Raw genomic sequence first — 54,794 nt, forward strand, 5'->3', positions numbered from 1 at the left:
TGGCCGCGCCCGAACAGGAACAGCGCCAGCAGCTTCACCGGAAAGAGCAGCAGCATCGGCACGAAGAACGCCAGCAGCGCGCCCCAGGGCGGCAGCGCGCGCAGCAGGTTCTCGAGCCGCGCCCAGAAGGGCAGGCGCGCAAGCCGCGCGACCAATGCCGCGAGCGGGGCCCAGCCCCATTCCTCGAACAGCAGCACCGGCACGAGGATCGTGGTGGCAACGGCGCGAAACAGGGCGCGCAAGGCGCGCACGAGGGGGTTGTGCATGCGCGAAGGGTATACGCACACGGCCGCGCGCCGCCGGGACCTTGCGGACCCGGTGGCGCATCGTGCGAAAAAGCTGCGTCTGCGCGCCTGTCTCTATTTGCGGCCGACGCTGCTGTCTTCCGCCGGCCGGAAGAACAGGTACTCGCCCCGGCCCAGTTCGGGCGTCACTTCGTAGCCGCTGCACCGCGTGACGTTGCACTGGATGATCACGACGCGCGGCCAGATGGTGGCCGAGGTCGGGAACCCCGGCATGTACTGCGGCACGTGCCAGACGCCGTAGTCGCCCACCGGCTCGGCGTTTTCCGTGCCGCTGGCGTTCTGCAGGCCGCTGCCCATGGGCATCCGCTCGATGCGGATGATCGGCGTGGCGGCCACCGACGCCGTCGCCACGCAACAGGCGGCCAGCCAGAGAGGAACGGTCCTGGTGTTCATGGTGATGGACTCCAGAGCCGACCTCATTGCGCGTCGGCCGGTGCCGAAGCCACCTCGTCGGCCGGGTCAGCCGGCAGGCGGCGCGTGATGCGCGCTTCCAGGATGTCCGGCTGCGGGGCCACGGCGCTCGCCATGACCGGTGCCGGCTCCGCCGCAGGTGCCGCGGCTTCTTCGGCGGGCGCTGCGGCCACGGGGGCCGGTGCCACCTCCGGCGCAGACACCGGGACGGCGGTCGCGGCCGGTGCCGGTTGCGGTGCCGGCTGTTCCTGCGCCGGGGCTGCCATGGGCATCGCCTCGACCAGCGTGGCCGGTGCGGCAGGCTGCTGCACCGCCACGACCGGCGCGGGTGCCGGGGCCGGCGCCAACGCGACAGGCGCTGCAGGTGCCACGGGCGCCACCGGCTGGGGCACGGCCACCGCCACGGGGGCCGGCGCAGGTGCTGGAGCCGCGGCCACGGGTGCCACCGGCGCCGCCGGACGTGCCGCCACGGGCGCGCCGGCCGAGGAGGCCTGCGGTCCGAACGCGCTCACGCGTTCTTCGGCGGTCATCGACTGCGGGCACTTCGAGCCGGTCATCTCCAGGGCCGCCTGGGCCGCCGGGTCCATGCAGTCCATGGCCAGCGACGCTGCCTTCATGCCCTTGTTCCAGAGCTCGCGGCTCATCTTCAGGCGCTTGCAGTGTTCGTCCGTCCAGGTGGTGCCGAAGCTCAGCCCGACCCCGGCGCCGTTGGCGCTGGCGCTGGTGCTGCCCATGCAGGTGTCATTGCTGGTCGTCAGGTTCGGGCCGCTCACGGACGGCACGTTCTTGACGGTGTAGCTGCCACGGTAGTCGACGGTGCTGGTCGTCGCGCCCGTGTTGTTGATGTTCTGTGTGCTGTTGCTGTCCACCGTGGCCCGGGAGGTGACTTCCGAGGGGGCGGAGCTGTTGAAATTCACCGCCTGGGTGTTGCCCTGGGCGTTGGTGGTGGCTGAACTCTGCGACTGGTTGTTGGCGCCACCCGCCGTGGTCTGCGCCAAGGCGCCGGCGGACAGGCCCAGCAAGGTCAGGGCAATCAATGTTTTCATTTTTTCGACTCCTTTGGGAAGCAGGGGAGGGGCGTGCCCCTCCCCGTTTCTGGTCCAACAACCGATGGTCCGGATCGCTCAGGGAGCGTTGGCCGTTGCGCCGGAGATCGCGCCACCGGCGGTGCCGCCACCGTTGCTGAAGCCCGCTGCGTTGCCCACGGCGAAGTTGATGACGCCCGTGGAGCCGCCGGTCGAGCCCGACGTGGCCGAGGTCGTCGTGCCGTTGACGATGCCGTTGACCGCGCCCGAATTGGCGCTGAAGCCGGCCGTCGTGCCCGAGGTGCGCGTCACCACGGCCAGACCGCCGCCAGGACCTGCAGCGGTGGCTGCGGTGTTGTTGGTGGTGGAGCCGGCTGCGCCGCCTGCAGAGCCGCTCACGGGGTTGGCGCCGCCGCCGGCGTAGTTCGCATTGGCGCTCGAGGTCGCATTGGCCTGTGCATTCGCACCGCCTGCAGCCACGCCGTTGCCGGTCGTTGCTGCCACGCTGGTCACGCGTCCTTGCGTGGTGGCCGAGCCGCTGGCGGTGGCGCCGCCGACGCGCAGGAAGGCGTTGCCTGCTGCGCCGCCCGCCGCGTTGGCCGTGGCCGACGAGGTGGAGCTGGCTGCGTTGTAGCTCAGTGCGCTGCCCGTTCCGGAGCTGGCGGCGACCGAGCCTGCCGAGCTGGAGGAGCCGGTCGTGGTGTTGGTGACGGCGAGCGCCACGCTGCTGCCGGTTGCGGTCCCGATGCCAGCCACGAGAACCACTGCCATGGCGATAAGAGTCTTCTTCATGATGCTTCCTCGATAGTGTTGAAACGAACCCGATCGCCGGGGAATCCGGCCATCAGCGACGGTCAGCGAGCACGGATTGAATGGATTCCGTTGCGACCGGGATGCAGTTTCAGCGGGGGGAAGGGATCGAAAAATGCCTCAGGCTGGGTAGTGCAAGGCTATGGCGAAAGCAATGCCCGGCCGCGTTTTCGGCGTCGGCGGGGGACCGGTTTCCGGCCCTGTTTCCCTCGTGGCCACTATCACTTTCGTTCACAATCTGGCAATATTGCAACGAGACGAAACCAAGGTAATCAAAAAAGCCGATAGCCGGAAAAAGAGTAGAAATCGATTAACTTTTGTTCACGAAGTCGCGACTTTTATCTGTGACAAGGGGGCTTAAATGGAAAACGATCTCGACATTTCATTGACCGATGTCGGTGGTGGCGCTAGGAAATTCTCCAATCCCGGCCAGTTCGGTGGGCTGCTGGCTCCCTCGGCGGATACCCTGCCGTGGCCGGACTACCTCACGGGCCAGGAAACCAAGCCCGTTCGTGTCCTGCTCGTCGACGACGACCCCTTTGTCCGCCGTGTCATCGCCCAGGAACTGCTGGGTGATCTGCGCATCCAGCTCGAAGGCCAGGCCGGCTCCCTGCGCGAGGGAAGGCGCCTCTTGATGCAGCATGAATTCGATGTGCTCATGGTCGACATCCGCCTCGGAGACGGCAGCGGATTCGAGCTCATCGAAGAGGCCAAGAAGCACCGCAGCGCCGCCGAGATCATCGTCATTTCCGCGCTGGAAGACGAGCCCCAGGTGCTGCACGCCTTCGAGCTCGGCGCCTCGGGTTACCTGGTGAAGAACGCCTGGTTCCAGAGCTATGCCCAGGCCGTGTTGCAGGTGGTGAATGGCGGGGCCGCCATCACCCCCCGGCTGGCGCGCCGGCTGCTCGTTCACCTGGACCACCAGCGCGCCAATCCGAGCCCGGTGCGCCCGCCGGACAGCAAGGCGACCCTGTCGGCACGGGAGCGCGAAGTGTTGCGACTTGTAGCCACGGGATATGTGACGGAAGAGATCGCGCTGCAGCTCACCATCAGTGCCCAGACGGTTAACGCGCACGTCAAGAACATCTACCGCAAGCTGCACGCCCATACCCGCGCGCAGGCCGTGAGTTTCGCCTCGCACCGGGGGCTGCTCTAGGGCGCGCTTCGGGCGCGCCGCGTTCGCAGCGGAGCCACCCATGCGCGCGCCCGCGCCCCCGCTCCCGCCGTATTTCCTGGAGGACCAGTTCGTGTGGCTTTCGATCGCCGCCTGGTGTGTGCTCCTGATCTGGCTGTGGCCGCGTGCCTCGCGCCAGCGGATGCTGCTGTGGGTGGGACTCGCCTTCGCGCTGCACCTGACGCCGGTGGTAGGGCAGGTGATACGCGCGACCTCGGCGATCACCACGCTGGGTACCGAGGTGCCGGCCGCCTTCTGGGCCCTGCAGGGGGTGAACGTCGCCGTGCTCTGCATGATCGTGGCCACCTGGTATTTCACGCGGCGCCGTCTCGTGCGCTACCGCCAGGCGCAGGCCGTGCTCGCCGAGCGCCGCCGCATCGCCAGCGACCTGCATGACGGCGTCGGTTCGCGGCTGGTGGCCCTCATGGCCAGCTACGACCCGCGCTCCGCCGACGCCCGCGAGCTGTCGATGGCCCTGCAGGCCTGCCTGCTGGAGCTGCAGCTGACGGTCGACTCCCTCGACGACCAGGCCGACACCAGCATCGGCGAGCGCCTGGGCCACTTGCGTTACCGGCTGCAACCGGCGTTCGACCGGCTCGGCATCACGCTCGTGTGGAACGTGCAGGACGTGGTGCTGTCGCCGCCGCTGTCGCCCGAGGCCGCGATGCAGCTGTGCCGCATTGCGCAGGAGGCCTTGTCGAACGTGCTGCGCCATTCGCAGGCGACCCGCGTGGAGGTGCGCTTCGGCCCGCGCGAACGCTCGCACGGGCTGGTGCTCGAAGTGCTGGACGACGGGCGCGGCCTGGATGCGGCGGCCGGCGAGGCCGGCGGCAAGGGCCTGCGCAGCATGCGCGAGCGCGCCGATGCGCTGCACGGCGAGCTGGCCGTCATGGACGCAGCGCCGCACGGGCTGCGCATCCGGCTCGTGATGCCCGGCGAAGTGCTGCCGCAGTCCGCGGTCGCGGCGCCGGCCGAGAGCACGTTGTAACCATCCCGCGCCGGTGCCCGGCGGGGGGCCTCGTCGCCTATGGCAAACTTCCGCGCTTTGCCAGGGACGCGCTCAAGACATGCAGAAAATCATTCGCCAGCTCGCCGTTGAAATCAAGGTCGGCGAGCACCAGGTGAAGGCCGCCGTCGAACTGCTCGACGAAGGCGCCACGGTTCCGTTCATTGCCCGCTATCGCAAGGAAGTCACGGGCGGCCTCGACGACATCCAGCTGCGCGAACTGGAAGCCCGGCTGTCTTACCTGCGCGAACTCGAAGACCGCCGCGTGGCGGTGCTCAAGGCCATCGACGAGCAGGGCAAACTGACCCCCGAGCTGCGCGCCGCGATCGAATTCGCGCCCACCAAGCAGGAGCTCGAAGACCTGTACCTGCCGTTCAAGCAGAAGCGCCGCACCAAGGGCCAGATCGCCCGCGAATTCGGTATCGAGCCGCTGGCCGACAAGCTCTTGGCCGACCCCACGCTCGACCCGGCCGTCGAAGCCAAGGCCTTCCTGAAGCCCGCCACCACGCTGGACGACGGCAAGCCGGGCCCCGATTTCTCCACCGTGCCCCTCGTGCTCGACGGCGTGCGCGACATCCTGTCCGAGCGCTGGGCCGAAGACGCCGTGCTGGTGCAGCGCCTGCGCGAATGGCTCTGGAACGAAGGCCTGCTCAAGTCCACCCTGATGGCCGGCAAGGACGAGAACAACGCCGACATCGCCAAGTTCCGCGACTACTTCGACTACGACGAACCCATCGGCCGCGTGCCGTCGCACCGCGCCCTGGCCGTGTTCCGCGGCCGCGCGCTCGAGGTGCTCGACGCCAAGCTCGTGCTGCCCGTCGAGCCCGAGCCGGGCAAGCCCAGCATCGCCGAAGGCAAGATCGCGCTGCACCTGGGCTGGAGCCACGCCGCCCGCCCGGCCGACGACCTGTTGCGCAAGTGCGTGGCCTGGACCTGGCGCGTGAAGCTGGCGCTGTCGACCGAGCGCGACCTGTTCACCCGCCTGCGCGAAGACGCCGAAAAGGTCGCCATCAAGGTGTTCGCCGACAACCTGCGCGACCTGCTGCTGGCCGCTCCCGCCGGCCGGCGCGTCGTGATGGGCCTGGACCCCGGCATCCGCACCGGCGTGAAGGTGGCCGTGGTCGACTCCACCGGCAAGCTGGTCGAGACCGCCACCGTGTTCCCGCACGAGCCGCGCAAGGACTGGGAAGGCTCGCTGCACACGCTGGGCAAGCTGTGCGCCAAGCACGGCGTGAACCTGATCGCCATCGGAAACGGCACCGCCAGCCGCGAGACCGACAAGCTGGCCGGCGACCTCATCAAGCTGCTGGCCAAGATGGCCGCGCAGGCCGGCGCGCCCGAAATGACGGTCGACAAGGTCGTGGTCAGCGAAGCCGGCGCCTCCGTGTATTCCGCCAGCGAATTCGCCTCGCAGGAAATGCCCGACGTCGACGTGAGCTTGCGCGGCGCCGCCTCCATCGCGCGCCGCCTGCAGGACCCGTTGGCCGAGCTCGTGAAGATCGACCCCAAGAGCATCGGGGTGGGCCAGTACCAGCACGACGTGAACCAGAGCGAACTCGCGCGCACCCTGCAGGCCGTGGTCGAGGACTGCGTGAACTCGGTGGGCGTCGACCTGAACACCGCCAGCGTGCCGCTGCTCAGCCGCGTGTCCGGCCTGTCGGCCAGCGTGGCCAAGGCCGTGGTGCGCTGGCGCGAGGCCAACGGTGCGTTCTCCACCCGCAAGCAGCTGCTCGACGTGACCGGCTTCGGCCCCAAGGCCTTCGAGCAGAGCGCCGGCTTCCTGCGCATCCGCGACGGCGCCGACCCGCTGGACATCACCGGCGTGCACCCCGAAACCTACCCGCTGGTCGAGCAGATCATCGTCAAGACCGGCAAGCCCATCGCCGAGCTGATGGGCCGCGCCGACATGCTCAAGACCCTCAAGCCCGAGCTGTTCGCCAACGAGAAATTCGGCGTCATCACGGTCAAGGACATCCTGGGCGAACTCGAGAAGCCCGGCCGCGACCCGCGCCCCGACTTCAAGGTGGCACGCTTCAACGACGGCGTGGACGACATCTCCGACCTCACCGAGGGCATGATCCTCGAGGGCACCGTGAGCAACGTCGCCCAGTTCGGCGCCTTTGTCGACCTGGGCGTGCACCAGGACGGCCTGGTCCACGTGAGCCAGCTGAGCCACAAGTTCGTCAACGATGCACGCGAAGTCGTCAAGACCGGCGACATCGTCAAGGTCAAGGTGATGGAAGTCGACGTGGCCCGCAAGCGCATCGGCCTGTCGATGAAGCTCGACGCCGCGCCCGCACGCCGCGACGGCCCGCGCGACAACCGCTTCGAAGGGGCAGGGCGCGGCCAGCAGCAGCAAGGCCGGCGCGACAACTCGCCGCAGCCGGCGGGGCAGATGGCGAGTGCGTTTGCCAAGCTGCAGGGGTTGCGCAAGTAAGCCGGCAGTTCGCAGCATCGGAGGTCGATGCTGCGAGCCGGCGCACGGTCGCTGACCAGCTCGAGAACAGTCTGAGGGAGCGATCGAAATGACATCCTGGCCTGTGCAAGACGCGAAAGCGAACTTCGACAGAATTCTGGAGGCCAGCTTGGCCGACGGGCCGCAAATGCTTACGAGGCGTGGCGATGCGGTCGCCGTACTGGTGAAGGCGACGGAATGGCAGCAGTTGCGGGCGATGGCGAAACCGTCGCTCAAGGACCTGCTGTTCTCAGCCGATGCGCGTACTGAATCTCTCGTTCCTGCGAGAGATGCGGCGCACCCACGCCGTGCTGCACGCTTCTTGCAAACACCACTGGCATGAAAGCCCTGCGCATCTACGCCGGCCCCGCGGCCCGCCAGCACATCGAGCAGCACGGCCTGCGCCCGCAGGACGTGCGCACCATCCCCGGCGCGGCGGGCGGGCCCAAGGGGCTGATCCTCGGGCCGCTCGATCGCTTCATCTTCGGGCGCTGGCTCACGCAGTCGAGCCAGCCGGTGGACCTGGTGGGTGCGTCGATCGGTGCGTGGCGGCTGGCCACGGCCTGCCTGTCGGACCCGGAGGCGGCCTTCGGGCGCTTCGAGCACGACTACGTGCGCCAGCAGTTCGAGGTGCCGCCGGGCCAGAAGCGGCTCAGCCCGCACCAGCTCAGCGAACGTTTCGCGGAGAGCCTCGACACCTTCTATGGCGGACGCATCGGCGAGGTGCTGGGCCATGCGCGCTACCGGCTGCATGTGGTGACCTCGCGTGGGCGTCACATCCTGGGGCGCGAGGGCAGGGCGCGCACGCCGGTCGGCTACCTGGGCGCCTTCGCGAGCAACAGCCTGCACCGCAAGAGCCTGGGTGCCTGGCTGGAGCGCTGCGTGTTCTCCACGCCCGGTGCGGCCTTGCCTTTCGGCACGACCGACTTCCGCACGCGCCAGCACGCGCTGAGCGAGGCCAACTTCAACCGGGTGCTGCAGGCCTCGTGCTCCATTCCGTTCCTGCTGGCGGCGGTGCACGACATCCCGGGCGCGCCGCGCGGCGCCTACTGGGACGGCGGCATCACCGACTACCACCTGCACCTGGACTACCAGCCCGCAGACGAAGGCATCGTGCTGTACCCGCACTTCCAGCAGGCCGTGGTGCCGGGCTGGCTCGACAAGGGGCTGCGCTGGCGCCACAAGTCGACGCGCTTTCTCGACCGCATGGTGGTGCTCGCGCCGAATCCCGAATGGGTGAAGACGCTGCCGCACGGCAAACTGCCCGACCGCAAGGACTTCATCCGCTTCGCGAACGACGCGCAGGCGCGCATCGCGGCCTGGGGCCAGGCCACGCGCGAGGCGACGCGACTGTCGGACGAGTTCGAGGCCTGGCTCGGCGACGACGGGCGCTCGCGCGACATCCTGCCGCTCTGAACCCAGCTTGTCCCGTCGGGGACAAACCCTGAGCGCCGGCGCAGGAGCGCGCTTCGAGAATGGTCCGATCCATGCCATCCGAAGGGTTCCCGACCATGCCGCACGCCACGCTCTCCCGCCGCCGTTTTTCTCTTGCCACGGCCGCCGCCGCAGCCAGCCTCGCCGCACCGTCTTTCGCGCAGAGCGCCTGGCCGAGCAAGCCGATCCGCATCGTCGTGCCCTACACCCCGGGCGGCTTCACCGACCAGATGGCGCGGCTGGTGCAGGCGGGCCTGCAGACGCGCCTGGGCCAGCCGGTGGTGATCGACAACAAGCCCGGCGCCAACAGCCTGATCGGCGTCGATGCCGTGGCCAAGGCCGCGCCCGACGGCAGCACCTTCGGCGTCGTCATCGCGGCCTACACGGCCAACACCACGCTGTACCCCAAGCTGCCCTACGACCCGCGCAAGGACCTCGTGGGCGTGTCGCTGATGGGCGTGTCGCCGCTGCTGGCGGCGGTCAACAACGACGCGCCGTTCAAGACCGCGCGCGAGCTCATCGACTACGCACGCAAGCACCCCGGCAAGGTGAGTTTCGGCTCGTCGGGCAACGGCTCGGCCGCGCACCTCACGAGCGAGCTGTGGAAGTCGCTCACGCAGACCTACATGATCCACATCCCGTACCGCGGCGCGGTGCCTGCGCTGACCGACCTGATGGGCGGGCAGATCCAGCTGTTCTTCGACGCGCCCACGGGCCTCATCAATCAGGGCAAGGCCGGCAAGGTGCGGCTGATCGGCGTGGCCGGCGACAAGCGCCTGCCGGCCGTGCCCGACGTGCCCACCTTCATCGAGCAGGGCTTCGCGGGCTTCACCGGCAGCACCTGGGCCGGCATGCTGGCACCGGCGGGCACGCCGCGCGAGATCGTCAAGCGCATGTCGGAGGAGGTGGTGCGCATCATCAAGAGCGACGAGACGCGCGCCAAGCTCGATGCCATGGGCACCTTCCCGGCGGGCAGCACGCCCGAAGAGTTCGACGCCTTCATCGCGTCCGAGACCACCAAGTGGGGCAAGGTGATCCGCACGGCGGGCGTCAAGCTCGACTGAGCCTCCAGCGCTGTTTCAGGGGGCCAGCACCAGCACCTTGAACTGGCTGGGCACGATGCGCATGCCCACGATGTTGCAGCGGTTCTGCACCGCCAGGCTGGTCATGCGCGTGCAGGGCGTGCCCTTGAGCAGCACCGTGAAGGCGCCGGTGATGTGGCGCGACGGCCCCATCACCGTCTGCGACACCACGCCCATCAGCACGCCGGCGTTGTCGCCGTTGGTGATCGGCGTGGTGGTCGCCATGTTGTGCACGGGCGTGCCGCCGTACAGGATGTTCCAGGCGTTGGGCAGGGCCGTGGGCCCGAGCGCGATGTTGGGGTAGGGCACGGGCAGCGCGGGCGGTGTCTTGCAGACATCGGGAAACGCGAGGTCCATTCCCATCATCTGTGCGTTGGCGAACATGGTTCTGGCTCCTTGTCGGTATCAACCCATGTGGATCTGTTCGGCGTCGACCTTCACCAGCGCCTGGCTGGTGACGAAGGTGTTCCTGGCGTGCAGCCGCAGGCTTTGCGCCGCCTGCATGTCGATCTGGCCCGCGCGCACCTGCTCGACCTCTTCAGTGAGGCGAAAGCTCGAGCGCGTGAGCAGGCTCAGGCGGTCGAGCACGGTCTCGAGCGTGCGGCCCACGAAGCGGGCGACCAGTGTGGTCACGCGCACTTCGGCGCCGCGGTAGGCCATGTCGGTGATGTCGACGGTCGCCTTGTCGGCCTGAAGTGCGAATGCGGAGGCCTGCAGCGCGATGCCGCCGCGCCGCGAGCGGATCGTGAGGTCGCCCTCGGCCACGAGCTGCGACTGGCTGGGGTCGGCCTGCGTGACGACGGCGATCAGGAACAGCTGGTCGCGCTGCGGCCCGGCCACGAGCACGACATCGCCCACGGCAGGCTGCAGCAGGCAGCTCGCGGCGCGCGGGCAATGCCAGGGCGCGCCGCCTGGCTGCGGCTCGACGACGAAGCGGCCGTCGGGCAGCGTTTGCACGACGGTGCCGAGCGCGCTGCCGGTCCAGGCCGGCGCGGCGACCGCTGGCAGCGGCTTGCGCAGCAGTGCGTGCATCTCGGTCTCGGGCGTCTCCGACGGCTGCGAAACAGGTTCGCGAAGGACTCGGTGGTTCATGGCAGGGTGTCCTGTGGATCGGGCGGCAGTGGCCGGCCGAAGGTGTCGCGGCCGGCGCGTTGCGGGCGGCTCGCGCGGGCGGCGGAAAAGCGCTCGGCCTCGAACAGCGCCGGGTCGCTGTCGAGCACGCCGAGGCGATCGCTCCAGCGCACGCCGGTCTCGATCGCGCGGTGCATCTGGGTGCGGTGGAAGGTGGCGCCGCGCAGGTCGGCATCGCCGAGGTCGGCGTAGGAGAAGTCCGCGTACACGAGGTGGCTGCGGGCGAACGCGGTGCGGCGGCAGCTTGCGCGGTGGAACACGCACTGCTCGAGCCGCGCGTCCGACAGGTCGGCGTCGTCGAGCCGGGCACCGACCCACAGGCTCTGGTCGAAGTGCCCGCCGCGCGCATCCACCCGGCGCAGGTCGGCCTCGGGGAACAGGCATTGCGGCGCCTGCACGCCCGACAGCACCGCGCCTTCGAGCTTCGCGCCCTTGAAGTTGCACTGGCTCAAACGCGCGCCGGCGAAGTTGCAACCCGTGAGGTCGGCATCGATGAACTGGCACAGATGAAACGACTGCGCCGAGAAGTCCTGCCCCGCGAGGTCGGCCTCGCCGAAGATCACGTTGTGGAAGCTCGCACCTTTGAAGCGCGTGCCGCGCAGCGCCGCGCGGTAGAAGACGGTGGTGTTCAGCGCCGTGTCGTCGAAGCGCGTGCCGTCGAGGCGGCATTCGCCGAACACCGACTTCGTGAGGTCCGCGCGCTCGAAGCCCGCGCCGTCGAGCGTGCTCTGGTGGAAGGTGGCCTGGCCCGCCTGCGCCGCGCTCATGTCGACGCCGCGCAGGTCGGCCTCGGCGAAGACGGCGTGGGCCATCGCCGCAGACCGCAACTGCGCACGGGGCAGGGCGCAGCGGTTGAAGGCGGCGTGCTGCAGGTCGGCGGTGTCGAGCACCGCGTCGTCGAAGCGGCAGCTGTCGAACACCGATTCGCCCAGCCGCGCGCCGCGCAGGTTCGCCCGGCGGAAATCGCAGGCGCCGAAGCTGCCGCCGCGCAGGTCCATGCCACCAAAGTCCATGCCCTGGAAGTCCTGGTCCTGGATGTGGTCGCCGCCGCGGATCTTCGCTGCCAGCTCGGCCGGCGTCATCGGGCCGGGTCCGCGGCGCGGCGCGGGAGGGTCTTCGCCTGTTCGAGGTGCGCGCCGTGCGTGTCGGTCACGCTGTCGATCAGGGTCTGCGAGACGTCGGCGCGGAACAGGTTGGCTTCGCGCAGGTCGGTGCGGACCAGGCGGGCTTTCTGCAGGCTGGCGTGCATGAGGTTGGCGCCGCGCAGCGAGGCCTGCGTGAAGTCGGCGCGGATGAAGAGGCTTTCGGGCGCATCGCAGCCGCTGAGATCGGCGCCCGTGAGGCTGCAGGCCGACAGGTCGCAGGTGTCGAGCGTGGCACGCACGAAGCGCGCACCGTCCAGCGGCATCTCGCGCAGGCCGCATTGCACCAGCGTCGCGTCTTCGAAGTCCATGGTGCGCAGGCTGCTGGTGCCGACGAAGCAGGTGGTGTGCAGGGTGGCGCCGCGAAAGACGATGCCAGTGTCGCCCGGCGTGTGGGCCCAGGCGCAGGCTTCGAGCCGGGCCGCGCTGAAGTCGAGCCGCTCGGCGATGCACGAGATCAGCCCGACCTTGTGGAGCAGGGCGCTGCGAAAGCTGCAGTCCTGCAGGCGGGTCTGTTCGAGGAAGGTCACGTAGGAAAGGTGCGCGGCTTCGAAGCGGCAGTGTTCGACCTGCAGGCCGAGCACAGTCAGGTGTTCCAGCGAGGCGTGGGAGAAGTCGCAATGGTCGAAGTGCGTCTGCTCGAGCGTGATGTGGTGCAGCTGCGCACCGGCGAACACGGTGTGGACGCAGTGCGCCAGGCTGAGGTTCGCGCGGTGCAGCACGCAGCCCGCGAGCGAGGCCCGCGCGAGGCGCGCACGCACGAGCACGGCCTCGGTGGCATCCGCGCCGTCGAGCCGGGCGCCTTCGAGGTTCGCGTGTTCCAGCAGCGTGCGGTGCAGGCGCGCGCCGCGCAGGTCCATGCCCGACAGGTCGGCGCCCGTGAGGTCCATCTCCGAGAGGTCGCGTGTGGTGGCCATCGCGTCCTGCACGCGCCGGCGTGCTTCGGCGGCGCGTTCGCCTTCGAGCACGTCGGCGGGCGACTGGTGCTGCGCGCCCATCCGGTACATGTCGATCAGCCCACGCTGGCCTTTCTCGACCACCTCCGCGAAGGCCCGCTGCTGCGCGGGCGGCAGCGCGGACGTGCCCGTGGCGGCGGCGATGCCGAACATGCCCTGCAGCACGGTCTGCGCATCGAAGGCGGGCGGGCCCTTGGTCGTGGTGCGGTCGATGTTCGAGACCAACTCTGCCGAGTCGAAGCCGACCTGGCGCGAGTCGGCGGCGTTGCGTTGTCCCGCGCGTTCGAGTTCGCGCCGGCCGTTTTCGAGCGCCTGGCGCTGGTCTTGCGTGAAGCGCCGGGTGCGCTCGATGAACTCGGGCAGCTCGGCGAGCGTCGGTGCCTTGCGAAAAGGCTCGGGCAGCGGCCGTTCGCGCAGCAGACGCGGATCGTGGCCGGCCTCGCGCGCCTGCTGCATCAGGTCCGCGCGCAGCCGGTCGCCGCGCTCGCGCATGTTGCGCACCAATGCGGATTCGTCGCCGTCGTCCAGGGTGTCGAGCCACGGGCCGATGGCCTGCGCGGGCAGCAGCTCGTCGTCGCGGGCGGCATGCAGCGCGCCGGTCTCGGGATCGCAGCGGCGCTGGAGGAGGGCGAAGTAGTGCGCCAGCGGGCGCGGTGCATCGCCCGCGGCTTCGATGGCCGGCATCACATGGGTCACGTCGTCGGCGTCGTCTTCCACGATGTCGATCTCGCCGTGGTGGATCAGCGCCACCTGTCCGCGGTGCGGAAAGAACCAGGCCGTGGTGAGGCGCATGGGCACCTCGTCGAACTGCTCCGGCTCGCGGCCGGGTCCATTTCGGCGCGCGATGAAGGCGCGCGCACGCCAGTCGGGCAGGCGCCCGCGCTGCACCGGCTGCGTGGGGTGCATGTGCCAGATCTCGTAGGGCGTGCCGCCGGGGATGTGGTCGCGCGCGGGCCAGCGCTGCTGCGGCGGCGCGGCGTTGAAGAAGCGCCAGTCCATGTCCTCCGAAAAACCGGGGAACAGGTGCTCGCGCCAGTGGCCGTCGTACTGCCGGCCGATCAGGCGCATGCGGCTGGGCCGGGTCAGCTCGATCGGGCCGAAACCGGAGGGCTCGGTCTCGCGGTCGGGCCGGTCGATGCGCTGCTGCGGGTCTTCGATGTTCGGCAGGCGCTGCACCTGCAGGCCGTTGACGGTCTCGAGCGCGTGGCCGATGCCCTGCGGGTTCTCGGCAAAGCCGGGGCCGCCGTAGGCGCGCGTGGCGTCGAGCCGCATCGATTCGAAGGGCTGCGGCGCGGTGGAACGGCCGTCGAGCCAGAAGCGGTCGCCGAACACCAGCAGCTGGCGCGAAAGCTCACCCACGCGCATCGCGACGGCACAGGCGGTCTTGTCGGCCTGATGGTGCGTGTAAGCGTAGCCGGTGGCCAGGAACTCGGCGTGGGGTTTGGGAATGCCCAGGTCGATGGCGCCCGTGGGGCCGAGCTCTTCGGCAGCGATCTTCCAGAACTCCGGCTCGGGCAGCAGCACGGGCGCGGCGTCCATCGACACCATGCCCATCAGCGTGACACCCAGGCGTTGCTGGTGGCCCCGCAGGAAGGGGCGTGTGATGACGCTCAGCCGCAGCGGCTTGACGGTTTTCAATGGGGGTCAGCTCCGTGCGGGGGCCACTTCGAGCGGCGTGCGCTGCCGGTCGACCGCCACCACGTCGGGGTGCGCCGGGTCCTGGACCAGGTGCAGGGTCGCGCCCGGCACCGCGAGGCGGGGCAGCAGCAGTTCGTCGACCAGCGTGCGCAGCACCACGCTCGGCACCGGGGACGACGGCGGCATCTGCAGCGTGAATTCGAGCGCGACCATGCACTGGCCATGGCTGCCCGGGCTGGTGAGCTGGTGCTCGGAGCGCCGTACCTGCGCCACCACGCCGTGCGTGGCTACGCCGGCAAGGCCCAGGCGTTCGCCGATGCGCCGCTCCTGCGTGTACCTGCGCTGCTCGCGCGTGGCGGTGACGACCACCGCGACGCCGGCCAGCAGCGCCCCGCCCATCATCACGGCGAAGACGCTCCAGAGGATCTGTTCCCAGAGGGCCATCGGCACTCGGTCGGCTCAGACCTTGACGGTCATCGCCTTGGCGGCGAAGGCCAGGCCGCCGCTGGCGATCTTCATGCCGATGTTCGCGACCTTGAGCATCTTTCCCTCGATCTCGGTGGCCGAGTTCTGCGAGCGGAACACCGCCACGTCGAGCCGGATGCCCGAGAACTGAGAGTTGAGGATGTAGTTCTGCTGGCGCAGCCCCCACAGGTCGAGCGCCAGCCCGACCGCCGAAAAACGCGCCCCCACGCCGCCCGCGCGGTACCAGCGCCAGTCGTTGCTCTTGGCGTAGTTGTTGATGTAGGTCTTCGAGTTGTTCGTGTAGTCGTTCGTGATGTTCTTGTAGGTGTTGGACGTCGTGTTGTAGACGTTGGTGTTGATCACGTGCTGCGTCGTGTTGTGGATGTGGTTCGTGGTGTTGAAGGTCACGTCCGGCGAGGTGTGGACCGTGGGGCCGGTCACCGTGGTGTTCGACGGACCGTTGACGTGCACGGTGTTCGACGTGTTGATGGTGTCGTTGCGGCCCGCGCTCACGAAGCGGATTTCCTGCCCGTCGATGGTGCCGTTGAAGCCGCCGCTGATGGCGAGCGTCACGCCGCCGGAGATGGTGTCGTTCAGCCCGCCGCTGAGCGTGCGCGTCTTGCCGCCCGTGATGCGCTGCGTCACGCCGCCGCTCACGGTTTCGCTGAAGCCGCCGGTCACGTCGCGCGTGTCGCCGCCGGTGATGGTCTCTGTCGCGCCGGCCGTGATGTCGCGCGTCTCGCCGTCCTGGTAGGTGGCCGACTCGTGGCCCTTGATGAGCGTGGTGCGGGTGCCGTCGGTGGTGTGGGTCTCGTCGGCTTCCACTTCGACGTCGAGGTTGCGTTCGGCGTGCAGCAGGATCTGCTCGGCGCCCGCGCGGTCCTCGAAGCGCAGCATGTTGGCCTGGTTGGCCGCGCCGCCGGTGCTGGAGCGCGTGAGGATGCCGCTGGCCGTGGCGTTGGCGGGCAGCTCCCACGGCGGCATCTGGTCGCTGTTGTAGACGCGGCCGGTGATGATGGGGCGGTCGGGCTGGCCGCCGATGAAATCGACGATCACTTCCTGGCCCACGCGCGGCATGTGCATGGTGCCGTAGTTGGCGCCGGCCCAGTTGCTCGACACGCGCACCCAGCACGAGCTGTTCTCGTCCGACTGGCCGTAGCGGTCCCAGCGGAACTGCAGCTTCACCCGGCCGAAGCGGTCGGTCCAGATCTCTTCGGGGCCGACCACGGTGGCGGTCTGCGGGCCGTTGGTGCGCGGGCGCGGCGTGGTGCGCGCGGGGCGGTAGGGCACGGCCGAGGGCAGCACGGTGAAGTCGAACTCGCACACCGATTCGCTGCTGCCGCCGGTCGAGTACTCGGGCTCGCGCAGGTCGTAGCGCGTTCCGGTGACGAGGTACTCGCGGTTGTCGGCCTCGCGCGGGCAGTGCGTCATCTCGAACAGGTGGCCCGGCGCCATGCCCACCACGTTGGTGTGGCCCGAGGCCAGCTCGTGCGCGCACTGCAGCTCCTGCAGGCGGATCTTCGCGTAGGCGTCGCCTTGCTGGTGCTCGCTGTAGCCGCCGAGCCATTCATAGACTTCGTAGGTCGCGTGGTCGTGGCCCTTGGGGTCCTGCTGCACGCTCTGCAGCGAGGCGCGCGACTTCCTGAAGTCGAAGTCGTCGAGCATCACGCGGCCCGAGGTGATCTGCTCGGCCACGCGCCAGCGGTCGATGCAGGGCTCCAGCGCATTCACCACGCGGTCGCGCGGGCGGTAGGGAATGCGGGCGTGGCCCGGCAGCGGGTGGTAGCCGCCCGTGTCGTCGGCCAGCACCAGCAGGTGCGAGCCGTTGCCGTGCTCGAAGTGGTAGGCGATGCCTTCGTGCTCCATGAGGCGGCTCACGAAGGCGAAGTCGCTCTCCTGGTACTGCACGCAGTACTCCCAGGGGCGGTAGCTGCCCGTGAGGCGCTTCTCGAACTGGAAGCCGTACTTGCCCAGCACCGCATCGAGCACCTCGGGCACGCTCTGGTTCTGGAAGATGCGGCAGTCGGTGGTGCGCGTGAGGTACCACAGCCAGGGCTGCACGAGCGCGCGGTAGATGTAGTGGCGGCCGGTTTCGTTGGCGCGCCCGACCAGCTCGAAGCGCACCACGGTGCCGTTGAGGTAGCGCGTTGTGCCGTCGTCGGCAATGGCCAGCGTGAGTGAGGTGCCGAGCAGGCGCTTCAGGTCGAGGTTGAAGCTGGTGCTGACCATGTCGACCTCGAACTCGAAGAGTTGCGAGAGTCCTTCGTGTCCCCGCATCGCGCGGAACTTGAGCTGCTCGGCGCTCAGGACGGTATGGACTTGGACGGTACGCGGCATTCGACACTTCCCTGACCCCTCGGGCTTTCACGGATGCGAAGCCTCTGCAGATGGGGCCAAGCCAGTATGAAAACGCCGCGTGTCACATCCATGACGCGCCCCATGCAAAAGGCCGTCGAAACGGCCTTTTGTGAAAGCGAATGCACGCCTGCGCAGCAGGAGTGACGCAAAGGTTTTACATCGACGCTTCGAGCATCGCCTTGTAGTCGTCGCGCGTGGCCAGCCGCGGGTTGGTCTTGTGGCAATGGTCGGCCATGGCGCCGTCGATGATCTGTTCGAACATCGCGGGCGTCACGCCCACTTCGGCCAGGCCCTTGGGCAGGCCCAGGCGCGCGTTCATGTCGCGGATCGCGTGGCCGAGGTCGCCGGCCGAGTCCAGGTGCATGGCCTGCGCCATGCGTTGCAGGCGCTGTTCTTTCTGCACCGACTCGGCGCCCGAATTGAAGTGGATCACGGCCGGCAGGAAGAGGGCGTTGAGCGTGCCGTGGTGCAGGCGCGGATCGACGCCGCCCAGGCTGTGGCTCAGCGAGTGCACGCAGCCCAGGCCCTTCTGGAAGGCCATGGCGCCCTGCATCGACGCGCTCATGAGGTTCAGGCGCGCCTCGCGGTCGCTGCCGTCTTTGGTCGCACGTTCGATGTGGCCCCACGCGCGCTCCAGGCCGTCGAGGCCGATGCCGTCGGCCGGCGGATTGAAGGCGGCCGACATGAAGGTTTCCATGCAGTGCGCGATGGCGTCCATGCCGGTGGCGGCCGTGAGCCGGGGCGGCAGGCCGAGCGTGAGTTCGGGGTCGCAGATGGCGGCCTTGGGCATCAGGAACCAGCTGTGAAAGCCCAGCTTGCGGTGGTCGTCGACGATGACGATCGCGCCGCGCGCCACCTCGCTGCCGGTGCCGCTGGTGGTGGGCACGGCAATGAGCGGCACCGCGCGCTCGGTGATCTTGGGCGAGCCGCCTTCGATGGTGGCGTAGGTCTTGAGCGGGCCGTCGTGCGTGGCCGCGATGGCCACGCCCTTGGCGCAGTCGATGGCCGAGCCGCCGCCCACGGCGATGAGGCCGTCGCAGCGGCCGCTGCGGTACAGCTCGACGGCGGCGCGCACCGCGGCTTCGGTCGGGTTGGACGGCGTCTGGTCGAACACCGAGACCTCGAGATCGGCGATGGCGTCGAGCGCCTTCTGCAGCACGCCGGCCGCGCGCACGCCGGCGTCGGTGACGATCAGGGGGCGGTTGATTCCGATGCGCGCGCACTCGCTCGACAGGAGCTTGATGGCGCCGAATTCGAACTGGATCTGGGTGAGGTATTGGATGAGGGCCATGAGGGGGAACGCCCGAGGGCAGTACGATTGCTGACCGTTCGAATCTAACAAGAGGGGACATTCTTGCCCACCAACAAAACCCTTGCGTCTGTCGCACTGGGCTCAGCGCTGCTGGCCGCCTCGGCCCAGGCCGCCTGCCTCAGCGACACCCAGGTGGCCGACTTCGCCGCCGCGCAGGCAGCGCGCACGCCCGCCGCCGACATCGAGAACCTCAGCGAGGCCGACGCCGCCTGCACGCGCGCCAAGCTCAACGTGCTGCATGCGCGCAACCTCGGTGACGTGGTCGGCTACAAGGCGGGCCTCACCAACCCCGCGGTGCAGAAGCGCTTCAACTACGACCAGCCGGTGTGGGGCGTGCTCTACCAGCGCATGCTGCTGGACAGCGGCGCGGTGGTCGATGCGGCCTTCGGCGCGCGGCCGCTGTTCGAGGCCGACATGCTGGTGCGCGTGAAGAGTGCCGACATCCACAAGGCGAAGACGCCGGCCGAGGTGCTGGCCAACATCGACCAGCTCATTCCCTTCATCGAGCTGCCCGACCTCGCGGTGCAGACGCCGTCCAAGCTCAACGGCCCGGGCGTGGCGGCGATCAACGTCGGTGCGCGGCTCGGCGTGCGCGGGCTGCCGGTCGATGTGCCGGCCACGGCCGACGGCCAGTCCTGGATGCTCGAGAGCCTGCGCGACATGCGCGTGGTCATGAAGGACGGGCAGGGCAAGGAGCTGGCGACCGGCAAGGGATCGGACATCCTCGAGCACCCGCTCAACGCGGTGGTGTGGCTGGCCGGCGCGCTGGCCAAGGAAGGCATCGCGCTGAAGCCGGGCGACCTGATCAGCCTGGGTTCGTTCTCGCCGCTGCTGCCGCCCAAGGCCGGGCAGACGGTGGTGGTGAGCTACGAAGGGCTGTCGCGCATGCAACCGGTGGTGGTGTCTTTCAAGTGAGCACGACCACGACGGCGAACCGCCTCGCGCAACCCGCACTCACCCCGAAGATGGCCGGCGTGGTCGAGCGCATGGCGCGCGCGGGCCATCCGCCGCTCGACCAGCTCACGCCCGACGAAGCCAAGGCCTCGTACGAAAAAGGCGCGGGCGTGCTTGAGGTGCCCAAGCCCGAGCTGGCGCGCATCGAAGACTTCCACATCGCCGCGCGCGACGGCCACGCCATTCCCGCGCGGCTGTATGCGCCGTCGGCCGAGGTGCTGCCGGTGCTCGTGTACTTCCACGGCGGCGGCTTCACGGTCGGCAACATCCGCACGCACGACACGCTGTGCCGCGTGCTCAGCCTCAAGAGCGGCTGCGCGGTGGTGTCGGTCGACTACCGGCTCGCGCCCGCGCACAAGTTTCCGACCGCGTCGAACGATGCCTGGGACGCGTTCCAGTTCATCGCCACGCAGGGCGCGAGCCTGGGCCTCGACGGCACGCGCCTGGCGGTGGGCGGCGACAGCGCGGGCGGCACGCTGGCGGCCGTGTGCGCCATCCTGGCGCGCGATGCCGGCCTGCCGGTGGCGCTGCAGCTGCTCATCTACCCCGGCATGGCCGCGCACCAGGACACCGAGTCGCACCGACGCCATGTCGATGGCCCGCTGCTGACCAAGGCCATGATCGACTTCTTCTTCGGCCAGTACGTGAACACGCCCGCCGACCGCGACGACTGGCGTTTCGCGCCCCTGCTGGCCGACGACGTCGACGATGTGGCGCCGGCCTGGATCGGGCTGGCCGAGGCCGACCCGGTGGTGGACGAAGGCATCGCCTACGCCGACAAGCTGCGCGCTGCGGGCGTGGCGGTCGACCTGGAAATCTACCGTGGCGTGATCCACGAATTCATCAAGATGGGCCGGGCGATTCCCGAAGCGCTGCAGGCGCAGAACGACGCGGCCCGCGCACTGAAAGAGGCATTGAACCCATGAGCGAGAACAACAACACCCCGGTCCGCCGCGAGGACTTTCATTACTTCCACCGCCTGCGCGTGCGCTGGGCCGAGGTGGACATGCAGAAGATCGTCTTCAACGCGCACTACCTGATGTACTTCGACACCGCCATCGCCGACTACTGGCGTGCGATGGCGCTGCCGTACGAAGAGGCGATGCATTCGCTGGGCGGCGACCTGTACGTGCGCAAGGCGACCATCGACTTCCGCGCCTCGGCCCGCATGGACGACGTGATCGACGTGGGCATGAAGTGCGCGCGCATCGGCAACTCGTCGATCATTTTCCAGGGCGGCCTGTTCCGCCAGGACGAGTTCCTGGTGGGCTGCGAGCTCGTCTACGTGTTCGCCGACCCGGCCACGCAGACCTCGAAGCCGGTGCCCGCGGCCCTGCGCGAGACGCTGATGGCCTTCGAGGCCGGCGAGCCGATGCGCACCGTCGAGACCGGCGACTGGGCCACGCTCGGCGAAGGCGCGAGCGCGCTGCGCCGCGCCGTGTTCATCGAGGAACAGAACATTCCCAAGGAGCTGGAGTGGGACGCGCACGACGCGGTCGTGCTGCATGCGGTGGCGCGCAACCGGCTCGGCCAGGTCATCGGCACCGGCCGGCTGCTGCCCGCCGAGGACGGCGTCTCGCACATCGGCCGCATGGCGGTGCACCGCACCTTGCGCAGCGGCGGCCACGGCGCGGCCGTGGTGCAGGCGCTGGAAGACGCGGCCCGCGCGCGCGGCGACCGCGAGGTGGCGCTCAATGCACAGCGCAGCGCCGAGCGCTTCTATGCGCGACTCGGCTACGCGGTGCACGGCCAGCCTTTCGAGGAAGCCGGCATTGCGCACATCGAGATGCGGCGCGCGCTGCGCTGAGCACTCCCGATCAGTAGCGGGCCGGCGGGTCCGGCACGTAGCCGGGGTCCGAGCCCGGGAACGGCGACGGGCCCGACGGACGCGGCCAGCGCTGCGGCACCGGAATGACGCCCGCGGCGACCAGGTTCTCGCGGCTGTCGTAGCGGATGCGGATCACCTCGTCGGGCTGCGAGCTGGCGCGCTCGAAGGTCGTCTTGCCGACGTAGGAGGTCTCGCGCCGTCCGTGGGCCGTGCCCAGGCTCGGGCTGGGCGCCGACTGGCGGGCCATGGCGCTGGCCGACGACTCGGCGGCCATGTCGGCATTGCCGGCGGGTGGGGCCGCCTTGGCACGCGCATCGCCCATCGACGACGGTGCCGGCGGCGCCTCGCTGCGCCGTTCGCGGTTGCTGTTGCCGCCGCTGTACTCGTCGCGCGACGGATAGGGCGTCACGACCGGCGGCGGCGGTTCAGGCCGGCGTTCGCGGAACATCGCGACGCCGATCACGCCCACGTCGTCGGGGCGGCCCGTGCGGCTCGCGTAGGAGTTGCCGGCGGCGGCGAACTCGAAGGCCGCGATCTGCGAATCGCTCTTGCGCCAGCCCGCGATGTCGCTGCGCTCGCGCGGGGCGAACACGTAGCCGTTCTGGCCGACGCCGGCCGTTTCACCCGTGACGACGTTGACGCCGTCCACCGACATCACGGCCATGATGCGTTCGCCCATCGCGTTGCGCGCCCGGATCGCATAGCGCGCGCCGGGGCGGCCGGCCACCCAGTACTCGCCGCGGTGGCGGTAGATCGGCAGCTCGGCGCCGCTCGTGCGGTCGACGATGCTGATGTTCATCAGCCCGCCGATGCGGCTGGCACCGGAGGGGTACGGCCGCATCGGGCTTTCCGCCCCCGCCGACAGCGCGGTCAGGGCCAGGACGGTGGTGAGGAGAAGTCTGCGCTGCATCATGGTGGCTTCCTTGCCAGGAGTGGATCGATGCAGGCTTCTACGGCGGGGCCTCGCGAACGGGGTTAAGCGCCGCGCAAAAAAATGGCGCTGTCGGTGAGACAGCGCCAAGCGCCCCCGGAAAGAAGGCAGGGACGCAGGGGAAATCAGATGTCTTCGAGCAGCGGGTAGGGCAGCGGCTCGACCGACAGCGCCGGTCCGCCGGGCGCCCCCGCGTGCAGGCCGCCGGCCTCGAGCGCGGCGATCTGGATCGAGATGAGCGCCGACCAGCCGCCGTCGGGCGCAGGCGCGGCCTGCGCCACGGTGCCCACGGGCTGTTCAGCGTCGTTGGCTGCGAACACCTCCTGGCCCGCGGCCAGCGGGGCATCGGTCTGCGCGAGGTAGGTGCGGCGCTTGAGCGTGCCGCGGAACTGGCTGCGGGCCACGATTTCCTGGCCGGGATAGCAGCCCTTCTTGAAGTTCACGCCACCCACCGACTCGTAGTTGATCATCTGCGGCACGAAGGCCTCGATCACCGGGGTGGTCAGCGTGACGATGCCGCTGCGCACCTCGCTCCAGGGCCACAGGGCGGCGTCGAGCGTCGGGCCCACGGGCGCCTTCTGGTCGGCCGGCGCGATCCACAGCGCGCGCGGCACGCCGTCGGCCGGGTACAGCGACACCACGCTGATGTCTTCGCCGATGGCCGTGCGACGACCGGGCGGCAGGGCCGCGTCCAGGCCGTTGGCGGTCAGGGCCGTGCCGGCCACGCCGTGCAGCGCGAACTGCTCGGTGGCGTCGGTCAGCTTGACCTTGGCGCGCAGCACGTACATCGACAGGCGCTTGAGCGTGGCCGCTAGGATGTCGCGGCTGCACACCAGCAGGATGAGTTCGGGTTGCGGCCGGATGCCGATGAAGCTGGCGATCACGCGGCCCTTGGCCGTGCAGAGCGCCGCCAGGCGGGCTTCGGTGGCGCCGAGCAGCGAGAAATCCTGCGTGAGCTGGCCGTGCAGGAAGCTGGCGGCATCGGGGCCTTCGGCGCGGATCACGCCGAGGTGGGGCAGGGTGCTCACCCCGTTGAGAACGACTGTGGTCATCGCTGAATTATCATGGCCGTGCCTGTTCCTTCGGGGCGGCAGGGATTCCCCGTCGCAGCGACGGGGCCGGCCGTTCCCGCGGGCCTGTGTCCATCGTCTTGCAGGCCCTTTTTCTTCCTCCGTCTTTTCCTCGGATTCGTGCGCAGCTTCTTCCTCACGCTCTTCCTGCTCGTGGCCCTGGCCGTCCTGGCGCTCGGCGGCGCCGGTCTCTGGTGGGTGCACCAGCCGCTCAAGTTGCCGACGCCCAGCGTCGACCTGTCGGTGGAGCCCGGCACCACGCCGCGCGGCATCGCCCAAGCCGTGGCCGACACCGGCGTCGACGTGCAGCCGCAGCTGCTGTACCTGTGGTTCCGCGTCTCGGGGCAAGACCGCCAGATGCGCGCCGGCAGTTACGAACTGGAACGCGGTGTCACGCCCAAACTGCTGCTCAACATCCTGGTGCGCGGCGAGGAGGCCACGCGCAGTGTGGTGCTGGTCGAAGGCTGGAACATCCGCCAGGTGCGCGCCGCGCTCGCCAAGGCCGAGCAGCTCAAACCCGAAAGCGTGGGCATGAGCGAAGACGCGCTGATGGCCGCGCTGGGCAAGCCGGGCCTGCACCCCGAAGGGCGCTTCTTCCCGGACACCTACACCTACTCGAAGGGCTCGACCGACATCGCGCTGCTGCAGCGCGCCATGCGGGCCATGGACAAGAAGCTCGAGGCCGCCTGGGCGGCACGCGCGGCCGATTTGCCGCTCAAATCGGCCGATGAGGCGCTTATTCTGGCCAGCATTGTCGAAAAGGAGACAGGCAAGGCCAACGACCGCGCGGAGATTGCCGCCGTCTTCACCAACCGGCTGCGCATCGGCATGCCGCTGCAGACCGACCCGACCGTGATCTACGGCATGGGCACCGCCTTCGACGGCAACCTGCGCAAGCGCGACCTGCAGACCGACACGCCCTGGAACACCTACACCCGCGGCGGCCTGCCGCCCACGCCGATCGCCATGCCCGGCAAGGCCGCGCTGCTGGCGGCGGTGCAGCCGGCGCAGAGCAAGTCGCTGTACTTCGTCTCGCGCGGCGATGGCACGAGCCAGTTCAGCAGCTCGCTCGACGACCACAACCGCGCGGTCAACCGCTACCAGCGAGGCGGCGGCAGCAGCTCCCAACCCAAGGCGACCCAATGAATTCGATCAGCAATGGCGGTCTGTTTCTGACGCTGGAAGGCATCGACGGCGCGGGCAAGTCCAGCCACCTCGACGCGCTGGAAGCCCGCTTCAAGGCGCAGGGCCGCACCGTGGTGCGCACGCGCGAACCCGGCGGCACGCCGCTGGCCGAGACGCTGCGCGGGCTGGTGCTCGAGCAGCCGATGAACCCGCTGACCGAATCGCTGCTGGTGTTTGCGGCGCGCTGCGACCACATCGCCCAGGTCATCGAACCGGCGCTGGCGCGCGGCGAGGTCGTGCTGTGCGACCGTTTCACCGACGCCACCTTCGCCTACCAGGGCGCGGGGCGCGGCTTCGACACCACCGTGCTGGCGACCCTCGAACAGTGGGTGCAGGCGGGCCGGGCCGGTCTGCCGGTGTCGCAACTGCTGCAGCCCCAAGTGACCGTGTGGTTCGACCTCGCCCCCGAGATCGCCGCCCAGCGCCTGGCCGGCGCGCGCGTGCCCGACAAGTTCGAGGCTCAGCCCGTCGAGTTCTTCCGCCGCGTGGCGCAGGGCTATGCGGCCCGCGCCGCCGCCGATGCCTCGCGCTTCGTGCGCATCGATGCGAGCCAGGCCCGCGACCAGGTCTGGCAGCAGATCGACACCGCGCTGGTGGCGCGTGGCGTGCTGTCGCCGGTGCGGGGAGCCGCGCGATGAGCGAGCCGGTGAACACGTTGACCCCGTGGCTGCGCCAGCCCCTGGCCGAACTGCTGCGCCAGCGCGGCCATGCCTGGCTGCTGCAAGGCCCGTCGGGCATCGGCCAGTACGAACTCGCGCTGGCGCTCGCCGCCGCCTGGCTGTGCGAACAGCCGGTGGAGGAGGGCGGTGCCGCCTGCGGCCACTGCGCGAGCTGCCACGCCATCGAGGTCCGCACCCACGCCGATCTGTGCGTGCTGATGCCCGAGGTCGCGATGCAGGAACTGGGCTGGCCGCTTGACGAAAAGGCGCAGTCCGACATCGACGACAAGAAGCGCAAGGCCAGCCGCGAGATCCGCGTCGAAGCCATGCGCGACGCCGTCGGCTTTGCCCAGCGCACCAGCGCGCGAGGCCGCGGCAAGGTCGTGCTCGTGTACCCGGCCGAGCGCATGAACACCATCACCGCCAACGCGCTGCTCAAGACGCTCGAGGAACCCGTCGGCGACGTGCGCTTCGTGCTCGCCAGCGAAGCCGCGTGGCAGCTGCTGCCGACCATCCGCAGCCGCTGCCTGGGCTTCACGCTGCCATGGCCCGAAACCGCCGAGGCCGAGGCCTGGCTGGTGGCGCAGGACGTGCCGGCCGCCGATGCCGCGCAACTGCTGCGTGCCGCAGGCGGACGGCCCAGCGATGCGTTGCGGCTGGCGCGCTCGGGCCAGTCGCCCAAGGCATGGTCGCTGCTGCCCAAGGCCGTGTCGCGCGGCGACGTGGGCGCGCTGGCCGACCAGGCGCCGGCCCAGGCCGTCGTCTCGCTGCAGAAGCTCTGCCACGACCTGATGGCGGTGGGCCACGGCGCCGAACCCCGTTTCTTCGACGCGGCCGACCTGCCACCGGCCCCGCACAAGCTGGCGCTGGCGCGCTGGTCGAAGTCGCTCGCCGCCGCCGCGCGGACCGCCGAGCACCCGTTCAACGCCGGCCTCATGCTCGAAGCGCTTGTGAGCGAGGCGCGAAGCACCCTAAACTCTGCCGCTCGCCGCCCATGAACCAACCTGTCGCTCCCGCCGCTGCCGCTTCGTCTGCCACGCCCGCCCGGCCGAGCGTCATCCAGCTCGCCATCAAGGAAAAGGGCGCGCTCTACGCGGCCTACATCCCACTGTTTGCCGAGGGCGGCATCTTCATTCCGACCACGCGCGAGTACCGGCTGGGCGACGACGTCTACGTGCTGCTCACGCTGCCCGAAGACCCGCAGCGCTATCCGGTGGCTGGCAAGGTCGCCTGGATCACGCCGGCCCGCGCCGCTGGCAACCGGGCGCCGGGCGTCGGCGTGCGCTTTCCCTCGGACGAGAAGTCGCGCCAGCTGAAGGCGCGCATCGAAGCCGCGCTCGGTGGCTCCATGGCCTCCGACCGCCCGACCCAGACCATCTGAGTTCTTTCTCCGCCGCCGTCCCCGTGACGCGGAACTCCGGACACGGCGCGATCTCCCACAGGCGCGCCGCACTTCATCCTTTCCGATGTTCACCGACTCCCACTGCCACCTGACTTTTCCCGAATTCGCGGACCAGATGCCCCAGATTCGCGCCGCCATGGCCGCCGCCAAGGTCGACCGGGCCCTGTGCATCTGCACCAAGCTCGAGGAATTCGACGACGTGCAGGCCCTGGCCGCCAGCTACGACAACTTCTGGGCCAGCGTGGGCGTGCACCCCGACAACGAGGACATCGCCGAGCCCACCGTGGAAGAGTTGGTGCGCCTGTCGGCGCGCCCGCGTGTCGTGGCCATCGGCGAGACCGGCCTCGACTACTACCAGATGGAAGAACGCAAGGGCGGCCGCAGCATCGCCGACATGGAGTGGCAGCGCGACCGCTTCCGCGTGCACATCCGCGCCGCGCAGCAGACCCGCAAGCCGCTCATCATCCACACGCGTGACGCCTCGGCCGACACGCTGGCGATCCTCAAGGAGGAGGGCGAAGACGGCGCGGGCAGGGCGGCCGGCGGCGTATTCCATTGCTTCACCGAAACCGCCGAGGTGGCACGCGCCGCGCTCGACCTGGGTTTCTACATCTCCTTTTCGGGCATCCTGACCTTCAAGAAAGCCCAGGACCTGCGCGACGTGGCGGCCTTCGTGCCGCTGGACCGCATGCTGATCGAGACCGACAGCCCCTACCTGGCGCCCGTGCCGTATCGCGGCAAGACCAACAACCCGTCGTACGTGCCCTTCGTGGCACAACAGATCGCCGAACTGCGACAAATGCCCGTAGAGGACATCGCCAAGGCGACAAGCGACAACTTCGAAACATTGTTCAGGGAAGTCAAATCATGAAAAACTACTTTAGGAAGTCGATATATCTTGTTGTCATGGCTGCATCTTTTGCAGCACATGCCGGTTCGTTCGAAGACTTTTTCCGTGCCGTGCGCGGCGACAACGCCAGTGGTGTGCGCACCCTGCTGAACCGCGGTTTCGACCCGAACACGCGCGACGAACACGGCCAGACCGGTTTGATGCTCGCGCTGCGCGAGCCGTCGCCGAAGGTCATCCAGGTGCTGATGGAGTCGCCGCAGCTCAACGTCGATCTGGCCAATGCCAAGGACGAGACGCCGCTCATGCTGGCGTCGATCAAGGGCCAGCAGGACTTGGTGGTGCAACTGCTCAAGCGCGACGCAGCGGTCAACAAGACCGGCTGGGCACCGTTGCATTACGCGGCCAGCAGCGGGCAGCTGTCGATCATGAAGCTGCTGCTCGAGAACCACGCCTTCATCGACGCCCAGTCGCCCAACGGCACGACGCCGCTGATGATGGCCGCGATGTACGGATCAAACGATGCCGTGAAGCTGCTGCTGGCCGAAGGCGCAGACACGGCGATGAAGAACCAGCTTGGCATGACTGCGGTCGACTTTGCAGTGAAGGCGAATCGGGCTGAGTCTGCGGAGCTGATCAAGGCGGCTGGGGATGCGAAGGCGAACGGGGTGAAGGCGGTGCCGAAGGATGGGAAATGGTGAGCGGCTGGATGGGTTGAGTGCGGCTTGAATGGCTCATCTAAGATCAACACAACAATGTGCATTATGTAAAATGATTTGTGTGCGTATGGAACGCTTGCCGCGGTGAACCTGAGAACCTGGGCACTCCTCGACCCGAGCCCAATGCCCCTCCAGCCTTGGCACTTCGCCCAGCCCTTCATTTCAGGCCAGAGCGAAGTAGCCCAGAGTCGAATCAACTCAGCGTGCTCCCATCCGGCAGCTTCGCAATCACCTTGATCTCGAACTGGAACCCATAGAGCCACGTCACGCCGATTCCGGTCAGCGTCGGGTGCGGCGCTTCGCCCCAGTACTCGGGCACCAGTTTCCAGATCGTTTCGAAGTTCGATTCTGGATCGACGATGAAGACCGTCACGTCGACCACGTCGTCGAAGGTGCAGCCCGCGGCTTTCAGGATCGCGTTCAGGTTGTCGAACGCGCGCCGCACCTGCGCCTCCAGTTCAGGCTCCGGCGAACCGTCTTCGCGGCTGCCGACCTGTCCCGACACGAACAGGAAGCCGTTGGAGCGAACGGCTGGCGAATAGCGGTTGCGGTCATAGAGCGCCTGGCGCCCAGATGGAAAAACGACGTCGCGTGAGGAGGCCATGGGGTGTTTTCTTTCTGCGGTGAATGAGGACGATGCAGGGACTTTAGGAAGCCATGCGCCATCGATAAACGGGCAAAGCCAACAATCACTGTTTGCAGATCCCAAACAATCGCCGCGCAGGAGCCCTCCCATGGACCGTTTCGATGCAATGCAGGCCTTCACCCGCGTGGTGGAAGCCGGCAGCTTCACCAAGGCCGCCGACACGCTGCACGTGAGCAAGACCAGCGTGACCCAGCTCGTGCAGCAGTTGGAGGCGCGGCTGCGCGTGAAGCTGCTCCATCGCACGACGCGCAAGGTAAACGTCACGGCCGATGGCGCGGCGTACTACGAGCGTGCGGTGCGGCTGCTGGCCGACCTGGACGATGCCGAGACCAGCCTGTCGAGTGCCGCCGCCCTGCCCCGCGGCCGCCTTCGTGTGGACGTGCCCAGCCCGCTGGCCCGCATGATCCTGGTGCCCGCGCTGCCGGCCTTTCATGCGCGCTACCCCGACATCCAGCTCGACATGGGCGTGAGCGACCGCATGGTCGATGTGATCGGCGAGAACGTCGATTGCGTCGTGCGCGGCGGCGAGCTCACCGACCCCTCGCTCATGGCCCGCCGCGTGGGCGACCTGCAGCTCGGCGTCTATGCGGCCCCGGGCTATCTCGAACTGGCCGGCACGCCGACGCACCCGCGCGAGCTGGAAGACACGCACCACCGCATCGTCGGCTTCCTGTGGTCGCGCCACGGCAAGACCTTTCCGTACGCCATGCGCCGCGGCGATGAGCGCGTCGACGTGCAGGGCCGCTACGTGCTGTCGGTCGACGACGGCAATGCCTACCTCGCCGCGGGACTGGCGGGCCTGGGCATCCTCTGGCTGCCGGACTACATGGCCGCGCCGCACCGGGCGCGCGGCGAACTGGTGCCGTTGTTCGAAGACTGGCAGCTCGATCCGATGCCGCTGTATGTGGCGTTCGCGCCGAACCGGCATGTGAGCGCCAAGCTGCGCGCGTTCATCGAGTGGGTCGCCGGGCTGATGGCGCAGCATGCGCCGGTCATCGTTCGCCCGGGCCCGTCGGATTCACGTTGACGCGGCCTCTGCTTCCTGCAACGCGCGCCACATCACCTTGCCGCTGCCGCTCTTGGGCAGCGCGTCGACGAACTGCACCACGCGTGGCGCCTTGTACGCCGCCATGTTCGCGGCGCACCAGTCGATGATGTCTTGCGCGCTCACCGGCGCTTGCGCGGGCTTGAGCACCACCAGCGCCTTGACCGATTCGCCGCGGTAGGCGTCCCGGGTCGCGATCACGCAGGCCTCCTGGATGGCCGGGTGACGGAACATCAGCGCCTCCACCTCGGCCGGCCAGACCTTGAAGCCGCTCGCGTTGATCATCCGCTTGAGCCGGTCGGTGACGAAGAAGTAGCCCTCCCCGTCCACATGCCCCATGTCGCCGGAGCGAAAGAACCGTTTGCCGTCGATCTCGACAAAAGCGGCCTCGGTGTCCGCGGGCCGCTTCCAGTAGCCCGCGAAGACCTGCGGCCCGTGGATCACGATCTCCCCTTGCGCTCCCGGCGCGACCTCGCGGCCCGTGTCGGGGTCGATCACGCGCGCGTCGGTGCTCATGAACGGGATGCCCAGGCACTGCAGCTTGGGCGCATCAGGCGGGTTGTAGTGCGAGGGCGCGGCGGTCTCGGTCAGGCCGTAGGCCTCGACATAACGCAGACCGTACTGCTCGAACAGCCGCTGCGCCACCGCCTGCGGCATCGCCGCCCCGCCCCCGCCGATGGCGACCAGGCTCGACAGGTCGAAGCGCGCCACGTTCGGGCTGGCCAAGAGGTCGATGACCATGGTCGGGATGTTGGCCCAGTGCGTGACCTGGTGCGTGGCGATCAGCCGGCCTGCCAGCTCGCGGTCCCAGCGCGGCATGAGCACGGCCGTGGCGCCCACCTGCATCGCCGCGTGCATGACGCCGACCATGCCGGTGATGTGGAACATCGGCACGGCCACGAGGTGGATGCTCTGCGGCGTCACGTTGCCCCAGGCGTTGATGGCCATCGCGTTGTGCATCGCGTTCACGTGGCTGAGCATGCAGCCCTTGGGCAGGCCGGTCGTGCCGCTGGTGTAGGGCAACAGGGCCAGTGCGTCCGCATCGGCGCTGGCCACGGGCGGCGCTGCTTCGCAGGCCAGGCAGTCGGACCACGCATGCACCGCGCCACCGGCCAGCGTCGGCAGCTCACGTCGCGGCAGCAGCCACGGCGCCCAGGCTGCCGGCATGTCCTGTTCCGACAGCGCGGCCGGGTCGAAGGCATCGGTGAACTGCGTCACGACGAGGTGGCGCAGCTGCTGCGCCTGCGGCAGGGCGTCGCTGGCTTTCGCGAGTTCGACGGCGAGGTCCGCCGTCGCAATCGCCACCTGGGCATCGGGGTCCACGATGAAATGCTTCAGCTCCTCGGCGCGGTTCATCGGGTTGACCGGCACCACCACGGCATCGGCGCGCAGGATCGCGAAATGCGCGATCACCAGTTGCGGGCAGTTCTGCATCGCCAGCAGCACGCGGTCGCCGGGGCGCACGCCCAGCGCATGCAGGCCCGCCGACAGCCGTTCGACGGCGGCCCACAGCTGCGCGTAGCTCAGCGTGCGGCCCATGAAGATGAGCGCGGCCTTGTCCGGAAAGCGGCGGGCATTGACCGCGAGGTTGTCCCACAGCGGCGTGCGCGCCGCGTGCAAGGCGCGAGGCAGGCGCTGAGGCCAGAACGTGTGATGCGGGCGGGTGTGCATGGCGTGCTCCTGGTTGGGTGGTAACCGGTCGTTGGGCGTGGCTGCGCCCTGCCCGCTTCCAACAAGCCGGAAGCGGGAGCGATGCTTCAAGAACGAGACGGCTACGGCTGGCCGGGCGCGATGCCCGCGCGTGCAAAGGCGGCCTGCGACTGGGCGCCGTTCATGTAGACGTCCTTGCGCGTCACCTCGCCGGCGTCGTTGACGTCGACCACGTCGAGCATCTCGACGCGCGCGGTGAACGGCTGCCCTGCCGTGTCCTTCAGCGGCAGCACCATCACCCACTCCAGCACCCAGTGCCGCGCGCCGAACAGGCTGCGCCGCAGCTCGAAACTGAAGGGATAGCGGGCGAACACGCCGACGCAGTACTGGCGCAGCGCCTCGCGCCCGCGCACCGGCGCGGAACCGTCGTGCAGCCGGTAGGTCGTGTCTTCGGAATGCAGCGACGCGATGCGGTCAGGGTCGCGCGTTTCCCATCCGACGTGGTACCGCGCGAACAACGCTTCGGTCCCCAGGGCGGGGTCGGCGGGATCGGTCTTGCCAGGAAACGCCATGTCTGTCTCCATCGGATGCGATGGAGAAAATTTACCGACCCGAAGTCGGTTTGTCAATCCGGGTGTGAATCCGACCCGTGTTGCTGCAGCCCGCACAGCATGGTTTCGAGCAACCGGCAGTGCAACTGCACGGCGGCCACCGGGTCTTGCGCCGCCCCGCAGGCCAGCGCCGCTTCGGCCACCGCGCCGGCAATGAGCCGCGTGGCGGCCTCGATCTCTTCGGGCGGCGTGCCCGCCGGCATGATCGCCACGAGCCCGGTGCGGATCGAGTCCATGAAGTGGCGGTCGTCGATGCCGCGCCAGCGCTCCCAACCGAGCACCACGGGTCCGTCGACCAGGATCAGCTGGCGCAAGCCTTCCTGCGTGGCCGCTTCGAGGTAGATGCGCAGGTTGGTCGCGATGGTGTGGGGCGAGCGATGCCCTTCGATGCGCTGGATGCGCGTGCCGAGTTCCGCCGCCAGCTCGGCCTGCACCGCATCGAGCACGGCCTCGAAGACATCGTGCTTGGCGCGGAAGTGGTGATACAGGCCGCCCTTGGCGATCCCCGCGCCGGCCGCGATGTCGTCGATGCTGACGGCCGCGAACCCCCGCTCTATGAACAGCTGTCGCGCCGAGGCGAGGATGGCCCCGACGGTGGTTGCGCTGCGCTTGGCCTGCTGGACCATGTGCGTCTTTCTCCTCGATGGCTGCTGCGCCACGTGAACACGCGGGCAGTATGGCACGCAGCATCGGCCCGGCAGGCTCGGGCGCAGCGCTGTCTCCGGCTCAACCCGCCGGCTGCGCCACCTTGCTCCAGGCCTCGTACAGGTCTTCGTCGCTTTCGTCGCGCACCGGCAGCGAATGCAGCTTCATCTCACGCTGTTCCACCGGCCGGGCGATCTCGACATAGCCGCGCGCGGCCGACAGGTCGAAGGGCTCTCCGTCTTCGTTCGAGTAGGCGTAGAACACCTCCTTCACGCCCGACAGGTACATCGCCGTCAGGCACATCGAGCACGGGTAGCCGCTGGCATACACGGTGCAGCCCGACAGGTCGGTGCTCTTCAGGGCCTTGGCGGCGGCGCGCACGGCCTGCATCTCGGCGTGGGCCGAGGGGTCGCACAGGGCGTCCACTTCGTTGACCGCGGTGGCGATGACCTTGCCGTCGCGCGCAATCACCGCGCCGAAGGGCCAGGTCTTGCGCTCGCGGATGTTGCCCATGGCGAGGCGGATGGAGTCGAGCAGGTACGCGCCTGCGTGGGGGTCATGGGAAGTTGTCATTCAGGAAAAGCTCCCGCGGTCAGCTGCCGCGATAGGTGGAAAAAAACCAGGGGGCGCACAGCATCGGCACGTGGTAGTGCTGCGCGGCGTCGGCGATGGCGAAGCGCACGGGTACCACGTCGGACAGCGCATCGGCCGCCTTGAAGTGGTCCCCGACGTGGAACTGCAGCTCGAACTGCCCGGTGCGCGCCGAAGCGGCGGCCAGCATGGGCGCGTCGGTGCGGCCGTCGGCGTTGGTGCGCGTGCTGTTCAGGCGCGTGGGCGGCGTGGTCGCCACGTCGTAGAGGTCGACCTTCAGCCCGACGAGCGGGCGGCCGGTGGTGATGTCGAGCACGTGGGTGGTGATGCCGGTCATACGAACAAAACTCCTTGCAGACGATGGGAACGAACGGGGCCTGCTTGTTCAGCTGCCGCGCGAGTAGGTGTAGCTCCACGGGCCGAACTGGATCGGCAGGTGGATGCGCTCGGCCACGTTGGCCACGCGGATGCGCACCGGCAGCTTCGACAGGAACGGCGGCGTGGGCAGGCGCGACTGCTTGCGCGCAAAGTACTCGTCCACGTGCAGCAGCAGCTCGTAGTCGCCGGCGCGGTAGCTGTCGCCGATCAGCAGCGGCTCGTCGGAGCGGCCGTTGCCGTTCATGGTCACGGTGCGCAGCAGCTTGAAGCCGTCGCCCTCGCGCACCGAGAGATCGATGCGCAGACCGGTCGCCGCGGCGCCGTGGAAGGTGTCGAGCGCGTGCACGGTCAGGCGCGGGCTCACGCCGTGCAGCACGATGGGGCCGCTGGCCTGGGCCGGGCCGGCGGGTGCGGCCGTTGTCTGCGCAACAGCACCGTGGGGCGCCAGGGCTGCGGCGCCGAGCGCGAGGCCCGACAGCGCGAAGCGACGGCGTGCGGGCAGGGAAATTTCTTTCTCAGGCATGGACCGCTCCTTGGGAGGTGGACGAACCCAGCAGCGTGTCGATGCGACCGCGGGTGATGAGGCCGATCTGCGTCAGCGCCGCGCGGCGCTCGGCTTCGGTGGACTCGGCGGCGCGGCTGCGCAGCGCCTCGAAGATCTGGCCCTTGGTGCTGCGCCGCACCGCGATGATGAAAGGAAAGCCGTGCCGCTCTCGGTACACGCGGTTCAGTCGCTGGATCTCGGCCATCTCTTCGCGGCTCAGTGCGTTCAACCCTGCACTGCCCTGCTCGCCGACAGACTCGACGGTCATCGTGCCGGCCTGGGCTTCGCGGCCCGCCAGCTCGGGGTGGCCGCAGAGGAACGCCAGCTGCTGGGCGTCGGGTGCGCGGCGCACCACGTCGAGCATGGCTTCGTGCAGCGCGTCGATGGTGGCGAAGGGCCTTAGCGACCAGGCCGAGCGTGCGACCCAGGGCGAATTCTCGAAAGTCGGCCCGAGTGCGGCGACGAACGCGTCGCAGTCCATGGCGTTGAGCGCCTGGAGATCGAAACGATGGGCGTGGGAAGGCATGGAGAGCATCTCCTTTGTATTCAGACAGACGGACGAAGGGGTGAAAGGAATCAGCGCGCGGGCGTCTTGTGCAGGCGCGGCACGAACAGCAGGATCAGCACGGTGGCGCAAATTTCGACCGCCGCGACCACATACAGGCCCGGCGCCAGGCTGCCGGTAGCGGTCTTGATGAGGCCCAGCATCCACGGCGCGCCGAAGCCCGCGAGGTTGGCGATCGAGTTGATCAGCGCCACGCCGCCGGCGGCTGCGGTGCCGGCCAGGAAGCGGTTGGGCATCTGCCAGAACACGGGGATCGCGCTCATGGTGCCGACGATGGCCAGCGTGAGGCCCGCCAGCACCAGGGCCGGGCTCTGGCGCAGGAACAGCGCCACCACCAGCAACGCACCCGAACCGAGCGCCGCGGCCAGTGCGCAGTGGTAGCGCGACTCCTGGTGGCGGTCAGAGTGGAAGCCGTTCCAGATCATCCCGGCCGCGCCGCACAGGTAGGCGCCGGCCATGATCCAGCCCACGGTCAGCGGGTTGGTGAAACCGATCTCTTTCACCAGCGTCGGACCGTAGAAGGTGAGCGACGAGTTCGCCGCGATGATGCAGAAGAAGATCAGGATCAGCAGCCAGAACTTGCCGTTCTTCAGCGAGGCCAGCATGCTGTGCTCGCGGTGGCCCAGCGTCTTGCGGTCGCGTTCCAGGTCGTCGTGCACCAGCTGGCGTTCACGCGCCGTGAGCCAGTGGGCCTGCTCGGGGCGGTCGGTCAGGTAGAAGTAGGTGGCGATGCCGGCCAGCACCGAGGGAATGCCCTCGAGCAGCAGCACCCACTGCCAGCCGGCCCAGCCGTTCACGCCATGCATGTTGTTCATGATGGTGCCGGCCAGCGGCCCGCCGATCACGCCCGCGAAGGCCGAGGCCGACATGAACATGCCGAAGGCCTTTGCGCGCCGGCTGTCGGGGAACCAGTAGGTCAGGTACAGGATGATGCCGGGGTAGAAACCGGCCTCGAACACGCCCAGCAGGAAGCGCAGCAGGTAGAACATCTCGGTGCTCTTCACGAACATCGTGGCGATCGAGGTCAGGCCCCAGCCGATCGTGATGCGCATGATGGTCTTCTTGGCGCCGATCTTCTGCAGCAGCAGGTTGCTGGGCACCTCGAAGAAGAAGTAGCCCAGGAAGAAGATGCCCGCGCCCAGCCCGTAGGCCGCCTCGCTCCACTTCAGGTCGTCCAGCATCGTCAGCTTGATGAAGCCGATGTTGACCCGGTCGATCCAGGCCAGCACCCACAGCAGCATCAGGAAGGGAATCAGGCGGAAGATGATCTTGCGGTAGATGCCGTCCAGTTCCGCCGTGGCGGTGTGTTCCCGGACTGGCGCCATCGTGGCGTCCATGCTCATGGTTGTCTCCATTTCTAGGTGTGGACGGGACGCGCCGCCTGGGACCTTCTGTGGGTCCGCTTGCGGCTGCCGTTCCCGCTGGTGGCGAACTGTAGGCAGATATCGCGGCCCCGGATCACGCTCTCTAGAATGTGCGGCATAACGGTTTGCCATGATGGTCTTGCCGCCGGCAACGCCCTCAGAGGCCCTTTTCTCCGCCATGTCACGCTCCCACGCCCCCGTCGACACCTACCTGCTGCGCGTGCTGGTCGCCCTGGTGGCCGAACGCAGCGTCTCCCGGGTGGCCGTGCGGATGAACCAGACCCAGCCCGCCATCAGCACCGCCCTGCGCCGGCTGCGCGAGGTGTTCGCCGACCCCATCCTGGTGCGCGAGCGCAGCGGCATGGTGCCCACCGAGCGGGCGCTGCAGCTGCGCGACCGCGCGCGCGGCGCGCTGCTCGAAATCGACCGCATGCTCTCGGGCCCCGAGCAGTTCGAGCCTGCTTCGAGCGCGATGACCTTCCACCTCGCGCTGCCCGACTACCTGGCGATGAGCTTCCTGGCCGACGTGACCACGCGGTTTCGCGCCGAGGCGCCACACGCGCGGCTGGTGGTGCACCCGCTGAGCGTCACCTACGACTACGAGCGCGCGCTGGCGCAGGGCGAGCTCGACATCGTCATCGGCAACTGGCCGCAGCCGCCCGACCGGCTGCACCTGTCGCTCCTGCTCGAAGACGACCTGATGTGCCTCATGGGCAAGAACAACCCGCTGGCCGCCAAGGGCGCCATGACGATGGAGCGCTACATCGCGGCGCGCCACGTGGTGCCCACGCCGTATGCGGCGTCGCAGCGCGGCGTGGTCGAGACGCACCTGGCCACCTTGCGCCAGACGCGCGAGGCCTGCATTGCCGTGCCCTACTTCACCGTGGCGCCGCACCTGCTGGTGGGCACCGACCTGGTCTTCACCACCGCGCGCCATTTCGCGATGCAGTTCGTGCACACGCTGCCGCTGGTGGCGGTGCCCGCGCCGCAGGGCTTTCCGCGCATGCGCTTCTACCAGCTGTGGCACGACCGCTCGCAGCACGAGCCGGCGCACCGCTGGCTGCGTGGCATCCTGGCGGCGGTGGCATCGGGGCTGGCGCGGCCCGATGCGGCGGAAGTCACCGCACCCGCAAGCGCCTAGGCCGATCGCCTTTCGCTCAGGCGGCCGAACCCGGCGCAGCGGCCCCGCTCCCCCACGCGCGCTCCCCTGCCCTTCGGACGGGTTCCCGCTGCCGGCGCCTGTTCTCTTCCGGCGCGCTGGCCGTGGTGCTCAACCGGTAGCCCTGCCCCGGAACGGCCTGCAGTTCCAACCCATGGCGTCCGGCGCCCAGGCCGAGCTTGCGCCGCAGGCCGCACACGTTCGTGGAGAGCACCCCGGAGCCGCAGCGATGGCCGCTGTCCCACACCAGCGCGCGCAGTGCGTGGTGGGTCAGGACCTGATCGACGTTCCTGAACAGCACGATGGCCAGGTCGAACTCATTGGGCGTCAATTCGACCCGGATGCCGGCCACCTGCGCACTGTCCGCGGACAGGTCAAAGCGGAACGCCCCCCATTCGACGAACTGGCCCGCCACCCGTGCCCGGTGCCACTGCAGGAAGCACCGCATCAGCAGGTACGCCTCTTCGAACGAAGACGGTGTCACCTCCACGTGGTCGGATTCGCGTGCATGCAGGACCGCCAGTTCACGCAGACCGCGCTTGCTGCCGCTCAGGACCAGGGGGCACTCTGGGCCCACTTGCTCCCGCACCTGGGCGATCAGTGCGCCCGCCGCGCCGGCATCCACCGGGCAGGCCACGACCACGGCGTCGAAGCGAAGGTGGAGGTAGCGGCACGCCTGCATCAATTCCAGTGCGCTGGTGAAGACCAGCGGCCAATGGCCGAGCCTGCGGATGGCCCGCCCCATCTGCTGTCGGGGCCGCAGTTCCGGGTCGATCACCGCAATGGTGGCGCACACGGGCTCATCCCACAGGATGGGCAGCCGCAGCGTGGAGGGAATGGCGGTGTGGACTGTGCAATGGCTCTGCTTCAAGGGTCGCTCCAGAGGTAGATGGATCGGATGTCGAATCGCCTTGTGGGCGAACCGAATGGGTGGCCTGTGCTCTGGATGACGGGCTAACGGCCCAGAACTTCGAAACGCCCCGCGCCTTCCCAGGTGCTTTCGGCCGCGACGCGCGTGGCGGCGGCCCCCACGAAGGGCTCGATCTCGAGCTGCACCGTCAGGCGCTGGCCCCGGGCCAGGCCCGCGCTGTCCATGGGCGACATCCGGTCGCCGGGCCGAAGGAACGACGAAGGGGCAACACCCGTGGCGTCCGCGTGCGATGCGGCCAGGCGAACCGGCCTGCCGTCGAGTTGCGCCTGCACGATCCGGAGGGTGAAGCGGTCGTTCGCGGCAAACCGGAACCCCGTGTCGTCCGCCGCCGCGCCCTGGAACGACAGCGCCATCGCCGTACGTTCGGCGCACACCGCCGTGAGCGCCACGAGGCGCTTGCCCAGCGAGGCCCGGGCGGGGTCGGGCTGGCGCTCCAGCAGCTGTGCGCGGGTCATCCGTCCGTAGTCGACGAGCGACTCGCTCAGTTGCGCGTCGCAGCGTGCCGAGGCCTGTGCATGCGCCGGCGTTGCTGCCAGCGCGGCAAGTGCCATGCCGAACGTCGCGCTCATTCGGCGCAGGCTTTTCATCGTGATCATTGGTGTGCTTCCATGGTTGTGCAGGTGGCATCGGCCGATTCAAAGTAGGCGGAGGCGTCGGGCTTTTCCGGCAGCGAAAACGCGAGCCAGCAGCTGTCCCCGTTCGACAACGTGACCCGCAGGTTCGCGCCGCCCTGCACGTCGGGCAGAAAGACCTGCCCGCCGTCGACCACCGAGGTGACGTACTGGTTGTCGCCGTCGACCACCGCCCCGCCCTTCTCGAGCGCCTGCCCTGCAGGACCGACGGCTTTCAGCAGCACCCGGCGGGCGTTGACCACGCCGAAGCGGATGTGGTTCACCGACCCGCGGCCCGCATCGAGCTCCTGGTAGCCGTTCACCAGGTCGACGTTGCGGGGCAGCGACCGGGTCGCGATCTCCAGCCGGCTCGTGTGGTAGGGGAACAGCTGCGAGGCCACTGCGCGCCCCCACGCATCGGTCCACACCGGGCCTTGCGGCGTGCCGATCCGGACGCCGGACACGCCCCCCACCGAGACGATGCCGAAGGTGTCCTGCACGGGGTACGGCGAGAACGTGACGCCGTCCTTGTGGGCGACGATGCCGCCCTGCAGCTGCCCGCTGTAGGTGGTGCTCGCGCCGTTGCGCGAGAAGCCCAGGTTGGCCTGCGTGTAGCGCGGCAACAGACTCAGACGCCCTGCGAAGTCGTTGCGCCCGTCGCGGCTGTCCCGCTCGGCCGAGACCTGGTAGCTCGTGGTGTCGTTGATGCGCTCGTTGAGCGTGACGCCGGCGCGGGTCCGGTCGTCGTAGCGGTTGACGTACGTCTTGACCGTCTTCGAGCCCAGCGGAATGCTCACGGTGACGTAGGCCGCATGCCGGTTGTCGAAGCGCCCCAGGTCGCCGGTGCTGCGTTCCAGGTTGAGCGACACCGTGGCGTGCGGGAACGACTTCACCCACGAGCCGATCACGCGCTGGATGTGGCGTCCGTCGAAGCTCGAGGAAGCCGAATAGGCCAGCCGGAAACCGCCGAGGCTCGCGTGGGTCCAGCCGACAGAGCCCGTGTACTGGCCCTTGTAGCGCTGGCGCGTCCAGGCGGCGTCGAACAGGTCCGGGTTGACCGTGTCCGCCAGGTCGCGAAAGCCCCGGGTCTGTTGCGTGGCGCTCATCGACGCCGACAAGGCGGGCGAGATCACGCTGCTCAGCGACGCGTTGACCTGCGTGCCGCGCACGCCCTCCCCCGTGGCGTTGGACACGGCCTGGCGAAACCCCGCCATCGTGCCCGGCACCACCATGCGATTCACGGCCCATGCCGCGGCCTGGTAGCGCGAGGCCGCCATGGCACCTGCCGTCAGGTGCGTGCGCTTGTCCAGCGCCCAGGTGCCGGTGCCTGTCGCCACCCAGGGCTTGTCCTGCCGTTCGCCGTGGCCGTACGGGCGGTAGCGGCCGATCGCGAACGAATAGCCGGCCGTCGTGCGAAGCGCAGTCGCGCCCAGGGCGGCGGCGGGAACGGTGAACGGCCGGCGGGAGCCGTCGGCCTCGATGACCGTGACTTCCAGGTCGCTCGCCCCGCTGAGCAGCGGCAGGCCCGTCAGCGAGAACGGCCCCGGCGGGACGACCGTCGAGTAGATGAGCGCGTGGTTCTGCCGCACCTCGACGCGGGCCTGCGTGTGGGCGATGCCCTCGACCACGGCGCCGTTGTCGCGTGCGTCCGCGCGCAGGGCCTCTTCCGGGACGATCTGCACGCCCACGATCGGATCGCCCGGGAAGATCGAGCTGGCGATGGTGATCTGGCCGCCCTGCACCGTCGAGCCCAAGCCGGTCAGCGTCTTCTGGCCGTAGGCATACAGGTGCTGGAGCTTCTCCTTGCCGTTGTTCGAGGTGTAGCTCTGGCGGCTTCGGAAGATCCAGTCGCCGACGTTCAGGCCGGCCTCGGTGCCCAGCGAATGGAAGCTGCTGGTGCCGCCGGCATGGCGGCTGTCCATCGTCAGCAGGTCGTAGTTCAGCAGGCCGGCGACGCCGCCGCTGCTGAAGGTGTCGGCGCGCTCGCGGGCCCGGAACGCGTCGGTCGGCACGATGAGGCGGACCTCGTCCCTGCCGGGGCGCAGCTCGACGATCGTGCTGGGGAACTGGCGCTGGAATTCGTCGCAGGCCGTGGCGCCCGCAGCTGCGTCGTCCGCCGTACGGCCCGCGGCGAGGCCGGCCTTGTCCCGCAGCGTCTCGTCGAAGCACAGGCGGCCGTCCGCATCGAAGGTGGCGGGCACCAGCCCGCGCCGCTCGCCGTTGACGAACAGCGTCACCACGCTCGTCCCGGCGCGAAAGCGGGCTTCGCGGCGGAAATAGTCCGCCAGCTTCGGATCGATGCCGCGCTGCTTGAGCACGTCCTGGTCGAAGCCGGCGACCTGTTTTTCCTTGATGAACTGCTCGATGACGTCGGCGCGATCCTCGCCGGCCAGGGCAAAGGCCGACGGAGACGCCAACAGCACGCAGAGCATCGCCGGCAGGCCGGCCGAAGTGCCTTTCGCGCGCTCGCCCATGGCGGCCGCCGGGGCCACGGTGCGCAAGGACGACAGCCCAGCCATCGTCAGTGCGCCGCGAGCCTGACGTCGTAGCTGGCCACGGTGAAGCCGTACACCGTCGCAGGCACCATCCGCACCGTGGCGGCCCCCTTCGCAGCGGCCGGCAGGGGCACTTCCACCGTCTCGCCGGGCAGCACATGGGGGCGCGGCAAGTCGACCGTCGCGGTCGACGGGAGCAACTGGACCGCGGTGGCCAGGCGCACCACGTACGGGCTGTCGTTCACGACGCGCAGCGTGCCGGTCCCGACCGACCACTTCAGTCGCTTCCATGGCTGGTCGTCCTTCGCCAGGCCCTTGGGGTGGATCAGCACCGGCAGGTTCTGGCGCACGTTCATGGTCACGCGCAGGCCCGGTTCCGTGTTCTTCGGCGGGATGCCTTCGAAGATGACGCGCCGCAGGCGTTGCGTCTTCAGCGGCTCCTTGGTCTGCAGCAGAAAACGCACCAGCTGTGTCTCACCCGCCTCGACCCGGGCGACCGGCGGGGTCACGATCAGCAGGGTGTCGTCGTCCCCGGGAATGCCCGTCAGCGACGTGAACATGAGGGCCGGCTTGGCGTCCGTGTTCTTGACGTTGATGCTGGCTTCGCCATCGCTCTCGTTGACGATGACGACCGAGGTTTCCGGCAGCATGCCCGCGGCATGCAGCGGCAGCGGGGCAAGGCCCGCGATCCATGCGGCCGAGGCGGACAGTGCGAAAACAAATCTGACGGGGATGAAGTTCACGGTTCTCTTTCCTGTGGTCGGACGAGCGCGTCCGCCGTCTCGAAAGGGGCGCCTTCGAGAAGAATCAAAAATGGGGAGGGACCGACGGGCTGTTCGCCAGCTGTGGCACCAGGGGTGGCACCGCGTCGATCCCGAACGGTCCGGACGCGATGCCGAAGGGTCCTCAATGCCGCGGCGGGCTCGAGAACGGGATGTCCGGGAAGGGATTGCACCAGGCGCCCTGCCCGGCACCACCCTGTATCGGGCGGAAGACCCGCCCGATACAGCCGTGTGGCTTACAGGTAGATGAGTTCGAACGTCGACAGGCCATCCAGCGGGATCGCGTGGGTCAACGGCAGGTTGCTGCTCTTGTCGATGGCGGTCGTCACACGGATATCGGCCGTGACAGACCTGCTGGCAGCCGGCAGATTCGACTGGGTCTTGCTGAATGAAACAAGTTGATTCCCTTCACCCTTCAGGCCCCTCATGCCAAGGAACCCCCAATTGATTCCGCCGTCCTCGCTCGCAAGGGAAAGCGAGAAGCCTCCATCGGAGGTCTGACTCACAACCTGCAACGAATATGCGCCGATGTTCTTGCCATCCGACGCACCCAAGCCGAACTTCTCCTTCTCAGTAAGCCCCGGAACCGTTGCCAGCGAAGTGACCGCGGTCCCTGCGCGTTCGTCGATCACCTTGAAGCCGAACATCGCAGGCGCATCGCAGGTCATGCTCAGCTGGATCGACTTTTGCGCGAGCGTGGTCTGGGCCGTCGGGTTCAGCGAGCTGGCGGGGATCGTGCCGTAGTCGACCACGCCACCGCCTGCAAAGGCGGGCGTGCAAGCGGCCGGAACGATGGTGCCGGTGATCCGCAGTTCGGCGCTTTCGGCGCTCGCCGGGACAGGCGCGATCACCACGGCGGCCGCGCCAGCGATGGCGGCGAGGGTTGCAATTCTCTTCACACGTATTTCCTCAAGAACTTCAAAAAAGTTTCAACGAAGGATTCGTTGAGATCCTCCCCGTCCCGAAACGCTGCCCTTGACGGCAGAGGCAACAGGATTGGAAATGGATCGACGGGCTGTTCGTCAGCCGCTGCTTACAGGTAGACGAGTTCGAACGTCGACAGGCCATCCAGCGGAATCTGCTGGGTCAGCGGCAGGTTGCTGCCCTTGTCGATGGCGGTCACCACACGGATGTCGGCCGTGATGGCGGTGTGGGCGCCTGGCACCGTTCCCGTGGCGCTGGCGGCGAACGCAACGAGCGTGCCGCCGTCGCCGGTCATGCCGCCGGCAAAGTCCGACCAGGTGGCGCCGCCGTCCACGCTGTTGATGTGCTTGGTGCTGCCTTGATCGGCCGTCTCTTTCGTGATCTGCAACGAATAGGCGCCGATGTTCTTGCCATCCACAGCGCCCAGGCCGAACTTCGCGTTCGTGGCATACCCCGGGATGGTTTCCAACGCGGCGACCGCCGTTGCAGCGCGTTCGTCGATCACCTTGAAGCCGAACAGCACAGGCGCATCGCAGGTCAACGTCAGCTGGGTCGACTTGTCCGCGAGCGTGGTCTGGGCCGTCGGATTCAGCGAGCCGGAGGGAATGTTGCCGTAGTCGACCACGCCGCCGCCTGTGAAAACGGGCGTGCACGCGGCCGGAATGATGGTGCCGGCGATCCGCAGTTCGGCGCTTTCGGCGCTTGCCTGGCCGGGCACGAACATCACGGCAGCCGCGCAGGTGACAGCGGCAAGGGTTGCAATTTTCTTCACTGGTATGTCCTCAAGAACTTCAAAAAAAAGGTTCAACGAAGGATTCGTTGAAACCCACCCATGGCCTCGAAACGATGCGTTGGACTGCACCGCAACGAACCCAATCCAACCGCCGATGCGTCGGGCTTCGCGTTGCAAGGGCCTTGCGCCTCTTGCAGCGAGCGCCCTTGAAAGTGCGCACGAAAAGCGTGTGAGCGGCGGCGTGTTTTCTTCCGATGAATTGTTCTTTTCGGGTGCTTTTCCCGATATAGAAATGCAACGAAAAATCGGGGGATCGACTTAGGGATCGTTCGAAAATTCGAGCCCACAGCGGCGCGGGCTTGCACGGCATGCGGCCACGCATCCCCCCGTTGTGATGGTGTTGACGTGGGGGCGAGCGTCCTACGATCCGGCCCCTGGGAGGTCCCCATGGCACACCACCTCGCCGCGCAGCCGCTTCGCCTGATGGTGCTCGACGACCACGCGGTCGTCCGGCATGGCCTGATCGCAAGATTGGCGGACGAGCCCGACCTGTCGGTGGTCGGCAGCCATGCCACCAGCCGCGAACTGCTCGATGCCCTGGCCACCGTGGCGGCGGATGTCGTGCTCGTGGATTTCTCGCTCGGGCCTTCGGACATCGACGGGCTCAACCTCCTGCGGGCGCTGAAGGTCCGGCATCCGCGCAGCCGGACGATCGTCATCTCCGCGCACTACAGCGCGGCCACCGTGGCACTGGCGTTGAAAGCCGGCGCGCGCGGCTATGTCGGCAAGAGCCAGGAACTGGACGAACTCGTGGCGGCCGTGCGCACGGTGAGCAAGGGCCGCATCCACCTGCATCCCGACATGGCGGCGGACATCGCGACCCATTCCGAAGCCGCGTCGCCCCACACCGACGCCGAGGCGCTCACGAAGAACCCGCAGCTGTCCCCGCGCGAGCGCGAGGTGCTGCGTTGCTGCCTGGAAGGCCTGTCGGTCACGCAGATCGCCACGAAGTTCTCCCGCAACGTGAACACCATCAGCACGCAGAAACACGCGGCGTTCCGCAAGCTGGGCATCCGCACGGACAACGAGCTGTTCAAGATCCGCCACCAGCTGGACAAGACATGAATCCCTGGCGCGCTCTCGGGCGAGCGGCCCGGTGGACGATGTGCGGCGCGATGGCCCTCCCCGCCGGCCCTGCCTGGGCGCAGGCGCAGCCCCTCTTCACCGACGAGGAACAGCGCTGGATGAAGGCCAACCCCGTCGTGCGCTATGCCGCCGACACGCGGCTGAGCCCGCTGGAATCCATCGAGCACGGCCGCTACAAGGGATTGATCGCGGAGTACCTCGACGCGGTCGCCCGCAAGTCGGGCCTGCGCTTCGAGCTGCACGCCACCCCCGACTGGCAGGAAGCCCAGCAGGCCTTTCTCGACGGCAAGGTCGACATGTTCCCGAACGCCAGCGCCCAGCGAACCACGCGCGAGGTCGGCGCCCGGCTGCGCCTGACCGATCCCTTCTTCGTGGCGCAGACGATCATCGTCACGCGCACCGATGCCCCCTTCGTCCTGCACATGAAGGACCTGGACGGCAAGGTGGCGGCCGTGCGCGGCGGAGGCACCTACGCCCATGTCTTCGCCGAGCGCTACCCCGGCGTGCGCGTGCTGCCCACCAGCGAACCGATGGAAAGCCTCGACGCGGTGATCACCGGCGAGGCCTACGCCGCCATCGGCTCCGACGCGGTGTTCCTGCCCATGATGCGCCGCAGGCATGCGCGCCAGTTGAGCATCTCCGGCACGATCGGCGATCTCCTGTACGTGGCCCAGATGGGTGTTCGCGCCGACCTGCCGCTGCTGCATTCCATCGTGGAGAAGTCGCTCGCCAGCCTCTCGGCGGCGGAGACCGGCCAGATGAACGACCGGTGGCTGGAGCAGACCGACTTCGGCGAACCGTCGCTGCTGTCGATCGTGCGCTACCGCCTGCCGCAGCTGTTGCTGCTGCTCGTCGGCGTCGTGCTGCTCGGCTGGTTCGCCTGGCGCGCCCGCGTGGCGCAGCGCGCCGCACAGAAGAGCGAGCGCACCAAGTCGAACTTCCTGGCGGTCATGAGCCACGAGATCCGCACGCCCATGAACGCGGTGCTGGCCTCCATCGAGATGCTGGCGCACACGCCGCTGGATGCGCGCCAGAAGCGCTTCACGCGCACCGCCTCGGCGGCCGCCGAAGCCCTGCTGTCGCTGCTGGACGATGTGCTCGACCTCTCGAAGCTGGACGCCAGGCGCCTCGCGCTGGAACTGGTGCCCACCGACGTCGACGCGCTGGCGCAGAAGGTGGCGCATGTGGCGCGCGTGAACGCGCAGGACAAGCCGCTGGTCATCGCGGTGCGCACGCACAACCCCTCGGGCCGGCAGGTGCTGATCGATCCCACGCGGTTGCGGCAGGTGCTGCTCAATCTGCTGGGCAATGCCGTGAAGTTCACCGAGCGCGGGCGCATCGACGTGACGCTGGAGCTTCTGGACGATGGCGACATGAACGGCCTGCTGACGGTCACGGTGAGCGACACCGGCATCGGCATTGCGCCCTCGCAGCAGGCCACCCTCTTCGATGCCTATACGCAGGCCGACAGCACCACGACCCGGCGCTTCGGCGGCACCGGGCTGGGGCTGACCATCTGCAAGGAGCTGGTCGAGTTGATGGGTGGCGAGATCCGGTTGACCAGCCGCCTTGGTGCGGGCACCTCGGTCGAGTTCGCCTTGCCGGTGCGGCTTGTATCGGCCCCACAAGAACTGTCCAAGGATGCCGCTGCGGCGCATGGCCAGCCGCCTTCCGGCCCTGCGGCCACCGTGCTGGTCGTGGAGGACCATCCGGGCAACCAGTTCATCATCGCGGAGCAGTTGCGCATGCTGGGCTACGACGCCCGGATCGAGGCCGACGGCGCGGCGGCACTGGCCGCGCTCGCGCCGCCGCATCCTTTTGCGCTCGTGCTCATGGACTGCCACATGCCCGGGATGAGCGGCTACGAAGCGACGCGCCGCATCCGGGAGCGCGAGCGCGAGGCCGGCGCCACCCATCTGCCCGTGATCGCGATCTCGGCGGCGACCGACTCGGCGCACCTCGAGGAATGCATGGAAAGCGGGATGGACGGCGTGCTCAAGAAGCCGCTGCGCCTGGACGAACTGTCGAGCATGCTGCAGTTCTGGCTGGGCGGGGCACCGTCGCCGCAACGTGCCGACACGGCCCTGCCGCCGCAGTTTCACGAGGCCATGGCGGAAGACCTTGCGGCGCTGCGTCGGGCGTTCGCTGCGGGCGACACCGCGAGTGCGGCGCACCATGCGCACCGCATCAGGGGTGCTGCCTTGATGGTCGACGCTGCGGCCGTGGCAGCGCCCGCCGATGCGTTGGAAAAAATCGCTCGCGCCGAAACCGCTTCGGATCACATGCGCGTGGCGGACCTGCTGGACGAACTCCAGCTTGCGCTGTCGGCGCAGGCGGCGCCCTGAGCAGACGGCGCCCTACGCCCCCGCCATCCGTTCCTTCATCAGCCGCCGAAGAATCGCCAGCGCCGGCGCCTCGGTGCGCTGGCGCAAGGTCACCAGCCCGAAGCGCGCCGTGCCGCGCATCGGCGGCTCCATCCGCAACTCGACCAGGTCGGGTGCCGACTCGTGCACCGCGAGCAGCACCGTGTCGCTCTGGCGCACCACGTCGGCGATGCTGGGCAGCTCCTCGCACTGCAAGGTCACGCAGTTGGCAGGATGCGCCTGCGGGCCGTAGGTCTCGACCAACCCGCGCGCCACCTCGTCGCTCAGCGGCGTCGAGGCGATCGGGTAGCGTTGCACCGCCTCGAAGCTCACGCCCTTGCGCAGCCGTGCGAGCGGATGGCCGCGGCGGCACAGGAAAGCGCCGCGCAGCTCGTACACGTGGGTCAGCACCAGGTCGGGCGCGGGCTTGAGCGCGCGCGCATCGACCACCAGCGCGTCCAGGCTGCGCTCGCGCAGCGCCTGCGCCAGCAGGTCGGTACTGCCGCGCGCGATCACGGTGCGCACGGCCGGGTGGTGCGTCGCCATGTGCAGCAGAAAGGGCGTCATCAGCAGCGCGCCCGGCCCCGAGCCCAGCCCGATGCGCACCGTGCCGCCCTCGCCTTCGCGCATCTGCCGGCCACGGTCGCGCAGCGCCTCGGCCTCCGACACCAAAAGCCGCGCGCGCTCCAGCACCTCGCGCCCGAAGACCGTGAGCTCGTTGCGCCGGCCGATGCGGTCGAACAGCGGCATGCCCAGCTCGTCCTCGAGCGCGCGCACGCTGCGGCTGAGCGCGGGCTGCGTCAGGTGCAGCGCCTGCGCCGACTGGCTGAACGAGCCCGTGTGGGCCAGCGAAATCAGGTGCCTCAGTTGAACCAGCGTCATGGCGAAAACCTCGTTTTCAAGAATGCATTGGACTCATGCTAATGCAGCCAACAATGCATTGGACGTTGCGTCGGGCCGCTCCTAGCATTCCCCTGCATCCGGCCCCACGAGCCGGCACCACCCCAGGAGACATGACTTTGACGACGACTTCGCTCTTCCGATCCGCGCTGCTGCTCGGCTGCGGGCTGATGCTGGCGGCCGCGGGCCCCGCCCGCGCCGACGGCTTTCCCGCCAAGCCCGTGAACCTGATGGTTCCCTACCCCGCCGGCGGCCCCTCGGACGCCACCGCGCGCATCTTCACCGTGCCGCTGGGCAAGGCGCTGGGCCAGCAGGTGGTCGTGGAGAACCTGGGCGGCGTGAGCGGCGCCATGGCCGCGCAGAAGGTGCTGGCCGCGCCGGCCGACGGCTACTACCTCTTCCAGGGTTCGCCCAACGAGATCATCCTGGCGCCGCTGGCCAATGCGGCCGTGAAGCTCAAGGCCGAAGACTTCCGCATGGTGCACCCGGTGGCCGAGGCGGTGATGGTCTTCGTCGCCCGCAAGGACCTGCCGGCCAACAGCGTCGACGAGCTCATCGCGCTGGCGCGCAAGTCGCCCGACAAGCCGCTGTCCTACGGCAGCGTGGGCATCGGCTCGCTCTACCACCTGATCCTCGAGAAGGTGCAGCTGGACACCGGCGTGAAGCTCATGCACGCGCCCTACAAGGGCAACGCGCCGCTGCTGCAGGACATCGGCGGCGGCCAGGTCGACTTTGCCGTGCTGGTGTACAGCGCCGCCATGGGCGCGCTGGCCGACCAGGGCCGGCTGAAGATCCTCGGCCAGCTCGGCGGGCAGCGCTCGGAGCTGCTGAAGAACGTGCCCACCGCCAGCGAAGGCAAGGAGCTGAAGAACGTCAACTACAAGACCTGGAGCGGCTTCTTCGTGCGCAAGAACACGCCCGAAGACGTGGTGCAGAAGCTGCACCAGGCCGTCGGCGCGGCGCTGAAGGAAACCAGCGTGCGCGAGCAGCTCGCGGCCCAGACCCAGCTGGCCTCGCCGCAGACGACGCTGGCCGAATCGGCGAAGTTCTACGAAGCCGAGACCGCGCGCTACCGCGACATCGCCAAGTCCATCCGACTGGAACCCCAATGAGCACCACCGCCCTCCTGAACGACCTGCACGCCCGCGCCGACACCTTCATCGGCATCCGCCGCGACATCCACCAGCACCCCGAGCTCGGCTTCGACGAGCACCGCACCTCGGCGCTGGTGGCCGAAAAGCTCGAAGCCTGGGGCTACACCGTCGAGCGCCACATCGGCGGCACCGGCGTGGTGGGCCGGCTGGTGCGCGGCAGCGGCACGCGCCGCCTCGGCCTGCGCGCCGACATGGACGCCCTGCCCATCGACGAGGCCACGGGCCTGGCCTACGCCAGCGAACACACGGGCGTGATGCACGCCTGCGGCCACGACGGCCACACGGCGATGCTGCTGGCGGCAGCGCAGCACCTGGCCGAACGCGGGCGCTTCGACGGCACGCTGAACCTGATCTTCCAGCCCGCCGAGGAAGGCGGCGGCGGCGCGGTGCGCATGATCGACGACGGCCTGTTCGAGCGCTACCCCTGCGACGCCATCTTCGCGATGCACAACATGCCCGGCATGGCGCAGGGCCGGCTGGCGATGCGCGAAGGCCCGGCCATGGCCTCGTCCGACTACGCCACGATCACCCTCACCGGCGTGGGCGGCCACGGCGCCATGCCGCACCGCGCGGCCGACCCCATCGTGGCCGCGGCCAGCATCGTGATGGCGCTGCAGAGCGTGGTCTCGCGCAACATCGATCCGCTGCAGATGGCGGTGGTCACGGTGGGCGCCATCCACGCGGGCAAGGCCAACAACGTGATCCCGCAAGGCGCCGTGCTCGAAGTCAGCGTGCGCGCCCTCGACCGCGAAGTGCGCAAGAAGATCGAAACCCGCATCAAGGCGCTGGTGGCCGCGCAGGCCGAGAGCTTCGGCGTGCAGGCGCAGATCGACTGGCGGCCCGGCTACGCGGTGCTGGTCAACACGCCCGAGGAAACCGCCTTCGCGCGCGCCGTGGCCGAAGAACTCGTGGGCCCGGCGCAGGTCACCTGGCAGACGCCGCCGCTGCCGGGCAGCGAAGACTTCGCCTTCATGCTGGAGCGCGTGCCCGGCTGCTACCTGCTCATCGGTAATGGCGACGGCGACGCGCACGGCGCCTGCATGGTCCACAACCCGGGCTACGACTTCAACGACAGCAACGTTGCAGTGGGCGGCGCCTACTGGGTGCTGCTGACCGAGCGCTTCCTGCGCGCGGAGGGTTGAGCGCTCAAGCCGACTGACGCGCGAGCCATTCGCGCGGCGACACGCCCACCTTCTGCGCGAACAGGCGCGACAGCGCCGAGGCGTTCGCATAGCCGAGGCTGTCGGCAATCGTCTTGACCGACGCGCCCGTGCGCAGCTCGGCCTGCGCGATCGTCAGGCGCCACTGCGCGAGGTAGTCGGCGGGCGTCGCGCCCACCACCGACTTGAAGCGCGCGGCGAACGCGCTGCGCGACATGCCGGCCTCCGTGGCCATCTGTTCGAGCGGCCACGGCTCGCCCGGGCGCTCGTGCAGCGCGACCAGCACGCGCGCCAGCTGCGGGTCGCCCAGGCCCGTCAGCAAGCCGGCGGGCACGCCGCTTTCCTGCGGATGGTCGAGCAGCCAGCGCAGCAGCTGGATCAGCACCACCTCGAACAGCCGGTCGGCCAGCAGGCGGTGCCCGCACAGCACGCGCCCGGTTTCGGCGAACAGCAGCGCCAGTGCCGCTTCGAGGCCGTCAACCGCATGCAGCGGCAGTTGCACCAACGGCGGCAACGCACGCACCAGCGGGTGCGCCTCGCCGCCGTCGAAGTCGACCGTGGCGCAGACGAAGTCCGAGCCTTCGGTGGGCGCGTTGTGGAAGTCGTGTGCCAGCGGGCGCGGGTAGAACAGCAGGCTGGGCTCCTTCACGACCAGCTTGCGCGGCACGCCGGCCGCGCGCACCGACGGGGCCGAATGCGTGACCACCATCTCGCCGCGCCGCATCACATGCAGGAAGCTGCGCCCCTCCTTGGCCGCGAAGTGCGTCACGCCGCACAGCGGCCCCGTGTGGAACAGGTGGGCCCGGACGCGGAAGCGTTCGAGCAGGGATGAAAGCCTGTCGATGGGCGGCGGCGGTGTTGCGCTCGGCATTGGACGAAAAGGTATGTTGAATGGATGAAAGCGTTCAAATCATACGGATTGCGGGAAGACACTGCTTGCATCGTCATCACCGAAAGGAAGTCTTCATGCCCCGCGTCAACCTCGTCACCGACACCGCCGCCACTGGCGACGCCCAGTCCTTGCTCGCCGACATCCACGGTGCCTTCGGCGCCACGCCCAACATGTTCCGCGCCGTCGCCAATTCGCCCGCGGCGCTGCGCAGCCTGTGGGGATCTTTCGGCGCGCTCGGCGGCGGCGTCATTTCGGCGCAGCTCGGCGAGCAGATCGCCGTGGCCGTCGCCGACCGCAACGCCTGCCACTACTGCCTCGCAGCGCACACCGCGCTGGGGCGCAAGGCGGGCGTGTCGGCGGCCGACATGACGGCCGCGCAGGCCGGCGAATCGGCCGACCCGCGCACGGCGGCGGCGCTGCGCTTTGCGCTCAAGCTCGTCGATGCGCGCGGCCAGGTCAACGACGCCGACGTGCAGGCCCTGCGCGCCGTGGGCTTCGACGACCGGCACATCGTCGAGATCCTGGCCCACGTCGCGCTGAACCTGTTCACCAACTACGTGAACGTGGCGTTCCAGGTGCCGGTGGATTTCCCGCAGGTGAAGCTGCGGACCGAGGCGGCCTGACATGGCCTGGCCGCGCCCCGAGGCACCCGAGCTGCAGGTCGCGCAGTGGCTCAACACCGATGCGCCCGTCACGCTCGCGTCGCTGCGCGGCCGGGTCGTGGTGCTGCACGCGTTCCAGATGCTGTGCCCGGCCTGCGTGTCGCACGCCCTGCCGCAGGCGAAGAAGATGCGGCAGCTGTTCGCCGCGAAAGACGTGGCGGTGATCGGCCTGCACTCGGTGTTCGAGCACCACGACGTCATGACGCCGGCCGCGCTCGACGCCTTCGTGCGCGAGTACCGCCTGGGTTTTCCCATCGGCATCGACCAGCCCTCGCCCACCGGCGGCATCCCCGCCACGATGCGCGACTACCAGTGGCAGGGCACGCCGAGCACGGTGCTGGTCGACCGGCAGGGGCGCCTGCGCATGAGCCACTTCGGCCTGCTCGACGACATGGCACTGGGCGCCGCCATCGGGCAGCTCGCGGCTGAAGAGGCTCCTGCGCACCTCATTGCACAACCTGCAGACGATGCATCGCCAGACGGCTCGTGCGACGACACCGCCTGCCGCGCCTGAACGAAGAAAGGACACTCGCCGCATGCCATGCATCGCCCTGCAACACCTCGCCTTCGAAGACCTCGGGCGCTTCGCGAACGTGCTGACCCAGGCCGGCCACGCCATCGACTACCGGCAGGCGGGCCCGTCCGCGCTCAGCGCCGACGAATGGCGCCACGCCGACCTCGTCGTGGTGCTCGGCGGCCCCATCGGGGCCTACGACACGGAGACCTACCCGTGGCTCACCGAAGCGATCACCGGCCTGCGCGAACGGCTGGCGCTGCAGCGCCCGACGCTGGGCCTGTGCCTGGGCGCGCAGCTCATGGCCCGCGCGCTGGGCGCGCGCGTGTACCCGTCCGGGCACACGGAGATCGGCTGGGCGCCGGTCGACCTGAGCGCGGCGGGCCGGGCCTCGTGCCTCGCGGCGCTGGAGGGCGAACCCGTGCTGCACTGGCACGGCGACACCTTCGACCTGCCGCCCGGCGCCGAATTGCTGGCGAGCACCGCACGCACGCCGCACCAGGCCTTCCGCCACGGCCGCCATGCGCTCGCGCTGCAGTTCCACCCCGAGGCCGACCCCGCGCGCATCGAGCCCTGGCTCATCGGGCACCACCACGAACTGGCCGCGGGCGGCATCGACATCCCCGCGCTGCGCGCCCGCAGCGCCGAGCTGGCCGACCTGCGCTCCGATGCCGCGACGCGCATGCTGACCGCATGGCTGGACCCGCTCGCATGACGCAGCCCGCCCTGCCCATCGACGCGCTGCTGATCGGCCCCGTGGCCTTGCTGCCCGACGGCCGCACACGCAGCGGCATCCGCAAGACGCCTACGGCCGATGCACTGTGGCTGTCGCCTACCGGCCTGCAGGGCGACGCGCAGGCCGACCTGCGCATCCACGGCGGTGTCGAGAAGGCCGTGCACCACTACCCGCGCGAGCATTACGCCGCCTGGGCGGCGGGCGGTCACTGCACCGAACAGCTGGCGCACGCGGGCGCCTTCGGCGAGAACATCTCGACCACGGGCTGGAACGAATCGACCGTGTGCATCGGCGACGTCGTGCAGCTCGGCGACGCGCGCGTGCAGGTGTCACAGGGCCGGCAGCCCTGCTGGAAGCTCGACGCGCACTTCGGCAGGCCCGGCATGGCGCGCGAGATGCAGGCGCGCGGCTGCACGGGCTGGTACTACCGCGTGCTCGAGCCCGGCTGGGTGCGAGCCGGCGCCCTGGCCACGCGCGTGGAACGTCCGCATCCGGACTGGCCGCTGTCGCGCCTCATCGCGTTGCTGTTCTCGCGCGACGCGCGCTTCGCCCCCGAATGGGAACTGGCCGCCGCCCTGCCCGCCCTGGCCGAGCGCTGGCGCGCCACGTTTCGCAAGCGGGTGGATGTGGGGCGCGTCGAAGACTGGGAGCCGCGGCTGCGCGCACCCGCGTCCGACCCCTGAGCGCCCTTCAGTCGTCGAGCGTTTCGACGCGCAGTGCGATCACCGGGCCAGCCACGACCGGGCTCGTCTGCAACGCGTGCAAGGCGAGATCGACCGCGCTTTGCAGCGCCGATTCGGTGATCACCAGCACCTGCGGCGCCGCATCCGCCGGCCCGTTCGCCAGCACCAGTTGCCGCACCGGCAGCCGCTGCGCGGCCAGCAGCTCGGCCACGGCCGCGATGTCGGTCGCCGCCTGCACCGGCACGCGCAGGTAGTGCGCGCTGCGCACGGCCGCGCGCGGCAGCACCGGCAGTTCGCGCACCGCATGCGCGTGGAAGCCGGTGTGCGGCACGCGCTGGCCGGCGTGGGTGCCGTCCAGGCGCGCCACGTCGACCAGGTCGGCGATCACGGCCGAGGCGGTCTGCTCCGAGCCGGCACCCGCGCCGTAGTACATCGTGACGCCCGCCGCGTCGGCCTTGACCATGATGCCGTTCATCGAGCCGTTCACCTGCGCGAGCAGGTGCGTCGCCGGCACCAGCGCGGGCTGCACGCGCAGCTCCACGCCGTCTTCACGTCGGCGCGCCACGCCCAGCAGCTTGACGCGAAAGCCCAGCTGTTCGGCGCAGGCCACG

The 54,794-nt window shown here is 69.0% G+C and carries 56 protein-coding genes (2 of these 56 cut by a window edge); 25 read left to right on the forward strand and 31 right to left on the reverse strand.

All coding sequences use genetic code 11. The annotated features are described in order from the left end of the window. From AC07XP_RS01710 to AC07XP_RS01725, 4 genes are all read right to left on the reverse strand, one after another. Window positions 1-266 carry the 5' portion of a hypothetical protein gene (locus tag AC07XP_RS01710; protein WP_495263615.1) on the reverse strand. Its footprint begins 244 nt before the window's first position, so the window shows 266 of its 510 coding nt (coding positions 1-266); its start codon is at window positions 264-266; its stop codon lies off the left edge, out of view. A 93-nt stretch (window positions 267-359) separates the two neighbouring features. Beyond that, window positions 360-698 (reverse strand): hypothetical protein, encoded by a 339-nt coding sequence (locus AC07XP_RS01715; protein ID WP_062480212.1) that lies wholly within the window; start codon window positions 696-698, stop codon window positions 360-362. Window positions 699-721: 23 nt separating this feature from the next. Further along, on the reverse strand, window positions 722-1,762 hold the full coding sequence (locus AC07XP_RS01720) for a hypothetical protein (protein ID WP_223301314.1): 1,041 nt from the start codon (window positions 1,760-1,762) through the stop codon (window positions 722-724). Between the two features lie 78 nt (window positions 1,763-1,840). Then, a complete protein-coding gene (locus AC07XP_RS01725) occupies window positions 1,841-2,533 on the reverse strand; it encodes a hypothetical protein (protein ID WP_062472930.1) in 693 nt (230 codons plus the stop codon). 379 nt (window positions 2,534-2,912) lie between these two features. On the opposite strand from AC07XP_RS01725, the gene AC07XP_RS01730 reads away from it, so the two are divergent. The 6 genes from AC07XP_RS01730 (at window position 2,913) to AC07XP_RS01755 (ending at window position 9,684) form a co-directional block, all read left to right on the forward strand. Continuing rightward, the gene (locus AC07XP_RS01730; protein ID WP_062472928.1) at window positions 2,913-3,707 is read left to right on the forward strand and encodes a LuxR C-terminal-related transcriptional regulator; all 795 of its coding nucleotides are present in this window, start codon (window positions 2,913-2,915) and stop codon (window positions 3,705-3,707) included. 91 nt (window positions 3,708-3,798) lie between these two features. After that, a complete protein-coding gene (locus AC07XP_RS01735; protein WP_491513539.1) occupies window positions 3,799-4,713 on the forward strand; it encodes a sensor histidine kinase in 915 nt (304 codons plus the stop codon). Between the two features lie 79 nt (window positions 4,714-4,792). Next, the gene (locus tag AC07XP_RS01740; RefSeq protein ID WP_495263616.1) at window positions 4,793-7,168 is read left to right on the forward strand and encodes a Tex family protein; all 2,376 of its coding nucleotides are present in this window, start codon (window positions 4,793-4,795) and stop codon (window positions 7,166-7,168) included. Window positions 7,169-7,256: 88 nt separating this feature from the next. Further along, complete coding sequence (locus AC07XP_RS01745; RefSeq protein ID WP_495263617.1) at window positions 7,257-7,529, forward strand: type II toxin-antitoxin system Phd/YefM family antitoxin; 273 nt, start codon at window positions 7,257-7,259, stop codon at window positions 7,527-7,529. Continuing rightward, on the forward strand, window positions 7,526-8,602 hold the full coding sequence (locus tag AC07XP_RS01750) for a patatin-like phospholipase domain-containing protein (protein WP_307693630.1): 1,077 nt from the start codon (window positions 7,526-7,528) through the stop codon (window positions 8,600-8,602). Before AC07XP_RS01745 ends, AC07XP_RS01750 begins: the two co-directional genes overlap by 4 nt. Before the next feature lie 95 nt (window positions 8,603-8,697). Continuing rightward, window positions 8,698-9,684: a tripartite tricarboxylate transporter substrate binding protein gene (locus tag AC07XP_RS01755; protein WP_495263618.1), complete on the forward strand. Its 987-nt coding sequence runs from the start codon at window positions 8,698-8,700 to the stop codon at window positions 9,682-9,684. Window positions 9,685-9,699: 15 nt separating this feature from the next. On the opposite strand, the gene AC07XP_RS01760 is transcribed toward AC07XP_RS01755, so the two are convergent. From AC07XP_RS01760 to gbd, 7 genes are all read right to left on the reverse strand, one after another. Next, entirely contained in the window at window positions 9,700-10,086 is a 387-nt protein-coding gene (locus AC07XP_RS01760) for a DUF4150 domain-containing protein (protein ID WP_056580973.1), read from the reverse strand. 21 nt (window positions 10,087-10,107) lie between these two features. Beyond that, a complete protein-coding gene (locus AC07XP_RS01765) occupies window positions 10,108-10,794 on the reverse strand; it encodes a DUF3540 domain-containing protein (RefSeq protein WP_495263619.1) in 687 nt (228 codons plus the stop codon). Next, complete coding sequence (locus tag AC07XP_RS01770; RefSeq protein ID WP_495263620.1) at window positions 10,791-11,915, reverse strand: pentapeptide repeat-containing protein; 1,125 nt, start codon at window positions 11,913-11,915, stop codon at window positions 10,791-10,793. Before AC07XP_RS01770 ends, AC07XP_RS01765 begins: the two co-directional genes overlap by 4 nt. Then, window positions 11,912-14,569, reverse strand: coding sequence for a DUF2169 family type VI secretion system accessory protein (locus AC07XP_RS01775; RefSeq protein ID WP_495263621.1), 2,658 nt, complete (start codon window positions 14,567-14,569; stop codon window positions 11,912-11,914). The genes AC07XP_RS01770 and AC07XP_RS01775 overlap by 4 nt, the downstream gene beginning before the upstream one ends. A gap of 6 nt (window positions 14,570-14,575) precedes the next feature. Next, window positions 14,576-15,013 (reverse strand): hypothetical protein, encoded by a 438-nt coding sequence (locus AC07XP_RS01780; protein ID WP_495263622.1) that lies wholly within the window; start codon window positions 15,011-15,013, stop codon window positions 14,576-14,578. A 15-nt stretch (window positions 15,014-15,028) separates the two neighbouring features. After that, on the reverse strand, window positions 15,029-17,371 hold the full coding sequence (locus AC07XP_RS01785; protein WP_495263623.1) for a type VI secretion system Vgr family protein: 2,343 nt from the start codon (window positions 17,369-17,371) through the stop codon (window positions 15,029-15,031). A 175-nt stretch (window positions 17,372-17,546) separates the two neighbouring features. After that, on the reverse strand, window positions 17,547-18,683 hold the full coding sequence (gene gbd / locus AC07XP_RS01790; RefSeq protein WP_095947634.1) for a 4-hydroxybutyrate dehydrogenase: 1,137 nt from the start codon (window positions 18,681-18,683) through the stop codon (window positions 17,547-17,549). Window positions 18,684-18,746: 63 nt separating this feature from the next. On the opposite strand from gbd, the gene AC07XP_RS01795 reads away from it, so the two are divergent. The 3 genes from AC07XP_RS01795 to AC07XP_RS01805 are packed head-to-tail and all read left to right on the forward strand — an operon-like array spanning window position 18,747 to window position 21,465. Then, a complete protein-coding gene (locus AC07XP_RS01795) occupies window positions 18,747-19,619 on the forward strand; it encodes a 2-keto-4-pentenoate hydratase (protein ID WP_307583706.1) in 873 nt (290 codons plus the stop codon). 50 nt (window positions 19,620-19,669) lie between these two features. Beyond that, on the forward strand, window positions 19,670-20,584 hold the full coding sequence (locus AC07XP_RS01800; RefSeq protein WP_095747605.1) for an alpha/beta hydrolase: 915 nt from the start codon (window positions 19,670-19,672) through the stop codon (window positions 20,582-20,584). After that, window positions 20,581-21,465 (forward strand): YbgC/FadM family acyl-CoA thioesterase, encoded by an 885-nt coding sequence (locus AC07XP_RS01805; RefSeq protein WP_495263624.1) that lies wholly within the window; start codon window positions 20,581-20,583, stop codon window positions 21,463-21,465. Before AC07XP_RS01800 ends, AC07XP_RS01805 begins: the two co-directional genes overlap by 4 nt. A gap of 10 nt (window positions 21,466-21,475) precedes the next feature. Here AC07XP_RS01805 and AC07XP_RS01810 read toward each other — a convergent pair whose 3' ends face one another. Both AC07XP_RS01810 and ygfZ read right to left on the reverse strand, forming a co-directional pair. Further along, window positions 21,476-22,396, reverse strand: coding sequence for a hypothetical protein (locus tag AC07XP_RS01810; RefSeq protein ID WP_495263625.1), 921 nt, complete (start codon window positions 22,394-22,396; stop codon window positions 21,476-21,478). A gap of 146 nt (window positions 22,397-22,542) precedes the next feature. Next, a complete protein-coding gene (gene ygfZ, locus AC07XP_RS01815; RefSeq protein WP_070060618.1) occupies window positions 22,543-23,469 on the reverse strand; it encodes a CAF17-like 4Fe-4S cluster assembly/insertion protein YgfZ in 927 nt (308 codons plus the stop codon). A gap of 138 nt (window positions 23,470-23,607) precedes the next feature. Here ygfZ and mltG point away from each other — a divergent pair, with 138 nt between their 5' ends. The 6 genes from mltG (at window position 23,608) to AC07XP_RS01845 (ending at window position 28,281) form a co-directional block, all read left to right on the forward strand. Then, entirely contained in the window at window positions 23,608-24,633 is a 1,026-nt protein-coding gene (gene mltG / locus AC07XP_RS01820) for an endolytic transglycosylase MltG (RefSeq protein WP_159271839.1), read from the forward strand. 5 nt (window positions 24,634-24,638) lie between these two features. After that, window positions 24,639-25,310, forward strand: a complete 672-nt coding sequence (tmk, locus tag AC07XP_RS01825) for a dTMP kinase (protein ID WP_495263733.1) — start codon at window positions 24,639-24,641, stop codon at window positions 25,308-25,310. Continuing rightward, window positions 25,307-26,329: a DNA polymerase III delta subunit-related protein gene (locus tag AC07XP_RS01830; RefSeq protein WP_095947640.1), complete on the forward strand. Its 1,023-nt coding sequence runs from the start codon at window positions 25,307-25,309 to the stop codon at window positions 26,327-26,329. Before tmk ends, AC07XP_RS01830 begins: the two co-directional genes overlap by 4 nt. Further along, a complete protein-coding gene (locus AC07XP_RS01835; protein WP_159277007.1) occupies window positions 26,326-26,712 on the forward strand; it encodes a PilZ domain-containing protein in 387 nt (128 codons plus the stop codon). The genes AC07XP_RS01830 and AC07XP_RS01835 overlap by 4 nt, the downstream gene beginning before the upstream one ends. A gap of 85 nt (window positions 26,713-26,797) precedes the next feature. Beyond that, a complete protein-coding gene (locus AC07XP_RS01840; protein WP_062472891.1) occupies window positions 26,798-27,604 on the forward strand; it encodes a TatD family hydrolase in 807 nt (268 codons plus the stop codon). Beyond that, window positions 27,601-28,281 (forward strand): ankyrin repeat domain-containing protein, encoded by a 681-nt coding sequence (locus AC07XP_RS01845; RefSeq protein WP_495263626.1) that lies wholly within the window; start codon window positions 27,601-27,603, stop codon window positions 28,279-28,281. The genes AC07XP_RS01840 and AC07XP_RS01845 overlap by 4 nt, the downstream gene beginning before the upstream one ends. 211 nt (window positions 28,282-28,492) lie before the next feature. Here the strand turns inward: AC07XP_RS01845 and AC07XP_RS01850 are convergent, their stop codons facing one another. Further along, a complete protein-coding gene (locus AC07XP_RS01850) occupies window positions 28,493-28,903 on the reverse strand; it encodes a RidA family protein (protein WP_495263627.1) in 411 nt (136 codons plus the stop codon). 130 nt (window positions 28,904-29,033) lie between these two features. Between AC07XP_RS01850 and AC07XP_RS01855 the strand changes: the two genes are divergently transcribed. Continuing rightward, window positions 29,034-29,972, forward strand: a complete 939-nt coding sequence (locus AC07XP_RS01855) for a LysR family transcriptional regulator (RefSeq protein ID WP_495263628.1) — start codon at window positions 29,034-29,036, stop codon at window positions 29,970-29,972. Here the strand turns inward: AC07XP_RS01855 and AC07XP_RS01860 are convergent. The 8 genes from AC07XP_RS01860 to AC07XP_RS01895 all read right to left on the reverse strand — a co-directional run bounded on the left by AC07XP_RS01860 (window position 29,964) and on the right by AC07XP_RS01895 (window position 36,317). Next, window positions 29,964-31,661 (reverse strand): long-chain fatty acid--CoA ligase, encoded by a 1,698-nt coding sequence (locus AC07XP_RS01860; protein ID WP_495263629.1) that lies wholly within the window; start codon window positions 31,659-31,661, stop codon window positions 29,964-29,966. The genes AC07XP_RS01855 and AC07XP_RS01860 overlap by 9 nt on opposite strands. 101 nt (window positions 31,662-31,762) lie before the next feature. Then, window positions 31,763-32,212, reverse strand: coding sequence for a nuclear transport factor 2 family protein (locus AC07XP_RS01865; RefSeq protein ID WP_495263630.1), 450 nt, complete (start codon window positions 32,210-32,212; stop codon window positions 31,763-31,765). A 53-nt stretch (window positions 32,213-32,265) separates the two neighbouring features. Beyond that, entirely contained in the window at window positions 32,266-32,877 is a 612-nt protein-coding gene (locus AC07XP_RS01870; RefSeq protein WP_159277013.1) for a TetR/AcrR family transcriptional regulator, read from the reverse strand. 100 nt (window positions 32,878-32,977) lie between these two features. Next, entirely contained in the window at window positions 32,978-33,469 is a 492-nt protein-coding gene (locus AC07XP_RS01875; protein ID WP_495263631.1) for a nucleoside deaminase, read from the reverse strand. Between the two features lie 19 nt (window positions 33,470-33,488). After that, complete coding sequence (gene uraH / locus AC07XP_RS01880; protein ID WP_062472877.1) at window positions 33,489-33,824, reverse strand: hydroxyisourate hydrolase; 336 nt, start codon at window positions 33,822-33,824, stop codon at window positions 33,489-33,491. A 48-nt stretch (window positions 33,825-33,872) separates the two neighbouring features. Further along, complete coding sequence (locus AC07XP_RS01885; protein ID WP_095947649.1) at window positions 33,873-34,388, reverse strand: hydroxyisourate hydrolase; 516 nt, start codon at window positions 34,386-34,388, stop codon at window positions 33,873-33,875. After that, window positions 34,381-34,935, reverse strand: coding sequence for a 2-oxo-4-hydroxy-4-carboxy-5-ureidoimidazoline decarboxylase (uraD, locus tag AC07XP_RS01890; RefSeq protein ID WP_495263632.1), 555 nt, complete (start codon window positions 34,933-34,935; stop codon window positions 34,381-34,383). Before uraD ends, AC07XP_RS01885 begins: the two co-directional genes overlap by 8 nt. A 50-nt stretch (window positions 34,936-34,985) precedes the next feature. Continuing rightward, window positions 34,986-36,317, reverse strand: a complete 1,332-nt coding sequence (locus AC07XP_RS01895; RefSeq protein WP_070060608.1) for an MFS transporter — start codon at window positions 36,315-36,317, stop codon at window positions 34,986-34,988. 199 nt (window positions 36,318-36,516) lie between these two features. Here AC07XP_RS01895 and AC07XP_RS01900 point away from each other — a divergent pair, with 199 nt between their 5' ends. Then, on the forward strand, window positions 36,517-37,479 hold the full coding sequence (locus AC07XP_RS01900; RefSeq protein ID WP_159277016.1) for a LysR family transcriptional regulator: 963 nt from the start codon (window positions 36,517-36,519) through the stop codon (window positions 37,477-37,479). A gap of 16 nt (window positions 37,480-37,495) precedes the next feature. On the opposite strand, the gene AC07XP_RS01905 is transcribed toward AC07XP_RS01900, so the two are convergent. The 6 genes from AC07XP_RS01905 to AC07XP_RS01930 all read right to left on the reverse strand — a co-directional run bounded on the left by AC07XP_RS01905 (window position 37,496) and on the right by AC07XP_RS01930 (window position 44,048). Further along, window positions 37,496-38,368: a winged helix-turn-helix transcriptional regulator gene (locus tag AC07XP_RS01905; RefSeq protein ID WP_495263633.1), complete on the reverse strand. Its 873-nt coding sequence runs from the start codon at window positions 38,366-38,368 to the stop codon at window positions 37,496-37,498. Window positions 38,369-38,451: 83 nt separating this feature from the next. Beyond that, window positions 38,452-38,997, reverse strand: a complete 546-nt coding sequence (locus tag AC07XP_RS01910; RefSeq protein WP_495263634.1) for a DUF1120 domain-containing protein — start codon at window positions 38,995-38,997, stop codon at window positions 38,452-38,454. Between the two features lie 23 nt (window positions 38,998-39,020). Beyond that, the gene (locus AC07XP_RS01915; RefSeq protein WP_495263635.1) at window positions 39,021-41,558 is read right to left on the reverse strand and encodes a fimbria/pilus outer membrane usher protein; all 2,538 of its coding nucleotides are present in this window, start codon (window positions 41,556-41,558) and stop codon (window positions 39,021-39,023) included. A 2-nt stretch (window positions 41,559-41,560) separates the two neighbouring features. After that, on the reverse strand, window positions 41,561-42,277 hold the full coding sequence (locus AC07XP_RS01920) for a fimbria/pilus chaperone family protein (RefSeq protein ID WP_495263636.1): 717 nt from the start codon (window positions 42,275-42,277) through the stop codon (window positions 41,561-41,563). Between the two features lie 275 nt (window positions 42,278-42,552). Continuing rightward, window positions 42,553-43,215, reverse strand: a complete 663-nt coding sequence (locus tag AC07XP_RS01925; RefSeq protein ID WP_495263637.1) for a DUF1120 domain-containing protein — start codon at window positions 43,213-43,215, stop codon at window positions 42,553-42,555. A gap of 134 nt (window positions 43,216-43,349) precedes the next feature. Next, on the reverse strand, window positions 43,350-44,048 hold the full coding sequence (locus AC07XP_RS01930; RefSeq protein ID WP_495263638.1) for a DUF1120 domain-containing protein: 699 nt from the start codon (window positions 44,046-44,048) through the stop codon (window positions 43,350-43,352). A gap of 372 nt (window positions 44,049-44,420) precedes the next feature. On the opposite strand from AC07XP_RS01930, the gene AC07XP_RS01935 reads away from it, so the two are divergent. Together AC07XP_RS01935 and AC07XP_RS01940 are read left to right on the forward strand one after the other, a co-directional pair. Continuing rightward, window positions 44,421-45,098 (forward strand): response regulator, encoded by a 678-nt coding sequence (locus AC07XP_RS01935; RefSeq protein WP_495263639.1) that lies wholly within the window; start codon window positions 44,421-44,423, stop codon window positions 45,096-45,098. Window positions 45,099-45,148: 50 nt separating this feature from the next. Beyond that, the gene (locus tag AC07XP_RS01940) at window positions 45,149-47,464 is read left to right on the forward strand and encodes an ATP-binding protein (RefSeq protein WP_495263640.1); all 2,316 of its coding nucleotides are present in this window, start codon (window positions 45,149-45,151) and stop codon (window positions 47,462-47,464) included. Between the two features lie 12 nt (window positions 47,465-47,476). Here AC07XP_RS01940 and AC07XP_RS01945 read toward each other — a convergent pair whose 3' ends face one another. Beyond that, on the reverse strand, window positions 47,477-48,364 hold the full coding sequence (locus AC07XP_RS01945; RefSeq protein WP_495263641.1) for a LysR family transcriptional regulator: 888 nt from the start codon (window positions 48,362-48,364) through the stop codon (window positions 47,477-47,479). A 131-nt stretch (window positions 48,365-48,495) separates the two neighbouring features. On the opposite strand from AC07XP_RS01945, the gene AC07XP_RS01950 reads away from it, so the two are divergent. Further along, complete coding sequence (locus AC07XP_RS01950; protein WP_062472854.1) at window positions 48,496-49,494, forward strand: tripartite tricarboxylate transporter substrate binding protein; 999 nt, start codon at window positions 48,496-48,498, stop codon at window positions 49,492-49,494. Next, window positions 49,491-50,678, forward strand: a complete 1,188-nt coding sequence (locus AC07XP_RS01955) for a M20 aminoacylase family protein (protein ID WP_495263642.1) — start codon at window positions 49,491-49,493, stop codon at window positions 50,676-50,678. Before AC07XP_RS01950 ends, AC07XP_RS01955 begins: the two co-directional genes overlap by 4 nt. A gap of 4 nt (window positions 50,679-50,682) precedes the next feature. On the opposite strand, the gene AC07XP_RS01960 is transcribed toward AC07XP_RS01955, so the two are convergent. Next, window positions 50,683-51,567 carry a cupin domain-containing protein gene (locus tag AC07XP_RS01960; RefSeq protein ID WP_495263643.1) on the reverse strand — a complete coding sequence of 295 codons (885 nt, stop codon included), beginning with the start codon at window positions 51,565-51,567 and terminating at the stop codon, window positions 50,683-50,685. Between the two features lie 95 nt (window positions 51,568-51,662). On the opposite strand from AC07XP_RS01960, the gene AC07XP_RS01965 reads away from it, so the two are divergent. The 4 genes from AC07XP_RS01965 to AC07XP_RS01980 are packed head-to-tail and all read left to right on the forward strand — an operon-like array spanning window position 51,663 to window position 54,183. Beyond that, complete coding sequence (locus AC07XP_RS01965) at window positions 51,663-52,211, forward strand: carboxymuconolactone decarboxylase family protein (protein WP_495263644.1); 549 nt, start codon at window positions 51,663-51,665, stop codon at window positions 52,209-52,211. Between the two features lies 1 nt (window position 52,212). Next, the gene (locus AC07XP_RS01970; protein WP_495263645.1) at window positions 52,213-52,764 is read left to right on the forward strand and encodes a redoxin domain-containing protein; all 552 of its coding nucleotides are present in this window, start codon (window positions 52,213-52,215) and stop codon (window positions 52,762-52,764) included. A gap of 22 nt (window positions 52,765-52,786) precedes the next feature. Continuing rightward, complete coding sequence (locus AC07XP_RS01975; protein ID WP_495263646.1) at window positions 52,787-53,479, forward strand: glutamine amidotransferase; 693 nt, start codon at window positions 52,787-52,789, stop codon at window positions 53,477-53,479. Then, window positions 53,476-54,183: an MOSC domain-containing protein gene (locus AC07XP_RS01980; protein WP_495263647.1), complete on the forward strand. Its 708-nt coding sequence runs from the start codon at window positions 53,476-53,478 to the stop codon at window positions 54,181-54,183. The genes AC07XP_RS01975 and AC07XP_RS01980 overlap by 4 nt, the downstream gene beginning before the upstream one ends. A 7-nt stretch (window positions 54,184-54,190) precedes the next feature. On the opposite strand, the gene AC07XP_RS01985 is transcribed toward AC07XP_RS01980, so the two are convergent. Then, on the reverse strand, window positions 54,191-54,794 hold the 3' end of the coding sequence (locus tag AC07XP_RS01985) for a homoserine dehydrogenase (RefSeq protein ID WP_495263648.1). 758 nt of this gene lie beyond the right edge of the window; only the last 604 of its 1,362 coding nucleotides appear in the window; its start codon lies beyond the right edge, outside the window; the stop codon is at window positions 54,191-54,193.

The sequence above is a fragment of the Variovorax sp. GW531-E2 genome, assembly GCF_059423125.1.

What these genes read in the sequence shown, in the direction of transcription:
- AC07XP_RS01770 (WP_495263620.1), bottom strand. Translation starts at nt 11,915, where the DNA reads ATGACGCCGGCCGAGCTGGCAGCGAAGATCCGCGGCGGCGACCACATC.
- AC07XP_RS01895 (WP_070060608.1), bottom strand. Translation starts at nt 36,317, where the DNA reads ATGAGCATGGACGCCACGATGGCGCCAGTCCGGGAACACACCGCCACG.
- AC07XP_RS01875 (WP_495263631.1), bottom strand. Translation starts at nt 33,469, where the DNA reads ATGACAACTTCCCATGACCCCCACGCAGGCGCGTACCTGCTCGACTCC.
- AC07XP_RS01720 (WP_223301314.1), bottom strand. Translation starts at nt 1,762, where the DNA reads ATGAAAACATTGATTGCCCTGACCTTGCTGGGCCTGTCCGCCGGCGCC.
- AC07XP_RS01855 (WP_495263628.1), top strand. Translation starts at nt 29,034, where the DNA reads ATGGACCGTTTCGATGCAATGCAGGCCTTCACCCGCGTGGTGGAAGCC.
- AC07XP_RS01785 (WP_495263623.1), bottom strand. Translation starts at nt 17,371, where the DNA reads ATGCCGCGTACCGTCCAAGTCCATACCGTCCTGAGCGCCGAGCAGCTC.
- AC07XP_RS01810 (WP_495263625.1), bottom strand. Translation starts at nt 22,396, where the DNA reads ATGCAGCGCAGACTTCTCCTCACCACCGTCCTGGCCCTGACCGCGCTG.
- AC07XP_RS01835 (WP_159277007.1), top strand. Translation starts at nt 26,326, where the DNA reads ATGAACCAACCTGTCGCTCCCGCCGCTGCCGCTTCGTCTGCCACGCCC.
- AC07XP_RS01960 (WP_495263643.1), bottom strand. Translation starts at nt 51,567, where the DNA reads ATGCCGAGCGCAACACCGCCGCCGCCCATCGACAGGCTTTCATCCCTG.
- AC07XP_RS01845 (WP_495263626.1), top strand. Translation starts at nt 27,601, where the DNA reads ATGAAAAACTACTTTAGGAAGTCGATATATCTTGTTGTCATGGCTGCA.
- AC07XP_RS01915 (WP_495263635.1), bottom strand. Translation starts at nt 41,558, where the DNA reads ATGGCTGGGCTGTCGTCCTTGCGCACCGTGGCCCCGGCGGCCGCCATG.
- AC07XP_RS01740 (WP_495263616.1), top strand. Translation starts at nt 4,793, where the DNA reads ATGCAGAAAATCATTCGCCAGCTCGCCGTTGAAATCAAGGTCGGCGAG.
- AC07XP_RS01725 (WP_062472930.1), bottom strand. Translation starts at nt 2,533, where the DNA reads ATGAAGAAGACTCTTATCGCCATGGCAGTGGTTCTCGTGGCTGGCATC.
- AC07XP_RS01965 (WP_495263644.1), top strand. Translation starts at nt 51,663, where the DNA reads ATGCCCCGCGTCAACCTCGTCACCGACACCGCCGCCACTGGCGACGCC.
- uraH (WP_062472877.1), bottom strand. Translation starts at nt 33,824, where the DNA reads ATGACCGGCATCACCACCCACGTGCTCGACATCACCACCGGCCGCCCG.
- AC07XP_RS01755 (WP_495263618.1), top strand. Translation starts at nt 8,698, where the DNA reads ATGCCGCACGCCACGCTCTCCCGCCGCCGTTTTTCTCTTGCCACGGCC.
- AC07XP_RS01910 (WP_495263634.1), bottom strand. Translation starts at nt 38,997, where the DNA reads ATGAGCGCGACGTTCGGCATGGCACTTGCCGCGCTGGCAGCAACGCCG.
- AC07XP_RS01980 (WP_495263647.1), top strand. Translation starts at nt 53,476, where the DNA reads ATGACGCAGCCCGCCCTGCCCATCGACGCGCTGCTGATCGGCCCCGTG.
- AC07XP_RS01945 (WP_495263641.1), bottom strand. Translation starts at nt 48,364, where the DNA reads ATGACGCTGGTTCAACTGAGGCACCTGATTTCGCTGGCCCACACGGGC.
- AC07XP_RS01870 (WP_159277013.1), bottom strand. Translation starts at nt 32,877, where the DNA reads ATGGTCCAGCAGGCCAAGCGCAGCGCAACCACCGTCGGGGCCATCCTC.
- AC07XP_RS01760 (WP_056580973.1), bottom strand. Translation starts at nt 10,086, where the DNA reads ATGTTCGCCAACGCACAGATGATGGGAATGGACCTCGCGTTTCCCGAT.
- uraD (WP_495263632.1), bottom strand. Translation starts at nt 34,935, where the DNA reads ATGCCTTCCCACGCCCATCGTTTCGATCTCCAGGCGCTCAACGCCATG.
- AC07XP_RS01715 (WP_062480212.1), bottom strand. Translation starts at nt 698, where the DNA reads ATGAACACCAGGACCGTTCCTCTCTGGCTGGCCGCCTGTTGCGTGGCG.
- AC07XP_RS01865 (WP_495263630.1), bottom strand. Translation starts at nt 32,212, where the DNA reads ATGGCGTTTCCTGGCAAGACCGATCCCGCCGACCCCGCCCTGGGGACC.
- AC07XP_RS01830 (WP_095947640.1), top strand. Translation starts at nt 25,307, where the DNA reads ATGAGCGAGCCGGTGAACACGTTGACCCCGTGGCTGCGCCAGCCCCTG.
- AC07XP_RS01885 (WP_095947649.1), bottom strand. Translation starts at nt 34,388, where the DNA reads ATGCCTGAGAAAGAAATTTCCCTGCCCGCACGCCGTCGCTTCGCGCTG.
- AC07XP_RS01840 (WP_062472891.1), top strand. Translation starts at nt 26,798, where the DNA reads ATGTTCACCGACTCCCACTGCCACCTGACTTTTCCCGAATTCGCGGAC.
- ygfZ (WP_070060618.1), bottom strand. Translation starts at nt 23,469, where the DNA reads ATGACCACAGTCGTTCTCAACGGGGTGAGCACCCTGCCCCACCTCGGC.
- AC07XP_RS01730 (WP_062472928.1), top strand. Translation starts at nt 2,913, where the DNA reads ATGGAAAACGATCTCGACATTTCATTGACCGATGTCGGTGGTGGCGCT.
- gbd (WP_095947634.1), bottom strand. Translation starts at nt 18,683, where the DNA reads ATGGCCCTCATCCAATACCTCACCCAGATCCAGTTCGAATTCGGCGCC.
- AC07XP_RS01765 (WP_495263619.1), bottom strand. Translation starts at nt 10,794, where the DNA reads ATGAACCACCGAGTCCTTCGCGAACCTGTTTCGCAGCCGTCGGAGACG.
- AC07XP_RS01745 (WP_495263617.1), top strand. Translation starts at nt 7,257, where the DNA reads ATGACATCCTGGCCTGTGCAAGACGCGAAAGCGAACTTCGACAGAATT.
- AC07XP_RS01970 (WP_495263645.1), top strand. Translation starts at nt 52,213, where the DNA reads ATGGCCTGGCCGCGCCCCGAGGCACCCGAGCTGCAGGTCGCGCAGTGG.
- AC07XP_RS01800 (WP_095747605.1), top strand. Translation starts at nt 19,670, where the DNA reads ATGGCCGGCGTGGTCGAGCGCATGGCGCGCGCGGGCCATCCGCCGCTC.
- AC07XP_RS01955 (WP_495263642.1), top strand. Translation starts at nt 49,491, where the DNA reads ATGAGCACCACCGCCCTCCTGAACGACCTGCACGCCCGCGCCGACACC.
- AC07XP_RS01860 (WP_495263629.1), bottom strand. Translation starts at nt 31,661, where the DNA reads ATGCACACCCGCCCGCATCACACGTTCTGGCCTCAGCGCCTGCCTCGC.
- AC07XP_RS01950 (WP_062472854.1), top strand. Translation starts at nt 48,496, where the DNA reads ATGACTTTGACGACGACTTCGCTCTTCCGATCCGCGCTGCTGCTCGGC.
- AC07XP_RS01850 (WP_495263627.1), bottom strand. Translation starts at nt 28,903, where the DNA reads ATGGCCTCCTCACGCGACGTCGTTTTTCCATCTGGGCGCCAGGCGCTC.
- AC07XP_RS01900 (WP_159277016.1), top strand. Translation starts at nt 36,517, where the DNA reads ATGTCACGCTCCCACGCCCCCGTCGACACCTACCTGCTGCGCGTGCTG.
- AC07XP_RS01935 (WP_495263639.1), top strand. Translation starts at nt 44,421, where the DNA reads ATGGCACACCACCTCGCCGCGCAGCCGCTTCGCCTGATGGTGCTCGAC.
- AC07XP_RS01975 (WP_495263646.1), top strand. Translation starts at nt 52,787, where the DNA reads ATGCCATGCATCGCCCTGCAACACCTCGCCTTCGAAGACCTCGGGCGC.
- AC07XP_RS01780 (WP_495263622.1), bottom strand. Translation starts at nt 15,013, where the DNA reads ATGGCCCTCTGGGAACAGATCCTCTGGAGCGTCTTCGCCGTGATGATG.
- AC07XP_RS01750 (WP_307693630.1), top strand. Translation starts at nt 7,526, where the DNA reads ATGAAAGCCCTGCGCATCTACGCCGGCCCCGCGGCCCGCCAGCACATC.
- AC07XP_RS01940 (WP_495263640.1), top strand. Translation starts at nt 45,149, where the DNA reads ATGGCCCTCCCCGCCGGCCCTGCCTGGGCGCAGGCGCAGCCCCTCTTC.
- AC07XP_RS01805 (WP_495263624.1), top strand. Translation starts at nt 20,581, where the DNA reads ATGAGCGAGAACAACAACACCCCGGTCCGCCGCGAGGACTTTCATTAC.